Below are 45779 nucleotides of genomic sequence, written 5' to 3' on the forward strand. Positions count from 1 at the left end.
ATCAGTGCCGACTTCAAACACGTCGGTTCCCTCAGGCTGAGCAACATGAGCCTGGAGGCTATCCCGAACAACTTCCTGCGCCAATTTCATCACTTACGCTGGCTGGATATGTCAAATAACCTGCTCAGGGATTTGCCGGAGGGCATGAGTGAAATGAACAACCTGACGCGCCTGTTCCTGCAAAAAAACCAACTGACACTGACCACCGAAACGGCGCACGTACTTGCAGGGCGAATAACGCTCAGGGCCCTTTGGCTGAATGACAATCCAGGGTTGGGGGCAATCCCCGACTTCAGCCAGGTGACGGACATGCGCGAGGTCAACCTGTCGAATACCGGTATTGATACATGGCCGGTCGGCCTGTTTACCCAACCCGGGCTGGGAAGGCTCAACCTGAGTCACAACCGGATAACCACAATCCCGGACTTTGTGGTTGCGCCAACGGCCAATTGGCTGGCGCACTCCGTCCAAGTCAACAGCGGCACCCAGGTCTCTCACAACCCGTTGTCCAGCGTCAGTCGCATGGAGGTAAACATGTATGAGCAACGCTTGCTGGCCGCCGGCATGTTGCTCAACGAAGGGCCCAACTTGATCACGACGGCGGCGGTCGCCAAGGACCCTGAATCAACCCGCGAAATCTGAGGCAAAGCGCCAGTACTTACTCGTCGTCGTCAAAGTTGTAGCTGCCCGGCGCCAGGTTTTCAAAACGGGTGTATTTGCCGATAAAGGCTAAGCGGATAAAGCCGATGGGGCCGTTCCGCTGCTTGCCGATGATGATCTCGGCAATACCTTTGTGCTCGGTCTCGGGGTGATACACCTCGTCGCGGTACACGAACATGATTACGTCGGCATCCTGCTCGATCGCTCCGGATTCCCGCAAGTCGGAGTTCACCGGACGCTTGTTGGGGCGTTGTTCCAGGGAGCGGTTGAGCTGGGACAGCGCCACCACCGGGCAGTTGAATTCCTTGGCCAGGGCTTTGAGGGACCGGGAGATTTCGGAAATCTCGTTGGTACGGTTATCGCCGCTGGAACCCGGGATCTGCATCAACTGCAGGTAGTCGATCATGATCAGGGCGATATCGCCGTGTTCACGTACCAGGCGGCGGGTACGCGCACGCATCTCGGACGGGCTGATACCGGCCGTGTCGTCGATGAACAGCTTGCGGTCATTGAGCAGGTTGACCGCCGAGGTCAAGCGCGGCCAATCGTCGTCTTCCAACTGGCCGGAACGCACTTTGGTCTGGTCGATACGACCCAGGGACGAAAGCATACGCATGATCAGCGATTCGCCTGGCATTTCGAGGGAGTACACCAATACCGCCTTGTCGCTGCGCAGTACGGCGTTTTCCACCAGGTTCATCGCGAAGGTGGTCTTACCCATGGACGGACGGCCGGCGACGATGATCAGGTCGGACGGCTGCAGGCCGCTGGTCTTCTCGTCGAGGTCGGTGTAGCCGGTGGAAATACCGGTGATGGCAGCATCAGTGTTGAACAGCGTATCGATGCGGTCGATGGCTTTGGTCAGCAAGTCGTTGACGCTGACCGGGCCACCGGTCTTGGGCCGTGCTTCGGCGATCTGGAAGATCTGGCGCTCGGCTTCGTCAAGGATCTCGGCGGCGGTGCGGCCTTCAGGGTTGAAGGCGCTGTCGGCGATTTCGGTGCTGATGCCGATCAACTGGCGCAGGGTGGCCCGCTCGCGGACGATCTGCGCATAGGCCTTGATGTTGGCGACGGACGGCGTGTTTTTTGCCAGCTCACCGAGGTAGCCCAGGCCACCCACTTGGGAGGTCTGGCCTTCCTTGTCCAACTGCTCGGCCAGGGTTACCACGTCGATCGGTGAGTTCTGGTCGGCCAGCTTGGCGATAGCGCGGAAGATCAGGCGGTGGTCATGGCGATAGAAGTCACCGTCCGAGACTTGATCCAGCACGCGTTCCCAGGCGTTGTTGTCCAGCATCAAGCCACCGAGCACGGCCTGTTCGGCCTCGATGGAATGCGGCGGCACCTTCAGGGCAGCGGTTTGCAGATCGTATTGCTCAGGAGCGGAGATTTCGTTCATGGCCACTTGAAATTTGGGGTGTGTAGAAAAACAAAAGGCACGACCTGTAAACAGGATCGTGCCCGATGTTAACCGGCTGGCACGCGAGGTGCCAGTCAGTTAGGTGCGACTTAAGCAGCTACCACGACAACGCGTACGGTGGCTTCAACTTCGGCGTGCAGGTGCACGGCTACGTCGAATTCGCCTACGTTGCGGATGGTGCCGTTCGGCAGACGAACTTCGCTCTTCTGCACTTCAACGCCGGAGGCGGTCAGTGCATCAGCGATGTCGTGGGTGCCGATCGAACCGAACAGCTTGCCTTCGTCACCAGCGGTGGCAGTGATAGTCACTTCCAGCTCAGCCAGTTGGGCAGCGCGAGTTTCGGCCGACGCTTTTTTGTCTGCTGCGGCTTTTTCCAGCTCAGCACGACGCTCTTCAAACGCAGCCAGGTTGGCAGCGGTTGCAGCGGTGGCTTTGCCGTATGGCAGCAGGTAGTTACGACCGTAGCCGGCCTTAACGTTCACTTTGTCGCCCAGGTTGCCCAGGTTGGCGACTTTTTCCAGAAGGATCAGTTGCATGTGAAAATCCTCTAACTTTTAACCTTCACCGTTCGCGTTATCGGCGTCTTTCGACGCCAGACGACCGCGAAAATCAATCAGGCTGTCAACAATGGCCAAGACCACGAGTAACGGATAGATCAGCTGCATGAACAGCAACAGCGTGACGTACAACCCCACCAGCCAGAACCTGGCCAGTCGCTTTTGCGCGGCAAGCCCATGAATCAGGGCCAGCCCGGCAAACACCAGCGGTACGCTGCAAATCGGCGCCAGCAAGGCCATCTGTGGGCCGAAGTTCGGCCCGACAACCATGCACGCCAGCAGCAACATCGCTGGCCCCGCTGGGATTCTGATACTGCGAAACTCGCGACCAAAACCACCCGGGTTGTACAACAACGCCTGCCAATAACGCCCAAGAATCAGGCTCAGCACGCTGACGACCTGCAACAAAGCCGCAATCAGGCCAGTCAGGACCGGCGCAATCAGTGACGCAAACCGCGCTCGCTCATCTACCGACAAATGCTGGTAGAGATCCCCGAGGGCCAACGGCAGGATCTTGACGATCTCCTGCGCCAGCGCCTCGATCTGCGGGCGGAAAGCCGCGCCAAGCATCACTGAGTACACCAACCCCAATGCCACGCTGACCAGCAGCGTGCGGACCCAGGACTCACTTGCGCGCAAAACCAACGCAAGGCTCGATGACCCCAGCAGTACCAGAAGTACCCGTGGATCACCCATTTGCAGCCACCAGATCAAGGCTGGCAACAAACCCAGGGCAAGAACGCCAAGGGCGTCCTTCAAACCGCGCCGCAGTAGCACAAGGCAACCTGCGGCAGCACCCAACCAATAAAGCAACGGCAATGCCGCACATCCAGCCACTACCAGAGTGGCCTGCACGCGACCGCGCATGATGAACTCAGCTAAGGCGCGCATGCATTCAATCCCTTACTACTTGTCGACTGCCCGGTCTCAGCGGCCGTGGCTGTCGGTGTAGGCCAGCAGGGCCAGGAAGCGGGCGCGCTTGATAGCGGTGGCCAGCTGACGCTGATAACGTGCTTTGGTACCGGTGATACGGCTTGGAACGATTTTGCCGGTCTCGGATACGTAGGCTTTCAGAGTGTTGAGATCTTTGTAATCGATCTCTTTCACGTCTTCAGCGGTGAAGCGGCAGAATTTACGACGACGGAAGAAACGTGCCATTTGATAGGCTCCTTAATAAGGTCCGTGGATTACTCGTCAGCGTTATCGCTGTCGTTCTCTTCGCCTTCAGCGCTTTCAGCGCCTTCGTGCTCAGGACGATCGCGACGCTCACGGCGCTCACTGCGGTTTTCTTCAGCCTTGAGCATCTCGGATTGGCCGGTAACGGCTTCTTCGCGACGGATGACCAGGTTACGGATCACTGCATCGTTGTAGCGGAAGTTGTCTTCCAGCTCGGCCAGGGCCTTGCCAGTGCACTCAACGTTCAGCATCACGTAGTGAGCCTTGTGAACATTGTTGATTGCGTAGGCCAGTTGACGACGGCCCCAATCTTCCAGACGGTGGATTTTGCCGCCGTCTTCTTCGATCAGCTTGGTGTAACGCTCAACCATGCCGCCGACTTGCTCGCTTTGATCCGGGTGGACCAAAAAGATGATTTCGTAATGACGCATGAATGCTCCTTACGGGTTGTAGCCTGCCGCTCAAAAACGGTCAGACAAGGAGTGAATGACACTTATGGATCTTACCGCAGGGGAGGCACATCAGTGCCTGCCAGGAAGGCAAGGGGCGCAATTGTAGAGAAGGGGGAGAACGGGCGCAAGGTGATTGGTGATTATTTGAACAACCCCAAGCACCACAAACACAAATGTAGGAGCGAGCTTGCTCGCGAAAAACTCACAGACACCGCGCTCATTCAGGAAGCCCGCGTTATCGTTGACGCTTTTCGCGAGCAAGCTCGCTCCTACATTAGGATTGGGACAAGCCCCACATGTTGATTACTTCTTGGGTTTGGCCTTGGCTTTCGCACCACGCTGACGCTGGGCTTCAAACAGGCAAACACCCGTCGCAACCGACACATTGAGGCTGCTGACGCTACCGGCCATCGGCAGGTGCACCAGGTAATCGCAATGCTCACGGGTCAAACGGCGCATGCCTTTGCCTTCGGCGCCCATGATCAGGATGGTCGGGCCGGTGAGGTCCTGGTCATAGATGCTGACCTCGGCCTCCCCCGCCGTGCCCACTACCCACAGGCCGCGCTGCTGGAGCTTCTCCAGGGTACGCGCCAGGTTGGTCACGGCCACCAGCGGAATCACTTCCGCCGCGCCGCAGGCGACCTTACGCACAACCGGCGTCAGGGTCGCGGACTTGTCCTTGGGCACGATCACCGCCAGCGCACCGGCAGCATCCGCCGAACGCAGGCAGGCCCCGAGGTTGTGCGGGTCGGTCACGCCGTCCAGCACCAAAAGCAACGGTGCGCCTTCGGTACGGTCGAGCAGCTCGTCGAGCATCGCCTCGCCCCACACCTGGCTCGGGCTGACGTCGGCCACCACGCCCTGGTGAACGCCTTCGACCCACACGTCCATTTCACGACGCTCGGCCTGGCCGATGGCAACCTTATTCTGCGTGGCCAACTCGACCAGCGCCTGTACGCGCGGCTCGCTGCGACCTTCGGCCAACCACACCTGCTTGACGCGCTTGGGGTGGTGACGCAGCAGTGCTTCTACGGCGTGCACGCCGTAGATTTTTTCCAGACTCATGACTTGGCCTTAGGTTTGCGCGACCCGCCGCTTTTTGCGGGAGCCGAACCCGCTTTTGGCGGGCCTTTACGGTGTTTACTTGGCTTGCTCGACGGCTTTTCCGCCCCGTGGGACTTTCCCCCAGACGCCGCTTTACCACCGCTTTTGGCTTCGTTGAGCAGCTGCTGCTTCAACTCGCGGCTCTTGCGCAGCTCGGCGTTTTTCGCCGCCGCGTCGCTTGGGCGGTAGGCTTCAGGGGCCTTTTCCTTGGCAGAAGAACGACGACCGGCCTTGGCAGGTCCAGGCTCGGCCGTGGTTTTTGCGGTGGCTGCTTTGCCTTTGGACGCAGGCGCTGTGGTTTCACCACGTTTCTTACGACCCGCAGGCTCAGCCGGCTTGTCAGGCATGCCGAAGTCGATCTTGCGCTCGTCGAGGTCGACACGCATGACCTGCACTTCAACGGTATCACCCAAGCGGAAGCTACGACCGGTGCGCTCGCCCGCCAGGCGGTGATGCACAGGATCGAAGTGGTAATAGTCACCCGGCAAGGCGGTGACATGCACCAGGCCCTCGACGTAGATGTCGGTCAGCTCGACGAACAGGCCAAAGCCGGTCACGGCGGTGATCACACCCGGGAACGACTCGCCTACACGATCCTTCATGAACTCGCACTTAAGCCAGTTCACTACGTCGCGGGTGGCTTCGTCGGCGCGGCGCTCGCTCATGGAGCACTGCTCGCCCAGCTGTTCCAGGGCCGCTTCGTCGTACGGGTAGATCCGTGCTTTCGGAATGGTCATGGCACCGGCGCGCTTGACGTGCGGGGTGTTCTGCTTGGAATGGATCACGCTGCGGATCGCCCGGTGCGTGAGCAAATCCGGGTAACGGCGGATCGGCGAAGTGAAGTGGGTGTACGCCTCGTAATTCAGGCCGAAGTGGCCCTGGTTATCGGCGCTGTACACCGCCTGGCTCAGCGAGCGCAGCATCACGGTCTGGATCACGTGGTAATCCGGACGGTCCTTGATGCTGGCCAGCAGGGCCTGGTAGTCCTTCGGCGTCGGGCCGTCCTTGCCTTTGTGCAGGGACAGGCCGAGCTCGCCGAGGAAGGCGCGAAGTTTTTCCAGGCGCTCCGGCGGAGGGCCGTCGTGCACGCGGTACAACGCAGGAATTTCGTGCTTCTTGAGGAACTCGGCAGTGGCCACGTTGGCCGCCAGCATGCACTCCTCGATCAGCTTGTGCGCGTCGTTACGGGTGGTCGGGGTGATCGCCGCAATCTTGCGCTCGGAGCCGAAGACAATCCGGGTTTCCTGGGTTTCAAAATCGATCGCGCCGCGGGTATGACGGGCACCCAGCAACACCTTGTACAGCGAGTACAGCTGCTTGAGGTGCGGCACCACGCCAGCGTATTCGGTACGCAGGGCCTTGGCTTCGCTGGTCTTCGGCGTTTCCAGGATGGTGCTGACCTTGTTATAGGTCAGGCGTGCCTGGGAGTGGATCACCGCTTCGTAGAACTGGTAGTCGGTCATTTCGCCGGTTTTGGAGATGGTCATCTCGCACACCATGGCCAAACGGTCGACTTTGGGGTTCAGGGAGCACAGGCCGTTGGACAGCTGCTCGGGCAGCATCGGGATCACGCGCTCTGGGAAGTACACGGAGTTGCCGCGTACCTGGGCTTCGTTATCCAGGGCCGAACCGATCTTCACGTAACTGGAGACGTCGGCAATCGCAACGTACAACTTCCAACCGCCGGAGAACAGGCGCAGTTTGCCAGGCTTGGCTTCGCAGTAGACCGCATCGTCGAAGTCGCGGGCATCTTCGCCGTCAATGGTGACGAACGGCAGATGACGCAGGTCGATGCGTTTTTCTTTGTCTTTCTCTTCGACTTCCGGCTTGAGCTTGGCGGCTTCTTTGAGCACGGCCTCAGGCCAGACGTGAGGAATATCGTAGGTGCGCAAGGCGACGTCGATTTCCATGCCCGGCGCCATGTAGTTGCCGACCACTTCAACGATATCGCCCTGGGGCTGGAAGCGCGCAGTAGGCCAGTGGGTGATTTTCACCTCGACGAACTGACCGACCTTGGCGGCGCCATTGCGGCCCGGGGTAATCAGCACTTCCTGCTGCACCTTCGGGTTATCCGGAACCACGAAGCCGATGCCGCCTTCCTCGAAGTAACGGCCAACGATAGATTCGTGGGCTCGGGACACCACTTCGACGATCACGCCTTCACGACGACCACGGCGGTCCAGGCCAGAAACCCGCGCCAGGGCACGGTCGCCATCGAACACCAGACGCATTTGCGCCGGGCTCATGAACAGGTCGTCGCTGCCGTCGTCCGGGATCAGGAAGCCGAAGCCGTCACGGTGGCCGGCAATGCGACCCAGGATCAGGTCGAGCTTGTCGACCGGCGCGTAAGTGCCACGACGGGTGTAGATCAATTGAGCATCGCGCTCCATCGCACGCAGACGGCGGCGCAGGGCTTCGAGCTGGTCTTCGGTGGTCAGACCGAATTCTTCAACCAGCTGCTCACGGCTAGCAGGCGAACCACGATCGGCGAGGTGCGCCAGGATCAGTTCGCGGCTAGGAATAGGGTTTTCATATTTTTCCGCTTCACGAGCGGCCTCGGGATCGAGGGACTGCCAATCGGCCATTAGAGAGTTTTCACCTTGTCTATATGCGGGTTAGTTTGGCATACGCGTATTGAAACGGGAAATTTCAGGTATCAACAAGCGTTTAAAAGCCCTTTGCGACCCCCGGCGCGCACCTTGCACGACCACTGGCGAAATTTTCCAGGCTTTTTTCATGGCAGGGGTTTACAGCTCAAATATCGCTCCGTATAGTGCGCGCCATCGACGACGGCAACGTTGTTGATGCTGCCCAGGTGGTGAAATTGGTAGACACGCCAGCTTCAGGTGCTGGTGATCGCAAGGTCGTGGAAGTTCGAGTCTTCTCCTGGGCACCAAATTCAGATCAAACCCGCGAAAGCGGGTTTTTTCGTTTCAGGCCTTTGATTTTTAACGGAAAAATAGATTTATATTTTTCGAATCAGGGGTTTACAGATCAAAAGCCCCGCCGTATAGTTCGCCCCATCAACAGCGGCAACGTTGTTAGATAATGCCCAGGTGGTGAAATTGGTAGACACGCCAGCTTCAGGTGCTGGTGATCGCAAGGTCGTGGAAGTTCGAGTCTTCTCCTGGGCACCAAATTCAGATCAAACCCGCGAAAGCGGGTTTTTTCGTTTCCGGGGTTTGAAAACATCCCCGATGATTTCCCCCTCATCCGCACTTGAGAAGATTTATCGTTTATCCTTGCAATGATTTGTTGCATATAAGCGAGGAACACTTCGGATGATGATCCGTGACAACCGACTCAAGACATCCCTTCTGCGCGGCCTGACCCTCACCCTACTCAGCCTGACCCTGCTCTCGCCCGCCGCCCAATCTGCCGACAAGGTCTCCCTGACCTTATACAACGGCCAGCACAAAGAAGTCGGCGATGAACTCGCCAAGGCCTTCGAAGCCAAGACCGGCATCCACGTCAACGTGCGCAAAGGCAGCAGCAACCAGCTGGCCAGCCAGGTCGTCGAAGAAGGTGAGCGCTCCCCTGCCGACGTCATCTACACCGAAGAATCACCGCCCCTGAACAAACTCGGCGAGCAAGGCTTGTTGGCAAAAATCGATGCCAGCACCCTCGATGTGCTGCCCAAGGATTACGTGGGCAAAAACGGCGATTGGATGGGCGTGACCGCACGCACCCGCGTCGTAGCCTTCAACCCCAAATTGATTGCGGAAAAAGACTTGCCCAAGTCGGTACTGGATTTCGCCGGCCCCGAGTGGCAAGGCAAGGTCGGTTTCGTCCCCACCAGCGGCGCGTTCCAGGAACAAGCCGTGGCGATCATCAAGCTGCACGGTCGCGAAGCCGCGGAAGAATGGCTGACCGGCCTGCGCGCCTTCGGCAAGGTGTACAGCAACAATATGGTCGCCCTCAAGGCCGTGGAAAACGGCGAAGTGGCCACCGTACTGGTGAACAACTACTACTGGTTTGCCCTGAAAAAGGAAAAAACCAATCTGGACTCCCAGCTGCACTACTTCACCGATGGTGATGCGGGCGGTCTGATCACCGTGTCCTCCGCTGCCGCACTCAAATCCAGCAAGCATCCCAAAGAAGCCCAGCAACTGCTGGCATTCATGGCCAGCGAAGAAGGCCAGCGCGTGATCACCAACACGTCGGCCGAGTACCCGCTGCGCAAGGGCATGGAATCGAACCGCGGCCTCAAGCCATTTAGCGAGTTGCAGCCACCAAAGGTCACCCCCGCAGACCTGGGCAACGCCGAAGAAGCCCTGGAACTGGAACGTGACGTTGGCCTGAATTGATGAACCCATCGCTTTCCGTCGCGGGGTTCACGCCCCGTCGCAAACGCCCGTCGATCTGGCTGCTGCTGCCCGTGCTGTTGCTGGTTGGCCTGAGCCTGTTGCCGCTCGCCTATGTCGGGCTCAAAGCCTGGCAGGCGGGCTGGACGGAGGCGGTGCATCTACTGTGGCGGCCTTATGTGTTCGGGCTGCTGCGCAACACGCTGGCATTGATGGTCGGCGTAACCCTGACCTGCGGCGTGATCGGCCTGTCCCTGGCCTGGCTGCTGGAACGCAGCAACCTGCCAGGACGGCGCATCTGGGGCGTGATCCTGTGCCTGCCGTTTGCGGTGCCGGCGTTTGTCAGCAGTTTTACCTGGGTGTCGCTGAGCGCCCAGTTCGAGGGGCTCGGCGGCGCGATCCTGGTGATGAGCCTGTCCAAATACCCACTGGTGTTTCTGCCGGTGGCGGCAACGCTGCGCAATCTTGACCCCTCCCTGGAAGAATCGGCCCGCACGCTGGGGCTTAATCGCTGGGGCGTATTCTTTCGCATCACACTCCCGCTGCTGTGGCCATCGCTGCTGGCCGGCTCACTATTGATCGCACTGCACATGCTGGTGGAATTCGGCGCGCTGTCGATCATCGGGTTGCAGACCTTCACCACCGCGATCTACCAGCAGTTCGAACTGGAGTTCAGCAATGCCAATGCGGCGATGCTCTCGGCAGTGCTACTGGTGATGTGCCTGACCCTGCTATGGCTGGAACTGCGTGTACGCGGCAAAGGCCGGCACGTGCGTATCGGCCAGGGCGCGGCGCGACACGCCGGGCAGGTTCAACTGGGCAAGTGGGCACCATTGGGCCAGGTGTATTGCCTGGTATTGGCGATCATCGGCAGCGGTATCCCGCTGGGCATGCTCGGCTATTGGTTGGCCGTCGGTTCGTCGGCTGCGTTTCCGATGGCCGAGATCAGCGAGGCGCTGCTGTCATCCCTGGCGCTCTCCCTGGGCGGCGCCGCACTGTGCCTGGTACTGGCAGTGCCGGTTGGGCTGCTGGTGGTGCGCTACAAAGGGCAGTTGGCAATTTGGGCCGAACGCTTGCCGTATCTACTGCATGCCCTGCCCGGACTGGTGATTGCGCTGACCCTGGTGTATTTCGCCCTGCATTACGTGCCGGCGCTGTACCAGACCTCGGCATTACTGCTGATTGCTTATGCGCTGCTGTTTTTGCCGTTGGCACAGGCGCCGATTCGTACAGCGCTGAACAAGGCTGCGCCACAATTGGAAGAGGCGGCACGCACTTTGGGCGCCTCGTCGTTCAGTGCTTTTTGCCGCGTGACGTTGCCCATTATCTTTCCGGCGCTAGGGGCTGCGTTTGCGTTGGTGTTCCTGGATGCGATGAAGGAATTGACGGCGACATTGCTGCTGAGCCCGACCGGGCTGAATACCTTGGCGACGGCCGTTTGGGCGCATACCTCGAATGTGGAATTTGCGGCGGCGGCGCCGTATGCGGCGTTGTTGATATTGGTGTCGGGGTTGCCGGTGTATCTGCTTACGACGCGGATGTATTTGAGCCGCTGAAACCGCTTTCGCGAGCAAGCCCGCTCCCACATTTGGAATGCATTTCAAAATGTGGGAGCGGGCTTGCTCGCGAAGGGGCCCTCCCTGGCAACCTCACGCCCTGAACTGCCCCAAGCTCGCCTTCAACTGCGCCGCCAACCCATCCAGCCCCTTGCCACTGGCCGTCGTCTCCCCCACCGCCTGCGCCGCTCGCTCGGCCTGGGCATGGATCACCTCCACGCGCCCACGCACCGCATGCGCGCCCTGGGCTTGATGCTCGGCCGCACGCGTCGCCAGGCCAATCGCCGCATGCACCTGCTCCACAGAAGCCTGCACCGTCTGCTGAAGGCGCACGCTGTCGCGCAGCACCAGCAAGCCCTCATTGGCCTGGCGCCCCGCCTTTCCGATGGTTTCCACCGCCTCACGCGCGCCCTGCTGCAATGCCACGATATGCGCCTGGATATCGCCAGTGGAGCTTTGAGTCTTGCTGGCCAGCGCACGCACTTCATCGGCCACCACCGCAAAGCCGCGCCCAGTCTCGCCAGCCCGTGCCGCCTCGATGGCCGCGTTGAGGGCAAGCAGGTTGGTTTGCTCGGCGATGCCATGAATCACGGTGAGCACGACCTCGATTTGCTCGCTTTGCTGCGCCAGGCGCTCGATTACCTGGGAGCCGGCCTGGACCTGCCCCGCCAGCGCCTCAATCAAGCTGCCGACTTCAGCCGAAGTGCGCGAGTTTTCGTCCGTAGCCTGACGAATATCCACCACCTGCTGTAACGCCGCCTGCATGGCGTGGCTTTCAGCCTGGGCCTCATCGGCCATTTGCGACAAAGCGCGCAAACTCTCGGCCACTTCATCACGCTGCAAGCCGGCCGCCGCATCGGCGCCAGCATTGCGTAACGTCATGGCGCCGATTTCCACGCCAGTACGCTGGGCCACGTCGCCTGCCTCGCGCACGATGGGCTGCAACTTATCCACAAAGCGATTGACCGCCGAGGCCATATCACCGATTTCATCCTTGCTGTTGATCTGCACGCGCTTGGTGAGGTCGCCCTCGCCGGCCGCCAGGTCATCCATCGCGGCAATCAGCAGCTTCAAGCGATTGACCACGCGCCGGCCCAGCACAATAGCGATCAGCAGCAATACGCCAAGCCCCACCAGTGCCAGGCCCATGCCGATACGCCAGCGCAGGGTGCCCGCCGCTTCTTGCACGGCGGCGGCGGTGTTGGCCGTCATTTGCGTGGCAGTGGCTTGCGCCGATTGCAGTCGGGCGCCCATGGCGCTGGCGCTGTCAGCTGCGGCGCCCTTGAGGCTGTCGCCCACCAGTTGATCGCCGCTGGCGATCAGCGCGGCAAAGCGCTTATCCAAGGCTTGCAGGTCGGCTTCAACCATCGCGGTCGACACGCCCATGCGCACCTTGCCGATTTCCACACCGTTGGGGCTGATGGAGGCTTCAACGTAGTACACGGAAGAGTCCGTCTTGGCCGCGTTCAGCACCTTGTCCAGGGCACGCTCCCCTGCGCCCTTTGCCAGCAGGGCCTGGTTGATCGGGTTTTCGCGGTTCAGGTATCGGGTCAGGTGCTCGCCTGCGGCGTCGTCATACACCACAAACAGCACATTGGGGTTGCGCTGGGCCCGGCGGGCAAACTCTGAAAGGGTCGGCACGTCACTGTCCCACATGGCACGGGGCGCGACCGAGGCCAGCAGTTGCGCCATGTCATTGGCGGAGTCCTGCAGGTCTTTTTCCAGCGTCGCACGCAACTGCTTTTGCTCTTCCTGCAAGCGCGTGGAAAGCCCGGCTGTCAGTCGCTGGCGCGTGCTGGCGGACAGGCTGTCCAGGCTGGACGTGACTTCCTTGCCAGCCTGGGCCAGTTCGCCAGACAACTTCTGGCTATCTATGCCCAGTCGATTGCCCAAATCGGCTTCCAGCGCCGTCACCGTGCTCCGCGTCAGAGCGACAGCCACCAGCACTTGCACCAAAAGAGCGATACCAAGGGTAACGAACACGGGCCGCAACAGACGGCTTTGTAACAACGAGAGAACGGCAGACACTGGAAATCCCTCCACCACGGGTGCCACTAATTTGATAGCACCTCGAAAGAGGGAAACACAGCAAGGGTCGTGCCGCTTGCCAGGCAGAAACGACAAAGGGCTCCCGAAGGAGCCCATTGCTTTTTACATCAACAGCTTATTAGGCGAACGGGTGACGCAGAACGATGGTCTCGTTGCGGTCCGGGCCCGTCGAAATAATATCGATCGGCGCGCCAATCAACGCTTCGACGCGCTTGATGTAAGCACGAGCGTTGGCTGGCAGCTCTTCCAGGGTCTTGGCGCCCACGGTCGATTCAGTCCAACCCGGCACTTCTTCGTACACAGGCTGCAGGCCCACGTAGCTGTCAGCGTCGGTCGGGGCAACGTCGTTACCTTCAGCATCTTTGTAGCCAGTGCAGATGTTGATGGTTTCCAGACCGTCGAGTACGTCCAGCTTGGTCAGGCAGATGCCCGAGATGCTGTTCACATCGATAGCACGACGCAGGATAACGGCATCGAACCAGCCGCAACGACGAGCACGGCCAGTGGTGGCGCCGAATTCGTGGCCTTGCTTGGCCAGGTGCGCGCCGACGTCGTCGAACAGCTCAGTCGGGAACGGGCCCGAACCTACGCGAGTGGTGTAGGCCTTGGTGATACCCAGGATGTAGTCCAGGAACATCGGGCCAACGCCAGAACCGGTGGCAACGCCGCCAGCGGTGGTGTTGGAGCTGGTCACGTACGGGTAGGTACCGTGGTCGATGTCCAGCAACGAACCCTGGGCACCTTCGAACATGATGTCTTTGCCAGCGCGACGCAGGTCGTGCAGCTCGGCCGTCACATCCAGCATCAGCGGCTTGAGCAGCTCAGCGTATTCCTTGCACTCGGCCAGGGTCTTTTCAAACTCGATGGCTGGCTCTTTGTAGTAACCCACCAACATGAAGTTGTGGTAATCCACCAGTTCACGCAGCTTGTCTTCAAAGCGCGGCATGTTGAGCAGGTCGCCCACACGCAGGCCACGACGTGCGACCTTGTCTTCGTAGGCCGGGCCGATGCCGCGACCGGTGGTGCCGATCTTCAGCTCGCCACGCGCCTTTTCACGGGCCTGGTCCAGCGCAACGTGGAAGGACAGGATCAGCGGGCAGGACGGGCTGATACGCAGGCGCTCGCGCACCGGTACGCCTTTTTCTTCCAGCTTGGTGATCTCGCGCAGCAGGGCGTCAGGTGCGACCACCACGCCGTTGCCGATCAGGCACTGCACGCCTTCGCGCAGGACACCCGACGGGATCAGGTGCAAGACGGTTTTTTCGCCATCGATGACCAGGGTGTGTCCAGCGTTGTGGCCACCTTGGTAGCGCACTACGGCGGCAGCATGTTCGGTCAGCAGATCAACGATCTTGCCTTTGCCCTCATCACCCCATTGGGTGCCCAGGACTACGACATTCTTACCCATAACACTTGTCCTCATTCGCGCAAACTTGGTGCCGGCGATGGCCGGCAGGAAAACTCAAGAAGCCAGTGGCGATACTTGCCAAAGCCCGTTCTGCTGAATCAATTGCCGGTCGCAGTCCGCTTCACGGGCGGCGGCCAATGGCTGCCCAGGCAAGGCCTGGACTACACGCTGACCCTCACGGCGTAACTGGCAAACCTGCTGCCAGAGCGCTGCGTCCGTACTGTCGGGCATCCAGATGCCACCAGACGGCAGCTCGACCTCAGCACGCCCCAGGGTCACCAGGGTTTTCAAATCGGTGGAAAAACCAGTGGCCGGACGCGCACGACCGAAGTCGGCGCCGATATCGTCATAGCGACCACCTTGGGCGATGGCCTGGCCAACACCCGGGACGAATACCGCGAACACCACACCGGTGTGGTAGTGGTAGCCGCGCAATTCACCCAGATCAAAATACAGCGGCAGCTCCGGGAACCGTGCCGACAGGCGCTCGGCAATTGCCAGCACATCATCCAGTGCTGCCAATACCGGTGCCGGCGCATTGGCCAGGCGCTCACGCGCAGCCACCAGCACTTCACGGCCGCCGCACAGGTCTACCAGCGCCCGCAGCATGCCAGCCAGCTCGGCAGGCACTCCCTCGGTGAGGGCGATCACTTCATCGATCGCCTTGCGCTGCAGGGCATCGAACAACTGTTGCTCCACTTCACCGGACAACCCGGCTGCGCGCGCCAGGCCACGGTAGATACCGACGTGGCCCAGGTCCATGTGCACATCCGGCACATCCGCCAGTTGCAGCATGGCCAGCATCAGGCTGATCACTTCAACATCGCTGCTCGGGCTGGCATCGCCGTACAACTCGGCGCCCAACTGGATCGGGCTACGGGAAGACGACAAGGCGCGCGGCTGGGCATGCAGTACGCTGCCTGCGTAGCACAGGCGGCTCGGGCCTTCGCGACGCAGGGTGTGCGCATCGATGCGCGCCACTTGCGGCGTGATGTCGGCACGGAACCCCATTTGCCGGCCCGATTGCGGGTCGATGACCTTGAAGGTGCGCAGATCCAGGTCCTGGCCCGCGCCGGTCAGCAGGGATTCCAGGTACTCGATATGGGGAGTCACGACAAACTCGTAACCCCAGCTCTGGAACAGATCCAACACCTGGCGACGCGCTACTTCAATGCGCGCAGCTTCTGGTGGCAGTACTTCTTCGATGCCATCTGGCAGCAGCCAGCGGTCTACCGTTGCCATTACGCCATTCCCCTTTGATCCGGGCGGCCAGCCCTCGGCCGAGCCTTGAGTGAAGCAGAAAATACCCGCCCCTTGCATAAACCACGCGCAAGAGCGACGTGACGAACGGCCTGCAAACGGCCTCGTCGGGCACTTTCCTCGAAAAACCTGTCACGCCTGCCGAATCAAACATGCAGACGCAAAAAAGCCGGGAATTTCCCGGCTGCCGCATCATACACCCGTTTTCTGAAAGGATCACCCCGCCAGGCATTTTAGCCGCCCGACGGAGTGCGCCTTACAGAATCACGGGCTGGTTACTTGGACTTTTCCAGGTAGCGGAAGAAGTCGCTGCTTGGGTCCAGCACCAGTACGTCGGTTTTGTTCGCGAAGCTTTCACGGTAGGCGCGCAGGCTACGGTAGAACGCGTAGAACTCCTGGTCCTGGCCGTAGGCCTTGGCGTAGATCGCCGCAGCTTGAGCATCGCCATCACCACGCGCCTCTTCAGACTCACGATAGGCTTCTGCCAGCAGTACACGACGCTGACGGTCGGCATCGGCACGGATACCTTCAGCCAACTCGTTACCCTTGGCACGGTGCTCACGCGCTTCACGCTCACGCTCGGTGCTCATACGCTCGAACACGCTGCGGTTTACTTCCTTGGGCAGGTCAATGGCCTTGACGCGAACGTCGACCACTTCGATACCCAGCTCTTTTTCCGCCATGGTGTTCAGCGAGCGGGTGATGTCAGCCATCAGCGCATCACGTTCACCGGATACCACCTCGTGCAGGGTGCGCTTACCAAACTGGTCACGCAGGCCCGATTCCAGACGACGGGACAAACGTTCGTCAGCAATCTGCTTGAGGCCGGAAGTCGCGGTGTAGAAGCGCTCGGCATCCTTGACGCGCCACTTGGCGTAGGCGTCAACCATCACGGCTTTCTTTTCCAGGGTCAGGAAGCGCTGTGTCGGTGCATCCAGGGTCATCAGGCGGGCGTCGAACTTGCGCACCTGGTTGACGTAGGGGACTTTCACATGCAGGCCCGGCTGGACATCCGCCTGGACCACGCGACCGAATTGCAGCAGCACCGCACGCTCGGTCTGAGCGACGATGTAGAAGCAGTTCCAGGCAGCGATGACCACGACGACGCCCACAATCAGGGCGGTCAGCGATTTATTGCTCATCAACGGCTCTCCCTGGTACGTGTTTGCTGTTGCAGCAAGTCAGCGGCCGCACGGGCGCTCGCTTCGTTGGCAGCGGCATTCGAACCGGTGGACGGTGCACTGGCGCCGCTACGACCACCTTCGATCATCTTGTCCAGCGGCAGGTACAGCAGGTTGTTCTGCCCACCTTTGCTGCCGGTCACGAGAACCTTGCTGGTGTTGCTGAAGACTTCCTGCATGGTGTCCAGGTACAGACGCTCGCGGGTCACTTCAGGTGCCTTGCGGTACTCGGCGACCAGCTTGGTGAAACGATCTGCCTCACCCTTGGCGCGGGAGACCACTTCGTCGCGGTAACCGTTGGCATCTTCAAGGATGCGCTGGGCCTGACCACGGGCTTCCGGCACAACGCCGTTGGCATAGGTTTCAGCCTGGTTGCGCGAACGCTGCTCGTCTTCACGTGCACGGATCACGTCGTCAAAGGCTTCCTGCACTTCACGCGGTGCCGCTGCGCTCTGTACGTTCACCTGAGTAACGGTGATACCGGTGCGGTAAGTGTCGAGGAAGCGTTGCAGACGCTCCTTGATTTCGCTGGCCATCAACTCACGACCTTCGGTGAGCACCTGGTCCATGGCGGTGGAACCCACCACGTGGCGCAGGGCACTTTCGGTTGCGTGTTGCAGGCTGATTTCCGGCTGATCAACGTTCAGCACGAAGTCTTGCAGGTTGCTGATCTTGTACTGCACGGTCAGCGGCACTTCGACGATGTTCTCGTCTTCGGTCAGCATCTGGCCCTGCTTGGTGTACGCACGCTCACGCGTCACGTTCTCCATGTACTTCTTGTCGATCGGCGGGAAATAGATATTCAGGCCCGGGCCGACAGTCTCGTAGTACTTGCCGAAACGCAGCACCACGGCTTGCTCCTGCTCGTCCACCACGTACACGGCACTGTAGAGCCATACGGCCGCCAGCACGACAAGGCCCAGGCCCAGCAGGCCATAGCCACCGCCCTTGCTTGTGCGACCGCCGTCGTCACCACCGCGTTTTTTTCCACCACCGAACAACCCATTCAGGCTTTCCTGCAGCTTTCGGAAGGCCTCGTCGAGATCCGGTGGCCCCTTGCGGTCGCCATTATTGCGGCGCTTACCACCCCAAGGATCCTGATTATTCGAGTTGCCACCCGGCTCATTCCAAGCCATAGCGCTCTCCATCTGATAAAGCAAAGACGCACCCACGGCGCGCCGACCAATGCTACAGAATGCCTGCTACTGCGGCACAACCGCTTTCTCAGGCTTTTATTGCAAAGTGTGTTGTTCGATGAACTCTGCCGGTACAACACCCTCTCGGCTGACCAGCCGATTGAGCTCCGAACGTGGCAATCGAACAGCCAGCAAGCTGACACCTTCTTCGTCGTGTTCTTCTTTCTGTACCGCGCCCAACTCGAAAAACTGTGCACGCAGTCGAGCAAAACGCTGCGGCAAGCGCAAGGTGCCGACGAACAAATCGCTGCCGAGCAATTCGGCAATGGCTTGTTCCAGCAGCTCCAAGCCACTGCCATCTCGCGCCGACAGCCAGACCCGCTGGGGCTTGCCGTTCTCGTCGCGCTGGATTTGTGGCTCAACGCCTTCAAGCAAATCGAGTTTGTTATAGACCTCGAGGATCGGCAAGTCCTGGGCGCCAATCTCGCCCAGCACCACCATGACCTGTTCAATCTGCAACATGCGATCCGGTTCGGCCGCATCGATCACGTGCAACAGCAGGTCGGAATTGCTCGACTCTTCGAGCGTAGACCGAAATGCCTCGACGAGCTTGTGGGGCAGGTGACGAATGAAACCCACGGTATCGGCCAGCACAATCGGCCCCAGGTCGTCGATGTCCAGACGCCGCAGGGTCGGGTCGAGGGTGGCGAACAGCTGGTCGGCCGCGTACACATCCGACTGGGTCACGTTATTGAACAGCGTGGATTTGCCGGCGTTGGTGTAACCCACCAACGACACCGTTGGGATATCCGCACGGGAACGGCCACGTCGCGACTGTTCACGTTGGCTGCGCACTTTTTCCAGGCGGCCCTTGATCTGGCGCAGGCGAACCCGCAGCAGACGCCGGTCGGTTTCCAACTGGGTTTCGCCCGGGCCACGCATGCCGATACCGCCACCCTGACGCTCAAGGTGAGTCCAGCCGCGAACCAGGCGCGTGCTCATGTGGTCAAGCTGAGCCAGTTCAACCTGGAGCTTGCCTTCATGGGTACGGGCGCGTTGGGCGAAAATATCGAGAATCAGACCGGTACGGTCGATCACGCGACACTCGAAAACACGTTCGAGGTTACGTTCCTGACTGGGCGTGAGGGTGTGATTGAAGATCACCAGATCAGCTTCTTCGGCATGAACCAGGTCGCGCAGTTCCTCGACCTTGCCGCTGCCAATCAGGTATTTGGCGGTTGGCCGATGACGCGGTACGTTAAAAAACGCAACGGTCTCGGCGCCGGCCGAATTTGCCAACTCCTGAAACTCCTGCGGATCTTCGCGCGCCTCAGGGTCCTGTCCATCCAAGTGAACGAGGATTACTCGCTCACCACCACCGTGGCGCTCAAAGAACAAAGGAGACTCCTATCAGGCGTTACCTGGCTCAGCGTCACCCTGTTCATCACCTGCTGCGCTAGGCAGACGGATTGGACGAACTGGAACGACTGTCGAGATAGCGTGCTTGTAAACCATCTGGCTGACGGTGTTTTTCAGCAGGATAACGAATTGGTCGAACGACTCGATCGTACCTTGCAGCTTGATGCCGTTGACCAGATAGATGGAAACCCCAACTTTCTCTTTACGTAAAGTATTCAAGTAAGGGTCTTGTAGCGAATGCCCTTTTGACATGTGCCGCACTCCTTTAAGGATCAATAATAAAAAATCGGAAAATAGATAGCTTATGGCCGTCACACCCCCAAGGATAGACGGCAATTGCAAGGACTCAGCTCAATATGGAGACCGTTCCCAAGTATTTCAAGGCGCGTGACAGATTGTCGCTGTCCAGGCTGTCCAACCAGTGCAAATCGCTCCAGCTGCGCAGCCAGGTGAACTGGCGCTTCGCCAATTGGCGCGTGGCAATGATGCCGCGCTCCTGCATTTCGGCTGACGTCAGCTTGCCATCCAGATGATCCCAGACTTGGCGGTAGCCTACAGCACGTATCGAAGGCAGCCCTGCATGCAGGTCGCCTCTTGAACGCAATGCTACGACCTCGTCCACAAACCCCTGTTCCAACATTATTGTGAATCTTTGTGCAATTCGTTCATGCAACACCTGGCGGTTTGCCGGAGCGATGGCCAGATTCGCCACAGTATAGGGCAATTGTGACTGTCCAGATGCGCCTGCATCAGTACTTTGCGCAGTTTGTTTCAGCCGATGTTCAGTCATGGTCTGGCCACTGACGCGCCAGACTTCCAGGGCGCGTGTGAGCCGCTGGGGGTCATTGGGGTGAATACGTGCCGCAGATACCGGGTCTACCGCCGCCAACTGGTCGTGAAGGGCCTGCCAGCCAAGGCGCGCAGCCTCTTCTTCAAGTTCGGCGCGCACCTGGGCATCGGCAGGCGGCATATCGGCCAGACCTTCCTGCAGCGCCTTGTAATAGAGCATGGTGCCGCCCACCAGCAGCGGGATATTGCCCCGCGCGGTGATCTCGGCCATGGCCGCCAGGGCGTCGGTGCGAAAATCCGCCGCCGAATAGCTCTGCGCCGGATCGATGATGTCGATCAACTTGTGCGGATACTGGGCCAACAGCGCCTTCGACGGCTTGGCCGTGCCGATATCCATGTCCCGGTAAACCAGGGCAGAGTCGACGCTGATCAACTCGCAGGGCAGCACCCTGGTCAGCTCGATGGCCAGGTCGGTCTTGCCGGCAGCCGTGGGGCCCATCAGGAAAATGGCGGGGGGCAAGGCACTCATCAGCGGCCGCGCAGGAACAGTTTGTCCAGATCGTCCAGGCCCATCTGGGTCCAGGTCGGTCGGCCATGGTTGCATTGGCCGCTGCGCTCGGTGTTTTCCATGTCGCGCAGCAGGCCGTTCATTTCCGGCAGGGCCAGGCGGCGGTTGGCGCGGATGGCGCCGTGGCAGGCCATGGTGCCGAGCAATTCGTTGATATGCGCCTGGATACGGTCGCTGGTGCCGTACTCCATCAGGTCTGCCAGCACGTCGGCCACCAGGCGGTTGGCCTCGGCCTGCTTGAGCAGCGCGGGAATCTGGCGGATCGCCAGGGTTTCCGGGCCCAGGCGTTGCAGCTCGAAGCCCAGCTTCTGGAACACACTGTGATGTTCTTCTGCGCAGTCGGCTTCACGCTGGCTCACCGCCAGGGATTCGGGCACCAGCAGCGGCTGGCCGCTGAGGCCTTCGCTGGCCATGGCGATCTTCAGGCGCTCGTACATGATCCGCTCATGGGCGGCGTGCATGTCCACCAGCACCAGGCCATGGGCGTTTTCGGCGAGGATATAAATGCCTTTGAGCTGCGCCAGGGCATAGCCCAGCGGCGGAATATCACCGCCGCCTTCGGGTAACGCCACAGCAGCACCCGGCTCGGCACCCGGCAGCGGCGCGAAAAACTCACGGTACGCCGCCTGGGCCTCGGCCACCGGCACCGTCGATTGCGGGCGCGGTGTGTATTGATACTGATAACCCGCACCGGCACCCGAATTTGGCGCTGTGTAGGCTGGCTGCGCCTGTGGCGATTGCAGCAGGTTGGCCGCCAGGCTCATCTCACCCTGGGGGCCGAACTCGCCGGCTTCCGGACCGCTTGGCCGCACCACCGCCGTGACAATCGGCGCTGACAACTGATCATCCGGACGCACGTCGCCCAAGGCGCGGTGCAGCGTGCCGTAGAGGAAGTCATGCACCATGCGCCCGTCACGGAAGCGCACCTCGTGTTTGGTCGGGTGCACATTGACGTCGACCACCGAAGGGTCAACCTCAAAGAACAGCACAAAGGTCGGGTGTCGCCCGTTGAACAGCACATCGCGATAAGCCTGGCGCACCGCATGGGCCACCAGTTTGTCGCGGACCGCCCGGCCGTTCACAAAGAAATACTGCAAGTCGGCCTGGCTGCGGGAGAACGTCGGCAACCCGACCCAGCCCCACAACCTCAAGCCATTACGCTCGATCTCAATCGGCAGCGCCTGTTCCAGGAACCCGCTGCCACACACCGCTGCCACCCGCCGAGCACGCGCGGCGTCGTCGTTGGCTTCGTGCAGGCTGAGGATGGTCTTGCCATTGTGGCGCAGGTGAAAGGCCACATCGAAACGCGCCAGGGCCAGTCGCTTGATCACTTCTTGCAGGTGATCGAATTCGGTTTTCTCGGCCTTGAGGAATTTGCGCCGTGCCGGGGTATTGAAGAACAGGTCGCGCACTTCCACCGAGGTGCCCACCGGATGGGCTGCCGGCTGGACCCGAGGCGCCATGTCACGGCCTTCGGTTTCCACCTGCCAGGCTTGCTCGGCGCCGCGGGTGCGGGAGGTCAGGGTCAGGCGGGCCACGGAGCTGATGGAGGCCAGGGCCTCACCACGAAAGCCCAGGCTCATGACCCGCTCCAGGTCTTCCAGGTCACGGATCTTGCTGGTGGCGTGACGGGCCAGGGCCAGGGGCAGGTCATCCGAAGAGATGCCGCTGCCATCGTCACGTACCCGCAGCAGCTTGACGCCGCCCTGCTCCACATCGACATCGATGCGTTTGGCACCGGAGTCAATGCTGTTTTCCAGCAACTCCTTGATCACCGACGCCGGGCGCTCAACCACCTCACCTGCAGCGATCTGGTTGGCAAGGCGCGGGCTGAGCAATTCAATGCGCGAGCCGCTGTTCAACAAGGTTTCGCTCATTACTGTGCCGCCAATTCAGTGCCGGGGATGGTCAACACCTGGCCGATCTTCAACTCATCGGTTTTCAGGTTATTGGCGCTGCGCAAGGCCGCAGGCGTGACCTGGAAACGTACCGCCAGCATGGCAACGGTGTCGCCGGGTTGCACACGATGGTCACGCGGGCCCTGGGCGATTTTGCCGGAGTCACGCAGCCAGGCGATATAGGTGCCCGGCGGCGGGTTCTGCTGGAAGAACTGACGCACACCGGCGCTGATCGAGCGCGCCAGCGCTTGCTGGTGGCTGGCGCTGGCCAGTTTCGACGCTTCGTTGGCGTTGGAGATAAACCCGGTTTCCACCAGGATCGACGGAATATCCGGCGACTTCAACACCATGAACCCGGCTTGTTCCACCCGCTGTTTATGCAGCGACGTCACACGGCCGATATTGCTCAGGACTTTCTGGCCCACGTTGAGGCTGGAGGTCAGCGAGGCGGTCATCGACAGGTCGAGCAGTACGCCTGCGAGCATCTTGTCCTTGTCATCAAGGGAGACGTTGCCGGCCCCGCCGATCAAGTCGGAGCGGTTTTCACTATCGGCCAGCCAGCGCGCGGTCTCGGAGGTAGCGCCGCGATCCGACAGGGCAAATACCGAGGCGCCAAAGGCAGCGGTTGAAGGCGCGGCGTCGGCGTGAATGGACACGAACAGGTCCGCGCCCTTCTTACGGGCAATTTCGGTACGGCCACGCAACGGAATGAAGTAGTCACCGGTGCGGGTCAGCTCGGCGCGGTAGCCTTTCATGCCGTTGACCTGGCGCTGCAGCTCGCGAGCGATGGCGAGCACCACGTCTTTCTCATGCTGGCCGCGTGAGCCGGAAGCCCCCGGATCTTCGCCACCGTGGCCGGCGTCGATCACCACGATGATGTCGCGCTTGCCTGCCGGTGCAGGCGGCGGCGGTGGCAGCTTGACCTGGGGTTGCGAAGGGTTGACCGGCACCGCAGGCACCGTCGCCACGCTTGGCGTTGGCGCAGGCGGCGGTGCGGCGTCGGCGGGGTTGTCGAACAGGTCGACCACCAGGCGGTTGCCGTACTGGGCGTTGGGGGCCAGGGAGAAGCTTTTGGGGGTCACGGCCTTTTTCAGGTCGATGACCACACGCAGGTCGGTCGGCGTACGCTGGGCCGAGCGCATGGCGGTAATGGGCGTGTTGGCGGTGGAGACTTTCAGCGGCGCGGCCAGGCTGGCACCGTTGATGTCGATCACCAGGCGATCAGGCGCCGTCAAGGTAAAGACGCTGTGCTGGACCGGGCCAGACAGGTCGAACACCAGTCGCGTGTTATCCGGCGCTCGCCACAGGCGAACACTTTTCACCTGTGAAGCAGCCAGAGCATTGACAGTCATTGCCGCAAGCAACACCCCCACGACAGCAACCAACGCGCGAAAGCGCATACCTAACCCCACCAATTATTTGAATTCCAATGCCAGAGCAGCACACCACGACTCAGCGCGTGGGCTCTGGGGCAACAACTTCAGCTGACGTCCGTGCTCATGCGGCGTAATGGTAATGGTCAGGTCCGGCTTTGGCAAAAAGCCTGTGCCTTTATTTGGCCACTCGATCAGGCACAGCGCATCATCGTCGAAGTAATCACGGATGCCCATGAACTCCAACTCTTCCGGATCGACCAAGCGGTAGAGGTCGAAATGGAAAGCACGCACGTCGCCGATCTCGTAGGGCTCGACCAACGTGAAGGTCGGGCTTTTTACCGCGCCGGTATGGCCCAGGCCGCGAATAATTCCCCGGGACAGTGTGGTTTTGCCTGCGCCCAGGTCGCCCTCGAGAAAGATCAACCCGGCCCCTTGCGTGACCTGTGAAATACGCTGGCCCAACGCGACCATGGCCTCTTCATCGGCCAGGAAAAGAATCACTTCAGACACGCAGACTGCTCCTCCAGCAATTGACGAATGGCAGGAATCAGGTCGCTGGCGGCCAAACCGCGACCCAAGCTGCCTTGGCGTTCCCCCGCCGTGGCGTGCAACCACACGGCCAGGCAGCCGGCTTCATACGCCGGCATGCCCTGGGCCAGTAACGCCGCCACCAAGCCGGCCAGCACATCGCCGAGCCCCGCTGTTGCCATCGCCGGGTGGCCTTGATCACACCGCGACACACGCCCATCCGGGCTGGCAATCAAACTGCCAGCACCCTTGAGGATAGCCACTGCATTGAATTTCTGACTCAACGCGCGCGCCACCTTAAGGCGATCTGCCTGAACCTCGGCTGTCGATAACCCCAACAAACGCGCAGCTTCGCCCGGATGAGGGGTAATCACACAGTTGGCCGGCAGCTCGACGCTGCCAGTGGCCAGTTGATTGAGCGCATCGGCATCCCACACCTGCGGCTGGCTGGCATTGGCCGCGACCGACAACAGGCTCTTGCCCCAAGCGGCAGCGCCCAGGCCTGGGCCAATGACGATCACCGAGATTTTTTCCAGCAGGCCCATCAACTGGTTGGCCGAGCTCACGCCGACGGCCATGACTTCCGGCAGCCGAGCCAGAGCGGCCGGCACGTGTTCCGGCCGCGTCGCCAGCGAGACCATGCCGGCGCCGCTGCGCAGGGCACTTTCGGTGCTCAGCAACGCCGCGCCGCCAAAGCCACGGTCACCACCGATGACCAGCAGGTGGCCGAACTGGCCCTTATGGGCGTCCGGGGAGCGCGCAGCCAGTTGCGGCAAATGGCCGGGCAACAACAGCTGAACGTCGGTAATTGGGTGTTTTGTCTGAGGCATGCGTCTTCAAGCTCCGATGTCTGGCAGAATTATACGCATCTAACCTGTGGTTTCCCGTGTCTCATGCCTGCTATTACCTCCGATCTGCCCGCCCTTGCCCAATCGATCAAAGACTGGGGACGCGAGCTGGGCTTTCAACAAGTGGGCATCAGCGGCCTCGACCTGGCTGAGCATGAACAGCACCTGCAACGCTGGCTCGACGCGGGCTACCACGGCGAGATGGAGTATATGGGCGCCCACGGCAGTAAACGCTCGCACCCAGACGAGCTGGTGCCCGGTACCTTGCGCGTGGTGTCACTGCGCATGGACTACCTGCCCGGCGACACCCAAATGGCGCAATTGCTGGCCCAGCCAGAAAAAGCCTACATCTCGCGCTACGCCCTGGGCCGCGATTACCACAAGCTGATCCGCAAGCGCGTGCAGCAACTGGCCGACCGCATCCAGGCGCAGATCGGGCCGTTCGGCTTTCGCGCCTTTGTCGACAGCGCGCCCGTCCTGGAAAAAGCCATCGCCGAACAAGCGGGCCTGGGCTGGATCGGTAAAAACACCCTGGTTCTCAACCGCAAGGCCGGCAGTTATTTCTTTTTGAGCGAGCTGTTTGTCGATTTACCGTTGCCGGTCGACCCACCCCACACCACCGAACACTGCGGCCGCTGCACAGCGTGCCTGGACATCTGCCCCACTAACGCCTTCGTCGGCCCTTACGTGCTGGACGCGCGACGCTGCATTTCCTACCTGACCATCGAACTCAAGAGCGCCATCCCCGAAGACCTGCGCCCACTGATCGGCAACCGCGTGTTTGGCTGCGATGACTGTCAGATCGTTTGCCCGTGGAATCGTTTCGCCCGATCCACCGCCGAAAGCGATTTCAAGCCACGGCACAATCTGGATAACGCTGAACTGGCCGAATTGTTTATGTGGGACGAGGATAAATTCCTCAGCAGCACCGAGGGCTCACCCCTACGCCGCGCCGGTTACGAGCGCTGGTTACGCAACCTGGCGGTAGGCCTGGGCAATGCGCCCTCCAGCATTCCGGTATTGGAGGCACTCAAGGCGCGGCGGGACTACCCCTCGGAGTTGGTACGCGAACACGTGGAGTGGGCGCTGAACCAGCACGCGACCCGCTAGTGTACGTCGTCGTTGTAGACGAACTTGGGCATTTCCCAGTGAAAACGGATCGCCAGCAAGCGCAATAGAAAGCCGCTGAACAGCGTCAGCAGAATCGCCTGTTCGCTGGGCAGTTCCAGATACAGGCACAGCAAGTAGAACCAGGCGGCCAGGAACGACACGCTGGCGTACAACTCGCGGCGGAAGATCAGCGGGATGTCGTTACAGAAGATATCCCGCAGGATGCCGCCGAATACGCCGGTAATGACCCCGCTGACGGACGCCACCAACATGCCGTGACCCATTTCCAGGGCGGTCATGCAGCCAATCAGGGTAAACGCCACCAACCCCAAGGCATCCAGCGCCAAAAACAGCGAGCGCAGGCGGCGCATCAGTGGCGCGATAAAGATCGTCACCAGTGCCGCAACGGAGGTCAGCACCAGGTATTCCGGGTGTTTGACCCAGGTCAGCGGGTAGTGCCCGAGCAACACATCGCGCACCGAACCGCCGCCCAAGGCCGTCACGCAAGCGATCAGCACCACGCCAAACCAGTCCATGCCACGCCGACCCGCGGACAGGGCGCCAGTCATGGCTTCGGCGGTGATGGCGACGAGGTAGAGCATCAGCAACATGATGGCGATCCTGACAGAGAGGCCGGCAGTCTAATCATTTGCCGAGGGCACCAAAAGGGGGCGCTTGGCGATAAACCGCGTCGCCTGCGATGGCGCATTCACTGGCGCCGCAGAATCAAGCCTTGATGAAATGCTTGCGGTAATGCTGCAACTCGGCAATCGACTCGCGAATATCATCCAGCGCCAAGTGCGTGCTGCCTTTATGGAAGCTGTCTTTGACTTCCGGCGCCCAACGCGCAGCCAGTTCCTTCAAGGTCGACACGTCCAGGTTGCGGTAGTGAAAGTAACTTTCCAGCCCCTTCATGTGCGTATAAAGGAAGCGACGGTCCTGGCAGATGCTATTGCCGCAGATCGGCGACTTGCCCTTGGGCACCCATTTTTCCAGAAAGGCGATGGTTTCGGCCTCGGCTTCGGCCATGCTGATGCGGCTGTCGCGCACGCGCTGGGTCAGCCCGGAGTTACCGTGGGTGCGGGTGTTCCACTCGTCCATGGTGGCGAGTACCGCGTCGCTGTGGTGGATGGCGATCACCGGACCTTCGGCCAAGGTGTTGAGGTTGCTGTCGGTGACAATGGTCGCCATCTCGATGATGACGTCGGTGTCGGGGTTCAGACCGGTCATTTCCAGATCGATCCAAATCAGGTTCTGTGGGTTTTGCATGGCTTGATTCTCTTGGCACCTTGGCGTAGCCGCGCAGTTTAGCAGGCGGGGGCGTGCTAGACTCGCGACCGTTTTACCCAACTTTTGCATTATCGACACGGAACACCAATGGCCAAACGCCAGCTCAACCGTCGCCAAAACTGGCGCATCGAAAAGATTCAAGGTGAACGCGCCGCCCGCGCCGCCAAACGTGAATCCTCCGCCGTGGAAGCACTCGAGGGCGGCGACCTGGGCCCCGAACAAACAGGCCTGGTGATCGCGCACTTTGGTGTGCAGGTCGAAGTCGAGGCGCTCGAAGGCGAACTCGCAGGCCAGATGTTCCGTTGCCACTTGCGCGCCAACCTGCCCGCGCTGGTCACCGGCGACAAAGTGGTGTGGCGTGCCGGCAACCAGGGCATCGGCGTCATCGTCGCCCAGTTGCCGCGCAGCACCGAACTGCGTCGCCCCGACAGCCGTGGGCAACTCAAGCCGGTGGCGGCCAACGTCGACATGATCGTGATCGTGTTCGCGCCGCTGCCCGAGCCCCATGCCAACCTGATCGACCGTTATCTGGTCGCGGCTGAACATGCCGGCATCCGTCCGTTGTTGTTGCTGAACAAATTCGACTTGATCGACGAGCAGAACGCCCCCGCGCTCAATGCGTTGCTGGCGGTCTACCGCACCCTGGGCTACCCGGTGCTGGAAGTGTCAGCTCACCACGGCAACGGCATGGAACAGCTGCAACAACAGTTGGACGGGCGGATCAGCGTGTTTGTCGGCCAGTCTGGCGTGGGCAAGTCATCGCTGGTCAACAGCCTATTGCCGGAAGTCGAAACCCGTGTGGGCCCGCTGTCGGAGCTGTCCGGCCAGGGCACCCATACCACCACCACCGCACGGTTGTTCCACTTCCCGGGCGGCGGTGAGTTGATCGACTCCCCCGGTATTCGTGAGTTCGGCTTGGGCCACGTCAGCCGCAGCGATGTGGAGGCCGGCTTCATCGAGTTCAACGACCTGATCGGCACCTGCCGCTTCCGCGACTGCAAACACGACCGCGAACCGGGCTGTGCATTGCTCAAGGCACTGGAAGATGGGCGCGTGCAACAGCAGCGGATGAACAGCTATCGGTCGATTATTGCGAGCTTGCCTGAGAGCAGTTATTGACGGTCAATTTCTTGATACACATAAACCAGGGCGCTGAACGCCCTAGCCCATTGATTTAACAGGAGCGGGCATCAAGAATCCGGATCAACTGGGTGGCTCATACACGCAAGCCAGCTTGTATTCAGATTTCCTGATGCCCATAATTGCTCCGTCACCAGCGAAAGCTGGCAGGAGTCTGGATCCTTTTCGGGGTTGATCCAGCGGCGCAGAAGGGGCGAAGCAAGCTCCGCTGCGTGTCGAATGAAGCCGCCTTCGGGCGGCTTTGCTTTTTGTGGGGAATTAACATTTGGCTCTCTACTATCACCCCAAACAAGGCGACGTGCTGCTGTGTGACTTCACACGAGGTTTTGTTGCACCGGAAATGCTGAAGATCCGCAAGGTTGTCGTGATATCGCCTACCGCGACCCACAATCGCAAGCTTTGCACCGTGGTGCCAATCTCCTCTACTGCGCCAGAAACCCAGCACGACTGGCACCACTTGCTACGCACCAATCCACTTCAGTCCGATGGCTATAAAGAGCTTTGGGTGAAGTGCGACATGATTTATACCGTCAGCTTCGAGCGCCTCGACAAGCTGCATAGAAAGACTCGCACAAAAGGCCGAGAGTACTTTGTCCCACGCCTGTGCGCCGATGACATGCGGGGCGTAGTTAATGGTGTCAAAGCCTACCTGCCACTCGGACCGCCAATGAAAACGCCCCGAATGATTCGGGGCGTTTTGGTTTCTGCTGTATAGAGATAAGTTACGAGGCCGGCGCAGGCACCGTAGGATCCTTCATCCCGCCATCATCAAACAGGTTCAGCTTCTGGCGCAGCTCATGGGCTGGCAGCGGTTCCTGCTCCGGCGGCAGCGCGTTCGGGTCGGCCGGCACTTCGCCTGGCGCACCGTCGCCCTGGGTCGGTGGCGGTGGCGGTGGCGGTGGGTGATCGCCTTCAATCGCACGCTGGGCTTTTTTGGTCAGCACCACGATATCAATGCGGCGGTTGACCGGGTTGAACGGGTCTTTGGGATCAAACAGCTGCGAGGAGGCAAAGCCCACCACCCGCGCCACTTGCGGGTCCGGGTAGCTGCCGGCCACCAGCGCACGCCGGGCAGCATTGGCGCGGTTGGCCGAGAGTTCCCAGTTGCCGAAATCGCCCTGGCCCGCGTAGGGTTTGGCGTCGGTATGCCCGCTGATGCTGATCTTGTTCGGCACCGCCTTGATGGTGTCAGCCATGGCCAGTAGGATGTCTTCAAAGTACGGCTTCAAGCGCGCACTGCCAGAGTCGAACATCGGCCGGTTGGCGGCATCGGTAATCTGGATGCGTAGCCCCTCGGGGGTGATCTCGAAGGAAATCTGGTCCTTGAACTTCAGCAACTGTGGGTTTTCTTCAACCTTGTTCTGCAATTCCTGCAGCAACAGTTCCAGACGCTCCTGTTCGACCTGCTCGGCCATGGATTCGACGGTGTCGCGCTCAATCGGGATTTTTTCCTGGGGCGATTCAGTTTGCACTTCGGGGTTGATGGTGCGCTCGGGCGCCAGTTCCGGCGAGCCGCCCAGGTCAATGACAAACGGCGTGCCGCTTTCCGAAAAGCCAATCGGGTCTTTGAAGTAGCCGGCGATGGCGATCTTCTGTTCTGGCGTAGCGGTGGACATCAGCCACAGCACCAGGAAAAACGCCATCATCGCCGTGGCAAAGTCGGCGAAGGCGATTTTCCAGGCGCCGCCATGGTGCCCCGCAGCGAAGCGCTTGACGCGCTTGATGATGATCGGCTGGTTGTTTTCCATGGCTTAGCGACCGCGAACCGCTTGTTCCAGCTCGGAGAAACTTGGACGATGTTTCGGGTACAACACCTTGCGCCCGAACTCCACGGCCAGCGACGGCGGCATGCCCGACGCCGATGCCACCAGGCACGCCTTGATCGCTTCGTACAGATTGATTTCTTCCTTGGCATCGTGGGCCAGGGAGGTGGCGAGCGGGCCGAAGAAACCATAGGCGGCAAGAATACCGAAGAAGGTGCCCACCAGCGCCGCACCTACGTGCATGCCGATGGCCGCCTGATCGCCTTCGCCCAGGGAGGCCATGGTCACCACGATACCCAGTACCGCCGCGACAATACCAAACCCGGGCATACCGTCGGCGATGCCGGTCACGGCGTGGGAAGGATGCTCCAGCTCTTCCTTAAGGCTGAACAACTCCATGTCGAACAGGCCTTCCAGCTCGTGGGGCGCCATGTTGCCGGAGGACATGATGCGCAGGTAATCACAGATATACGCGGTCATGCGCTCGTCTTTGAGCACGGCCGGGTACTTGGCAAAAATCGGGCTGGCCGCGGCGTCTTCGATATCGCCTTCGATCGCCATCATGCCTTCGCGGCGGCTCTTGTTGAGGATCTCGTAGATCAGCCCCAGCACTTCCAGATAAAACGTGTGGGAGAAGCGCGAGCTGAACATGCCCAAGGACTTCTTGACCACGTGCATGGTCATATAGCCTGGGTTGGCCTGCAAAAATGCGCCGAACGCGGCACCGCCGATAATCAGCACCTCAAAAGGCTGGATCAGTGCGGCGATTTTACCGTGGGAGAGGACGTACCCTCCGAGCACACTTGCGATGACGACAATGATGCCGATAATTTTAGCCATAGGAGAGGGGTACTTGCGCCGTCGGGTTCATGGACATATTGGGTGCAGCAGAAAACTCTTGTTCTACTTATCGGCAAAACTGCGCCAGACTATAGCCCGTTAAGGCGAAAAGCCAATTCGGCCCGTTCCGGGCGTGTTGAACGCAAGTGATGATCGCGCCCCAATCATGGCAATTGAAACGACAGTCCCAACGAACCGCCCCACTACCCTCGCCGCTTGGATCAAGTGCCTGGACGACGTGCTGCTGCCCGTGCCCCAGGCCAGTCATGAGCGCGTGTGCAAAGCTATTCGCGATAGCCGCAGTTCATTGCGAGATATTGCGGAACTGATGCAAGACAGCCCGGCCCTCGTGCTGAGCGTGATGCGCGAAGCCAACAGCCAAGCCCATGGTAGCCTGGCCGAACCTGCGGAAAACCTTGAAGTCGCGCTTAACCGTCTTGGCCTCAAACGTGCCGAGGAGCTGTTGGCGCGCCTGCCTTCGGTACCCGCCCGCGAAATCCCCGTGGCCTTGCGTCAACTGCTGCTGATCAGCCAGCACGCATCCCAGCAAGCCAACGGTTTGTTCGGCAGTCGCCTGGCGCGGTTGTGGCAGGACATCCACTGGGGCAGCCTGCTGTTTTTGTCGCCACTGTGGCCGATGGCCGTCGCCTACCCCAAGCTTCTGGAGGAGTGGGAGTTGCGGGTGATCCATAAAGGCCAATCGGCGCGCCAGGTCGAGCAACAGCTGTTCGGCGTGCGTTTGCTTGACCTGTGCCTGGGCTTGACCGAAGCCTGGCACCTGCCGATCTGGGTTTCACAGGGCTACAAGTTGCTGTTGGCCGAGCAACGCCTGCTGGTCAAGGCGCTGCACATTGCCCGCCAAGACGATGCCCTGCGCCACCAGCAATTGCTCGATGCCGAGCCCAACCTGCGACGCTGGCTGAACCAGCCGGCCAACACCGTGTTGCTGGCCAACGGCCTGGCGATGTCGGCCCAGGAGTCCTGGACCTGCCCGCACACCGAGCGCTGGCAATACCTGACGGCGCTGTACCTGCAAACGCCGTTGAGCGATGTGCAACAGCAAGCCCACCAGCAAGCGGTGACCAGTGCTCGTACCACCTTGATGCCCGACCTCTGGCACCCGGCGCTGTCGCTGATCTGGCCGTGGCACGTACAGAAAGTCCATCGCGGCTTGCTGCCTGCACCGCCTCCGACTGCCGAAGCGTTGGCCGTGTGGCGCACGCGTTGCACCGAGCTGCTGGTGGAGCCGAGCCGCTTTGCCAACGCCATGCACCTGACCACTTGCGCCAAGGAAGCCCTGGTCGCCAGTGGCATGCAGCGGGTACTGATATTCATGGCAGATCGCGCCTTGAGCACCTTGCGTGTACACCAGGCCGACGGCCTGCCCAAGGACGCGGCTCACCTGAGCCTGGATGTGGTCAACAGCACGTTGCTGCAACGTCTGCTGGAAAAGTCCGCCCAGGTACGCCTGAACCCCGACAACCATGCGCAGTTTTCCGCATTGCTGCCACCGATCCTGCGTCGTCTGTTTATTGGCGAGCACCTGCTGTTGCGCTCACTGAGCTGCAACGGTCGCGTGGTCATGCTGATCGTGGCGGACCAGGGCGGCGGGCCATTCTCGGAAACCACCGTGCAGGCGTTCGGCAAAACCGCCCAATGCATCGAGAAAGCCCTGCACAGCTTTACCAACCGCAGCGCCTGATGCTTGCGCTACAATCACCGGCCTTTATCGCCAACATTTGTGCCCAGGAGACCTCACATGCCTGACTTCTCTGGCTTGCCGCTGGTGATCGAATCCGCCGACCTGTTGGGTCGCCTCGATTCCAAGCACTTGATACTGGTAGACCTCACCAGTGTCGCCCGCTACGCCGAAGGGCATATCCCCGGCGCGCATTTCGTTGACCCCAAGCGCACCCAACTGGGCCAGCCACCCGCACCCGGCTTGCTACCGAGCAAGGCCGACCTGGAAAAACTGTTCGGCGAACTGGGCCACACCCCGGACGCCACCTATGTGGTCTATGACGACGAAGGCGGCGGTTGGGCCGGGCGTTTTATCTGGATGCTCGACGTGATCGGCCATCAGAAATATCACTACCTCGACGGCGGCCTGCTGGCATGGCTGGAGGAAGGGCACCCGCTTTCCACCGACGTGCCCCCAGCAGCCGGCGGCCCGGTCAGCCTCACGCTGCACGACGGCCCTACCGCCACCCGTGAGTACCTGCAAAGCCGTCTCGGCGCGGCCGACCTGGGGATCTGGGACGCTCGTGGCCCGCTGGAGTATTCCGGCGAGAAAGTGCTCGCAGCCAAGGGCGGCCACATTCCCGGCGCGGTGAACTTCGAATGGACCGCCGGCATGGACAAGGCGCGCAACCTGCGTATTCGCCGTGACATGCCGCAGATCCTCGAAGACCTCGGGCTGACCAAAGACAAAGAAATCATCACCCACTGCCAGACTCACCACCGCTCTGGCTTCACCTACCTGGTGGCCAAGGCGCTCGGTTATCCGCGAGTCAAAGGTTATGCCGGTTCCTGGGGCGAATGGGGCAACCACCCCGACACCCCCGTTGAGATTTAAGGTTTAAGGACAGTTATGAAAAAGCAGTTGTTTATCCTCAGCCAGTACTTGCTGCCGCACCACTTGCTGTCGCGCCTGGCCGGCTGTATCGCCGAGTGCCGCGTGCGCTGGTTCAAAAACGCCTTTACCGCCTGGTTCGCCAAGCGCTATCAGGTGGACATGTCCCAGGCCCTGGTGGAAGACCTGACCGCCTACGAGCACTTCAACGCCTTCTTCACCCGCGCGTTGAAAGACGGCGCCCGCCCGTTGGATGCAACCCCAGGCGCAGTGCTGAGCCCCGCCGATGGCGCGGTCAGCCAGCTAGGCCCGATCGAACATGGCCGTATCTTCCAGGCCAAGGGCCACAGCTTCAGCGTGCTGGAACTGCTCGGTGGCGATGCAGCGATGGCTGCGCCGTTCATGGGTGGCGAGTTCGCGACTATTTACCTGTCGCCCAAGGACTACCACCGGGTGCACATGCCGCTGGCTGGTACCCTGCGCGAGATGGTGTATGTGCCAGGGCGGATTTTCTCGGTCAACCAGACCACCGCCGAAAACGTGCCGGAGCTGTTCGCCCGTAACGAGCGTGCTGTCTGCTTGTTCGACACCGAACGTGGCCCGATGGCCGTGGTGTTGGTGGGTGCGATGATCGTGGCGTCGATTGAAACCGTGTGGGCCGGCTTGGTAACGCCGCCGAAACGTGAGCTGAAAACCTTCCGTTACGACCAAGCTGCGCGCGCGCCGATTCATCTGGAAAAAGGTGCGGAATTGGGTCGCTTCAAATTGGGCTCCACCGCTATCGTGCTGTTCGGGCCGGACCAGGTGAAGTGGGCTGAAGAACTGGCAGCGGGTACGCCGGTGCAGATGGGCCAGGGTATCGCCTTGCCTAAAGCCTGATATTGCTGGTGACATCCAATGTGGGAGCCGGGCTTGCCCGCGATGGCGGAGTGTCAGTCAACACATCATTGACTGAACTGCCGCTATCGCGGGCAAGCCCGGCTCCCACATTTTTGCCTGTATTTCTACAGTGAGAACGGCTTATAGCTGACCGTCGCGGTCACGCAAGCCCAGCAGATACAACACGCCATCGAGCCCCAGTGTCGAAATCGCCTGCTTGGCTGACTGTTTGACCAACGGTTTGGCGCGGAAGGCCACGCCCAACCCGGCAATCGCCAGCATCGGCAGGTCATTGGCGCCGTCGCCTACCGCAATGGTCTGCTCCAGGCGCAAGCCTTCCTGGTGGGCCAATTCCTTGAGCAGGTCGGCCTTGCGTTGCGCGTCGACAATCGGCTCCACCGCCACGCCAGTCACTTTGCCATCCACCACTTCCAGCTCGTTGGCGAATACATAGTCAATGCCCAGCTTGGCCTGCAACTGCTTGGCGAAGTAAGTGAAGCCGCCGGACAGGATGGCGGTCTTGTAGCCCAGTCGCTTGAGTTCGGCGAACAGGGTTTCGGCACCTTCAGTCAGGCGCAGCGACGCGCCGATCGAGTCCAGCACGCCCACGTCCAGGCCCTTGAGCAGCGCCAGACGCTCCTTGAAGCTGGCACGAAAATCCAGCTCGCCGGCCATCGCGCGCTCGGTAATTTCCGACACTTGCTCGCCCACACCGGCCGCCTTGGCCAGCTCGTCGATGACTTCGGCTTCGATCAAGGTGGAGTCCATGTCGAACACCGCCAGGCGGCGGTTGCGACGGAACAGGGAGTCTTCCTGGAAGGCGATATCGACATTCAGTTCCTGAGCCACGCTCAGGAAGTCGGCGCGCAGCGCTTGCGCGTCAGCCGGTTCGCCGCGCACGGAGAACTCGATACAACCCTTGCCCTTGTCGGCCGGGGTGTCCAATGGCATGCGACCCGACAGACGGTCAATATGGTCAATGTTCAGCCCGTATTGCGCGGTGATGGAACTGACGCGCTGCAACTGCTCGGCCGTTACCTTGCGAGTCAACAAGGTCACGATGTGGCGTTTTTTGCCCTGGCCTTCCACCCAATGCTGGTAATCCGCTTCGGACACCGGGGTGAAACGCACCTGTTGATCGAGCTTATACGCCGTAAACAGGATGTCCTTGAGTACCGAGGAGGCCTGTTCGGTGCTGGGGATCTCCACCAGGATGCCAAACGACAAGGTGTCGTGGATCACCGCCTGGCCGATGTCGAGAATGTTCACACCACCCTGGGCCAGGACGCCGGTTATGGCTGCGGTGAGACCCGGTCGGTCTTCACCCGTGATGTTGATCAGGACAATTTCGCGCAAAGCGCACCCCCAGGCTGGAAAAAAACCGCATTCTACCCACTTTCAGTGACCATCGGGCACAGCCAGCGCTTTGCCGGCCATGGGCCTGTCGCTATACTGCGCGTCAACTTCACGGACCAAGAGCCGAGCGCAAGTGAACCGGCCCACGCCAGTAAAAACCGATAACTTCTTCCTGCTGATCTTCCGGGCACTGCGCCATCGCCGTGTACCGATTGCATTGCGCATCGCCAGCCATAACGTGATCCTGGTCGCTCTGGCCCTGGTGATCTATGCCTGCGTGATGGGTTTGCAGTTCAAGCAGGCCATGCACGAGCAAGCTGACGCCCTGGGCGCGAGCCTGACAACCCAGACTGCCACTTCGGCGACTGAGTTGCTGGTGTCCAACGACATCCTCAGCCTTAACGTGCTGCTCAACAACCTGACCAAAAACCCGCTGGTGGCCCACGCCGCTATCTATAGCGTGGACAACCGGATCATGGCCGAGGCCGGGCAGCGCCCGAAAAACGGTCTGCTCGGTGAGGCCGAAGGCCTGTATCAGAGCAATATTACGTTCCAGGACGTGAAGGCCGGCCAATTGCGGATCAGCCTTGATATGCAACAGTTCCAGCAGCCGATGACCATCAGCCTGCAAAGCATGGGCATTCTGAGCGCGATCCTGCTGGCTTTGGCTCTGGCCTTGAGCCTGCGCCTGGGCCGGCATATCTCCACGCCCTTGATGCAACTGCGCATCTGGCTGCGGGATATCGACGAACACACTCCGGCTACTGATCGCCAGGATGAAATCGGCGACCTCGCGCGCCAGCTCCACGCCAGCTTTGCCCCGGAGCCAAAAGCGCCTGAAGTCGAGCCCGAGCCTGAGTACGACGACGCCGAGGACTACACCGACGAGCCTGAGTTTGAAGTGCGCGACCTGCGCGACCCAGGCTTCGACGAAAGCGCCCCGGTGGCCGGCCTCAAGCCTGCTCCGCGCCATGTGATCAAGGCCGAGGAAGACGAACTGGACGATGAAGACCCGTTCGCCGACCTGCGCGACACCTCGGCAGCCGCCCCGGTCGCCGCACCGAAACCGGTTGTGGTCAAGAACGCCGAGCCGCAGCACAGTGCCGTACTCGCCGTGCAGCTGGGCTCCCAGGAGCAACTGCGCCGCCTGCCCCGTGCCCGCCTGACCGAACTGCTCGAACGCTACCGCGACTGCCTCGACCAGGCCGCTTCGCTCTACCAGAGCGAACTGCACACCCTGAACGATGGCAGCACACTGATGCTATTCCATAGCGAAGACAGCGGCGAAGACTACCTGACCAATGCCATCTGCTGCGGCGAGCTGTTGCGCGCCCTGGGCCACGCCCTGCAGATAGAAGTGGCCGACAGCGGCATCACGCTGCAACTGCAGCTGGGTCTAACCGTGGGTGACGACCTGTTTGGCATGAGCCAGATCGACCTTCTGCTGACCGAAATCGCCCAGGATGCCCTGGCCTTGTCCCAGCACAGCCGCAACCTGCTGCTGGTGGAGCGCAAGATCAGTGAAGACACGCTGATCCGTCAACGCGCGCGCATCCGCCCGATTGCCAGCCCTGAAGGGGCCAGCTGTGTGGAGCGGTTGATGGAGCCGTATCCGTCGATGCTGGAGCGCCAGTTGGCGCGGATGCATGAGACCCGTAAGCCCTGACTACTGTGGAGCTGGGCTTGTGTGGGAGCGGGCTTGCTCGCGAAGGCGGTGTCAGTCAGCTGGTTTACCCCTGACACACCGCCTTTGCGAGCAAGCCCGCTCCCACAGTTGATCTTCAACATGACCCAAATCCTGCACAAACAAAAAGGCCCGCTTATTCAGCGGGCCTTTTGTTTGTGCGCCATTCAGATCAGAACCTGAACACTTCCAAGTCCGTGCGAATCGGCGTGGCCATCGGCATCTTCGGTTTTTCCGGGGCCGCAGGCTTGGCCTGGGCAGGCGCCTGTTTACGCGGCTGCGCTTCGGCAATCGGCGGCTGGTTGGCCAATGGCTTGAGCGCCACCGACAACTGCTGTGCCAAGTGCTGCAACAGCACACCCTGGGCCTGGACCTGGGACGCAGTGGTGCCGGCGTGTTCTTCCTGCAGGTGCACAATGCGGTTGTCCCGCACCTGCCCGCGACGGTCGATCAGGCGCCACTGTGCATCCAGGATCGCCGGTTGCGACTTGCCGGAATCCAGCCGCGTAATGGTCAGCAACACCTGTACATCCGGGGTGAACCCGGAGGGTCCCGGTGCCAGAACCACACGCTGGCTGTCTAACTGGCCGGCGACCTGACGCAACATCAACTGGTTGATATCCGACGACAGGCTACCGGCCCAACGACCATCTGTGGAACCTTGCAGGCTGCCGTCGTTCTGACGTTGAAGCAGGGTTTCGCGTTGCAGGTAATCGGCAACGACTACCGGCCCCAGCAATACTGCCATGCCAGCGGTTTGGGCTGGCTGAGCCGGACTTCCGCTGTCCAGCTGGTACAGCGACACCGGTTGATGTGTGCTGCAACCCGCCAACCCCAAAAGGCCAGCGAGCATCAAAAATAGAGGAAGGCGTGGAGCAGTCATCATCCCATCCAAGTGGCTGCCACAAGGCGAACCACAATGTAATACTAAAAATAACCTGAACACGCTCGGCCACGCCGGCGCTGGAAAGGCCATATCATCCGTGAATATGCGCCATGACTCCAGCGCGAAAGCATCGATCTACGCGTTAAATCGTAGATCGAGGCCTCTAGTACCGCTTAAACCGGCGTTTCGACCAGCAAGGCATCCACTCGCTGGAAGCCTCGTGGCAGTTTGTTACCTCGCCGGCCGCGCTCGCCCTTGTAGTGTTCAAGGTCGTCAGGGCGCAATGACAACGTGCGCTTGCCGGCCTGGAGCACCAGGGTAGAGCCTTCCGGGACCACGGCGATGTCAGTCACATACTCCTCGCGACTGGCCACCCGGTCACCGGGAATCCCGATAATCTTGTTGCCTTTGCCCTTGCCCAGCTGCGGCAAGTCGCTGATCTTGAACACCAGCAAGCGCCCTTCGGTGGTCACCGACGCCAGCCAGTTGCTTTCACGATCTTCCACCGGCCTTGGCAAAATCACCTTGGCGTTGTTCGGCAGGCTCAACAGCGCCTTGCCCGCCTTGTTCTTGGCCTGCAGGTCTTCACCCTTGACCACGAAACCGTAACCGGCGTCGGAGGCAATGACATACAGCGAATCATCGTCCGGTAACAGCACGCACTCGAAATTCGCCCCCGGTGGCGGCGTGAGGCGCCCGGTCAACGGCTCGCCCTGCCCCCGCGCAGAAGGCAGGGGGTGGGCTGGCACCGAATAACTGCGCCCGGTCGAGTCGATAAACACCGCGAACTGATTGGAACGCCCGGCGGCAGCGGTCTTGAAGCCATCACCGGCTTTGTACGAAAGGCCGGTGGCGTCAATATCATGCCCTTTGGCGGAGCGAACCCAACCCTTTTCCGACAGAACGACGGTAATTTTCTCGTTGGGCAACAGCTCGGTTTCGGTCAGAGCCTTGGCTTCAGCGCGCTCGACGATAGGCGAGCGACGGTCATCGCCATAGGTTTCGGCGTCTTTGATCAGTTCGCTGCGCACCAGCTTCTTGAGCTTGGCTTCGCTGCCCAGCAGGGCTTGCAGCTTGGCTTGTTCCTTGAGCAGCGCATCCTGCTCGTCACGCAGCTTCATTTCTTCCAGGCGTGCCAACTGGCGCAAGCGGGTGTCGAGGATGTAGTCCGCCTGAATTTCGCTCAGCTCGAAACGCGCGATCAGCTCGGCCTTCGGGTGCTCGGCGGTACGGATGATATGAATCACTTCATCCAGGTTGAGGTAGGCAATCAGCAAACCGTCCAACAGGTGCAGGCGGCGCTCGACCTTGTCGAGGCGAAATTGCAGGCGGCGACGCACGGTCTGTACGCGAAACTCCAACCACTCCACCAGCAGGTTGCGCAGGTTCTTCAACTGCGGCTTGCCGTCCAGGCCGATGATGTTGACGTTGACCCGGTAGCTGGACTCCAGCTCGGTGCTGGCGAACAAGTGCTGCATCAGCACTTCGTGATCCACCCGGCTGTTGGTCGGGATGATCACGATGCGGCATGGGTTCTCATGGTCGGACTCGTCACGCAGGTCGGCCACTTGCGGCAATTTCGACGGCTTGGCCTGCATCAACGCGGCGATCTGCTCCAGCACCTTGGCACCCGATACCTGGTGCGGCAGCGCGGTCACAATAATGTCGCCGTCCTCGATGTGGTACACAGCGCGCATACGCACCGAGCCCTTGCCGGTCTCATACATCTTCAGCAGGTCGGCACGCGGCGTGATGATTTCTGCTTCGGTCGGGTAATCCGGGCCCTGGATATGCTCGCAGAGCTGCTCGACCGTAGCCTTGGGCTCATCCAGCAAGCGCACGCAGGCGGTGGCGACTTCGCGCAGGTTGTGCGGCGGCACGTCAGTGGCCATGCCGACCGCAATACCGGTGGTGCCGTTGAGCAGGATATTCGGCAAACGCGCAGGCAACACCAGAGGCTCGTCGAGGGTGCCGTCAAAGTTCGGCCCCCAGTCGGCAGTGCCCTGGCCCAGCTCGCTGAGCAGCACTTCGGAGTAACGCGACAGCCGCGCCTCGGTGTAACGCATGGCGGCGAAGGATTTGGGGTCATCCGGTGCACCCCAGTTACCTTGGCCGTCCACCAGGGTATAGCGGTAGCTGAACGGCTGGGCCATCAGCACCATGGCTTCATAGCACGCCGAATCGCCGTGAGGGTGGAATTTACCCAGCACGTCACCGACGGTACGCGCCGATTTCTTGTGCTTGGAATCGGCGTCCAGGCCCAACTCACTCATGGCGTAGATGATGCGCCGTTGCACGGGCTTCAGGCCGTCGCCGATATGCGGCAAGGCACGGTCCATGATCACGTACATGGAGTAGTTGAGGTAGGCATTTTCGGTGAATTCAGCCAGCGACCGGCGTTCTACGCCATCTAAGCTGTCTGCGAGGATGTCACTCATGCGGGCCTCATCATGGGGTAAGGCGCAGCGGAACTACCGCTGCGCTGATTCAATTCAAAAAAAACTCGATTCATGGCTGGGCACTCCAGCCGCCATCCGGAGCGGCAAAACGATAGACCATCGGACGTTTTTCACCATCGGCACGCGGGCCGAAATTGTTGTCGATCCCGACCCAGGCACCGTCGGCAACCACCAACAGGGCTTCAGCCAGGCCATACGACTGTGGGTAACGTCGCTGCGGCGTCAGGGTTTCATCGGCAAACGACCAGCACAGCTCAACCTTGGCCGTGAGCGGGTCGCGCCGGCAGATCTGGAACGCATTGCGCTCCAGGGTAAAGAGCTTGCCGTTGAACAGCGACAAGTCAGCAAAGTCCTTGGACACGGCCTTGGCGTTGGGGAACTGCGCCGGCTGCACTTCCTGGCCGGCCTCGCTCAACAATACACAACGACCATCACAATCCCACACGCTCTGCCCACGCTTGATCGAGACCAGGCCACGGCGTTCGCGCTCGGCAGCCAGCCAGATCTGATTGCCTTCAGGGTTTACCGCCAGGCCCTCGAACAAGGCATTAAAGTGCAGCAACATGCCACTGGCCCTGGCTTCACGCACCATGCCCGGCGCGATTTTCAACCACTCGGGCGCGCCCGTCGCGGGCACCTGCAGCACCGCGGCGTGGGCTTCGCTGACAATGTAGCGGTTGCCCGCGGCATCACAGCTGATGCCTTCAAAGTCCAGGTCACCGCCGCGTATGAACGAAGCGGCCTTGGTGCGCGAACGCAAGCCCCAAGGCAGGCCGGACTCGGGCACGGGCGGCACGTCGATCTTCAGCGCTTGCGCGCTCCAGGTCGGCGCACGGGTATCCAGGCGATAGATCTGGTCATCATCGCGGTCCGAAACTGTCCATAGCTCGTTGCCACACAACGCCAGGCCCGACAGGTTCCCACCGCGCATGCCGTCAACCGGGTGTTCCGAGACCAGCTTGAGTTCTGCCATGGGCGCGGCAGCCACCTGGGTGACCGCCAGCCCGCTCAATATCAGGATCGCCAGGGCGAAACCTGTGCGCATCAGCCCAGAACCTCGGCCAGGTTGCCTTTGGACTCCAGCCAGGTCTTGCGGTCGCCAGCGCGCTTCTTCGCCAGCAGCATGTCCATCATTTCCGAGGTGGCGGCGAAGTCTTCCAGGGTCAACTGCACCAGGCGCCGGGTGTTCGGGTCCATGGTAGTTTCGCGCAGTTGCGGCGGGTTCATTTCACCCAGACCCTTGAATCGCGTGACCTGTGGCTTGCCGCGTTTCTTCTCGGCCACCAGGCGGTCGAGGATGCCATCGCGCTCGGCTTCGTCCAGGGCGTAGAAAATTTCCTTGCCCAGGTCGATGCGGTACAGCGGCGGCATGGCGACGTAGACGTGACCGGCATCCACCAACGGGCGGAAATGCTGGACGAACAATGCGCACAGCAAGGTAGCAATGTGCAGGCCATCGGAGTCGGCGTCGGCGAGGATGCAGATCTTGCCGTAGCGCAACTGGCTCATGTCCGCCGCGCCCGGGTCAACGCCAATAGCCACGGCGATGTTGTGCACTTCCTGGCTGGCCAGCACTTCGCTGCCATCGACTTCCCAAGTGTTGAGGATCTTGCCGCGCAACGGCAGAATCGCCTGGAACTCCTTGTCCCGCGCCTGTTTGGCGGAACCGCCGGCGGAGTCACCCTCCACCAGGAACAGCTCGGAACGCATCGGGTCTTGCCCGGCGCAATCGGCCAGTTTGCCCGGCAGTGCCGGGCCCTGTGTGATGCGCTTGCGCTCGACCTTCTTGCTGGCCTTCAAGCGCCGGCCGGCGTTGTTGATCGCCAGCTCCGCCAGGGCCAGGCCCAGCTCGGGGTGCTCGTTGAGCCACAGGCTGAAGGCGTCCTTGACCACGCCAGAGACAAACGCCGCCGCCTCGCGGGACGACAGGCGCTCCTTGGTCTGGCCGGAGAACTGCGGTTCCTGCATTTTCATCGACAGCACGAACGCGATGCGCTCCCACACGTCTTCCGGAGCCAGTTTGACGCCGCGCGGCAACAGGCTGCGGTATTCGCAGAATTCACGCATGGCATCCAGCAAGCCTTGGCGCAAACCGTTGACGTGGGTGCCGCCCTGGGCCGTGGGGATCAGGTTGACGTAGCTTTCCTGCACGCTGTCGCCACCTTCGGGCAACCACAGCAGCGCCCAGTCCACCGCTTCTTTATTACCCGACAGGCTGCCGCAGAACGGCTCGTTGGGCAGGCGTTCGAAGTCGCTGACCGAATCTTCCAGGTAGGAACGCAGGCCGTCTTCGTAGTGCCACTCGATCTTCTCGCCGGTGCCTTTGTCTTCAAAGCTGACCAGCAGGCCCGGGCACAACACAGCCTTGGCCTTGAGCACGTGCTTGAGGCGACTGATGGAGAATTTTGGCGAATCGAAATACTTGGGGTCCGGCGCAAAGTACACGCTGGTGCCGGTGTTGCGCTTGCCCACGGTGCCGATCACTTCCAGGTCGGTGGCTTTGTAGCCATCAGCGAAGGTCATCTGGTACTCGTTGCCGTCGCGCTTGACCTTGACCCGCACCAGGGTCGACAGGGCGTTGACCACGGAAATACCCACGCCGTGCAAACCGCCTGAAAACTGGTAGTTCTTGTTGGAGAACTTACCGCCGGCATGCAGCTTGGTAAGGATCAGCTCGACGCCCGGCACACCCTCTTCGGGGTGAATATCCACCGGCATGCCACGACCATCGTCGGACACTTCCAGGGAATGGTCGGCGTGAAGGATGACTTGCACCGACTTGGCGTGCCCGGCCAAGGCTTCGTCGACGCTGTTGTCGATGACTTCCTGGGCAAGGTGGTTCGGCCGACTGGTGTCGGTATACATGCCGGGGCGTTTGCGCACCGGGTCGAGGCCCGAGAGGACTTCGATGGCGTCGGCGTTATAAGAGCTAGCGCTGGGAGTGGCCATGGGGTCTCGTCGTGAGTCGTTCGATTAAAAAGTGACCTGCGATTTTCTACAGTGACGAAAAATCGAAGGATTGAAACTGATCTGCGCCAATACCGGCAAAGCACAACAGGGCCGGCAATTGCTGGGCGAACCCCTGGTAACCATGGTCGCCACCGGCCTGGATGCGCAAGGCGCAGGCCCGGTAGTACTGTTGGGCCAGGCGATAATCCAGGGTTTCGTCCCCGGTCTGCAACCACACCTGATAACGCGCGGCATCCTGGGGCGCCGGTACTTCCAGCTCGGCCAGGGCCGTGACGTGGTCCTGTGTCAATTCCCAGGTCTCATCGGTGTAGAGGTTCTTCTGGGTGCCCAGATAACCGTCGAACATCCGATGGGGGCTGACCGCCGGGTTGACCAGCAGCGCCTTGAGGCCATGGCGTTCGGCAAGATGGGTTGCATAGTAGCCGCCGAGTGAGCTGCCGACCAGCAGTGGCCGGCCCAGTTGCGCAATCGCTTGCTCTAATTGAGGAATTGCCTGACGAGGGTGGTGATGCAGCGCCGGTACTCGTAACTGGTCGGACAGGCCAAGGGTGCCCATCACGGTGGTCAACTGGCTGGCCTTGTTGGAAGCCGGCGCACTGTTGAAGCCGTGGATATACAGGATCGAAGCGGACATGCCGGGCTCTCCGTGCTGGGGCCAAAGAGACGCAGTTTACAGGGAATGCAGGCAGAAGCGGACCCAATGTGGGAGCTGGCTTGCCTGCGATGGCGGCGATTCAGTCAACGAGTCAGCGCCAGGTACACCGTCATCGCAGGCAAGCCAGCTTGTATGGTTAGACTTGTAGGGGTGGTGGGACTAAAAGCCAGCATCTGACTCTAGCCAGTACAGACCGTGGGAGACTTCGCCCCACCCCTTCACCAAAGCGCCGATAAGGAATGCATCGGCCATGACCGACGATAGAAGCAAGCCAGCGCAATGGTGAAGCCCCGACAAGCCTGCAAACCCTAACCCGGAGCGTTTTTCATGGCAATGACTGTCTCGCAATCAATCATCGGTGTGGATGTCGCCAAGGCCGAAGTTGTGGTCTATCGAAGTGAAACGGCTGAAACAACGATCGTACCGAACAATAAACCTGAGCTGAAAACGTGGCTGAAGTCGTTGCCCGCAGGTAGTGCAATTGCAATT

General features: G+C 60.8%; 39 protein-coding genes and 2 tRNA genes (1 of these 41 only partly in view). 12 read left to right on the forward strand and 29 right to left on the reverse strand.

Annotated elements, in window-relative coordinates; translation table 11 throughout:
* Window positions 1–642, forward strand: the 3' portion of a protein-coding gene (locus tag CER19_RS13225; RefSeq protein WP_371921548.1) for a dermonecrotic toxin domain-containing protein. The gene continues 5064 nt to the left of window position 1, outside the view; the window shows 642 of its 5706 coding nt (coding positions 5065–5706); its start codon lies off the left edge, out of view; its stop codon occupies window positions 640–642.
* A 16-nt stretch (window positions 643–658) separates the two neighbouring features.
* Here the strand turns inward: CER19_RS13225 and dnaB are convergent, their stop codons facing one another.
* The 7 genes from dnaB to rnr form a co-directional block, all read right to left on the reverse strand.
* Complete coding sequence (gene dnaB, locus CER19_RS13230; protein WP_003188079.1) at window positions 659–2056, reverse strand: replicative DNA helicase; 1398 nt, start codon at window positions 2054–2056, stop codon at window positions 659–661.
* A 110-nt stretch (window positions 2057–2166) separates the two neighbouring features.
* Entirely contained in the window at window positions 2167–2613 is a 447-nt protein-coding gene (rplI, locus tag CER19_RS13235; RefSeq protein ID WP_003171376.1) for a 50S ribosomal protein L9, read from the reverse strand.
* 18 nt (window positions 2614–2631) lie between these two features.
* Window positions 2632–3525 (reverse strand): hypothetical protein, encoded by an 894-nt coding sequence (locus CER19_RS13240; RefSeq protein WP_034125655.1) that lies wholly within the window; start codon window positions 3523–3525, stop codon window positions 2632–2634.
* A 36-nt stretch (window positions 3526–3561) separates the two neighbouring features.
* Window positions 3562–3792, reverse strand: coding sequence for a 30S ribosomal protein S18 (rpsR, locus tag CER19_RS13245; RefSeq protein WP_002551829.1), 231 nt, complete (start codon window positions 3790–3792; stop codon window positions 3562–3564).
* A gap of 29 nt (window positions 3793–3821) precedes the next feature.
* Window positions 3822–4241: a 30S ribosomal protein S6 gene (gene rpsF, locus CER19_RS13250; protein WP_003188075.1), complete on the reverse strand. Its 420-nt coding sequence runs from the start codon at window positions 4239–4241 to the stop codon at window positions 3822–3824.
* A 324-nt stretch (window positions 4242–4565) separates the two neighbouring features.
* Window positions 4566–5327: a 23S rRNA (guanosine(2251)-2'-O)-methyltransferase RlmB gene (gene rlmB / locus CER19_RS13255; protein WP_003188074.1), complete on the reverse strand. Its 762-nt coding sequence runs from the start codon at window positions 5325–5327 to the stop codon at window positions 4566–4568.
* Entirely contained in the window at window positions 5324–7951 is a 2628-nt protein-coding gene (rnr, locus tag CER19_RS13260) for a ribonuclease R (protein WP_116666740.1), read from the reverse strand. Before rnr ends, rlmB begins: the two co-directional genes overlap by 4 nt.
* Before the next feature lie 224 nt (window positions 7952–8175).
* On the opposite strand from rnr, the gene CER19_RS13265 reads away from it, so the two are divergent.
* The 4 genes from CER19_RS13265 (at window position 8176) to CER19_RS13280 (ending at window position 11226) form a co-directional block, all read left to right on the forward strand.
* Window positions 8176–8262, forward strand: a tRNA-Leu gene (locus CER19_RS13265).
* A 154-nt stretch (window positions 8263–8416) separates the two neighbouring features.
* Window positions 8417–8503 (forward strand) — tRNA-Leu (locus CER19_RS13270).
* Window positions 8504–8647: 144 nt separating this feature from the next.
* Window positions 8648–9673, forward strand: a complete 1026-nt coding sequence (locus CER19_RS13275) for an extracellular solute-binding protein (RefSeq protein ID WP_116666741.1) — start codon at window positions 8648–8650, stop codon at window positions 9671–9673.
* Complete coding sequence (locus CER19_RS13280; protein ID WP_116666742.1) at window positions 9673–11226, forward strand: iron ABC transporter permease; 1554 nt, start codon at window positions 9673–9675, stop codon at window positions 11224–11226. The genes CER19_RS13275 and CER19_RS13280 overlap by 1 nt, the downstream gene beginning before the upstream one ends.
* A gap of 93 nt (window positions 11227–11319) precedes the next feature.
* Here the strand turns inward: CER19_RS13280 and CER19_RS13285 are convergent, their stop codons facing one another.
* From CER19_RS13285 to CER19_RS13340, 12 genes are all read right to left on the reverse strand, one after another.
* Window positions 11320–13254: a methyl-accepting chemotaxis protein gene (locus CER19_RS13285; RefSeq protein WP_116666743.1), complete on the reverse strand. Its 1935-nt coding sequence runs from the start codon at window positions 13252–13254 to the stop codon at window positions 11320–11322.
* A 139-nt stretch (window positions 13255–13393) separates the two neighbouring features.
* Window positions 13394–14683: an adenylosuccinate synthase gene (locus tag CER19_RS13290; RefSeq protein ID WP_003188067.1), complete on the reverse strand. Its 1290-nt coding sequence runs from the start codon at window positions 14681–14683 to the stop codon at window positions 13394–13396.
* Between the two features lie 54 nt (window positions 14684–14737).
* The gene (locus tag CER19_RS13295) at window positions 14738–15925 is read right to left on the reverse strand and encodes an ATP phosphoribosyltransferase regulatory subunit (RefSeq protein ID WP_003188066.1); all 1188 of its coding nucleotides are present in this window, start codon (window positions 15923–15925) and stop codon (window positions 14738–14740) included.
* Window positions 15926–16218: 293 nt separating this feature from the next.
* A complete protein-coding gene (gene hflC, locus CER19_RS13300) occupies window positions 16219–17085 on the reverse strand; it encodes a protease modulator HflC (protein ID WP_003188064.1) in 867 nt (288 codons plus the stop codon).
* Window positions 17085–18260 carry an FtsH protease activity modulator HflK gene (gene hflK / locus CER19_RS13305; protein WP_003188062.1) on the reverse strand — a complete coding sequence of 392 codons (1176 nt, stop codon included), beginning with the start codon at window positions 18258–18260 and terminating at the stop codon, window positions 17085–17087. The genes hflC and hflK overlap by 1 nt, the downstream gene beginning before the upstream one ends.
* A 96-nt stretch (window positions 18261–18356) precedes the next feature.
* Window positions 18357–19658: a ribosome rescue GTPase HflX gene (gene hflX / locus CER19_RS13310; RefSeq protein ID WP_032893840.1), complete on the reverse strand. Its 1302-nt coding sequence runs from the start codon at window positions 19656–19658 to the stop codon at window positions 18357–18359.
* 12 nt (window positions 19659–19670) lie between these two features.
* Complete coding sequence (gene hfq / locus CER19_RS13315; RefSeq protein WP_003188059.1) at window positions 19671–19931, reverse strand: RNA chaperone Hfq; 261 nt, start codon at window positions 19929–19931, stop codon at window positions 19671–19673.
* A gap of 94 nt (window positions 19932–20025) precedes the next feature.
* Window positions 20026–20997, reverse strand: a complete 972-nt coding sequence (miaA, locus tag CER19_RS13320; protein ID WP_116666744.1) for a tRNA (adenosine(37)-N6)-dimethylallyltransferase MiaA — start codon at window positions 20995–20997, stop codon at window positions 20026–20028.
* Window positions 20997–22913 carry a DNA mismatch repair endonuclease MutL gene (gene mutL / locus CER19_RS13325; RefSeq protein WP_116666745.1) on the reverse strand — a complete coding sequence of 639 codons (1917 nt, stop codon included), beginning with the start codon at window positions 22911–22913 and terminating at the stop codon, window positions 20997–20999. The genes miaA and mutL overlap by 1 nt, the downstream gene beginning before the upstream one ends.
* The gene (locus tag CER19_RS13330) at window positions 22913–24334 is read right to left on the reverse strand and encodes an N-acetylmuramoyl-L-alanine amidase (protein ID WP_032878208.1); all 1422 of its coding nucleotides are present in this window, start codon (window positions 24332–24334) and stop codon (window positions 22913–22915) included. The genes mutL and CER19_RS13330 overlap by 1 nt, the downstream gene beginning before the upstream one ends.
* Window positions 24335–24349: 15 nt before the next feature.
* The gene (gene tsaE, locus CER19_RS13335; RefSeq protein ID WP_116666746.1) at window positions 24350–24820 is read right to left on the reverse strand and encodes a tRNA (adenosine(37)-N6)-threonylcarbamoyltransferase complex ATPase subunit type 1 TsaE; all 471 of its coding nucleotides are present in this window, start codon (window positions 24818–24820) and stop codon (window positions 24350–24352) included.
* Window positions 24808–25668 (reverse strand): NAD(P)H-hydrate dehydratase, encoded by an 861-nt coding sequence (locus CER19_RS13340; protein ID WP_116666747.1) that lies wholly within the window; start codon window positions 25666–25668, stop codon window positions 24808–24810. Before CER19_RS13340 ends, tsaE begins: the two co-directional genes overlap by 13 nt.
* A gap of 63 nt (window positions 25669–25731) precedes the next feature.
* On the opposite strand from CER19_RS13340, the gene queG reads away from it, so the two are divergent.
* Entirely contained in the window at window positions 25732–26796 is a 1065-nt protein-coding gene (queG, locus tag CER19_RS13345) for a tRNA epoxyqueuosine(34) reductase QueG (protein ID WP_116666748.1), read from the forward strand.
* On the opposite strand, the gene CER19_RS13350 is transcribed toward queG, so the two are convergent.
* A complete protein-coding gene (locus CER19_RS13350; RefSeq protein ID WP_169856984.1) occupies window positions 26793–27410 on the reverse strand; it encodes a trimeric intracellular cation channel family protein in 618 nt (205 codons plus the stop codon). The genes queG and CER19_RS13350 overlap by 4 nt on opposite strands.
* Before the next feature lie 112 nt (window positions 27411–27522).
* Window positions 27523–28065, reverse strand: a complete 543-nt coding sequence (gene orn, locus CER19_RS13355; RefSeq protein WP_003171343.1) for an oligoribonuclease — start codon at window positions 28063–28065, stop codon at window positions 27523–27525.
* A 108-nt stretch (window positions 28066–28173) separates the two neighbouring features.
* Between orn and rsgA the strand changes: the two genes are divergently transcribed.
* Window positions 28174–29205 carry a small ribosomal subunit biogenesis GTPase RsgA gene (rsgA, locus tag CER19_RS13360; protein WP_116666749.1) on the forward strand — a complete coding sequence of 344 codons (1032 nt, stop codon included), beginning with the start codon at window positions 28174–28176 and terminating at the stop codon, window positions 29203–29205.
* 286 nt (window positions 29206–29491) lie between these two features.
* Window positions 29492–29941: a type II toxin-antitoxin system PemK/MazF family toxin gene (locus CER19_RS13365; RefSeq protein ID WP_116666750.1), complete on the forward strand. Its 450-nt coding sequence runs from the start codon at window positions 29492–29494 to the stop codon at window positions 29939–29941.
* A gap of 7 nt (window positions 29942–29948) precedes the next feature.
* Here CER19_RS13365 and motB read toward each other — a convergent pair whose 3' ends face one another.
* Both motB and motA read right to left on the reverse strand, forming a co-directional pair.
* The gene (gene motB, locus CER19_RS13370) at window positions 29949–30974 is read right to left on the reverse strand and encodes a flagellar motor protein MotB (protein WP_116666751.1); all 1026 of its coding nucleotides are present in this window, start codon (window positions 30972–30974) and stop codon (window positions 29949–29951) included.
* 3 nt (window positions 30975–30977) lie between these two features.
* On the reverse strand, window positions 30978–31829 hold the full coding sequence (gene motA, locus CER19_RS13375; RefSeq protein WP_003188041.1) for a flagellar motor stator protein MotA: 852 nt from the start codon (window positions 31827–31829) through the stop codon (window positions 30978–30980).
* 166 nt (window positions 31830–31995) lie between these two features.
* On the opposite strand from motA, the gene CER19_RS13380 reads away from it, so the two are divergent.
* The 3 genes from CER19_RS13380 to asd are packed head-to-tail and all read left to right on the forward strand — an operon-like array spanning window position 31996 to window position 35280.
* A complete protein-coding gene (locus CER19_RS13380; protein ID WP_116666752.1) occupies window positions 31996–33531 on the forward strand; it encodes an HDOD domain-containing protein in 1536 nt (511 codons plus the stop codon).
* A 57-nt stretch (window positions 33532–33588) separates the two neighbouring features.
* Complete coding sequence (locus CER19_RS13385; RefSeq protein WP_014716657.1) at window positions 33589–34404, forward strand: rhodanese-like domain-containing protein; 816 nt, start codon at window positions 33589–33591, stop codon at window positions 34402–34404.
* Between the two features lie 15 nt (window positions 34405–34419).
* Window positions 34420–35280: an archaetidylserine decarboxylase gene (gene asd, locus CER19_RS13390; protein ID WP_116666753.1), complete on the forward strand. Its 861-nt coding sequence runs from the start codon at window positions 34420–34422 to the stop codon at window positions 35278–35280.
* A 141-nt stretch (window positions 35281–35421) separates the two neighbouring features.
* Here asd and serB read toward each other — a convergent pair whose 3' ends face one another.
* A complete protein-coding gene (serB, locus tag CER19_RS13395) occupies window positions 35422–36636 on the reverse strand; it encodes a phosphoserine phosphatase SerB (protein ID WP_116666754.1) in 1215 nt (404 codons plus the stop codon).
* 133 nt (window positions 36637–36769) lie between these two features.
* On the opposite strand from serB, the gene CER19_RS13400 reads away from it, so the two are divergent.
* On the forward strand, window positions 36770–38302 hold the full coding sequence (locus tag CER19_RS13400; protein WP_116666755.1) for a HAMP domain-containing protein: 1533 nt from the start codon (window positions 36770–36772) through the stop codon (window positions 38300–38302).
* 190 nt (window positions 38303–38492) lie between these two features.
* Here CER19_RS13400 and CER19_RS13405 read toward each other — a convergent pair whose 3' ends face one another.
* From CER19_RS13405 to CER19_RS13425, 5 genes are all read right to left on the reverse strand, one after another.
* Window positions 38493–39206 (reverse strand): membrane integrity-associated transporter subunit PqiC, encoded by a 714-nt coding sequence (locus tag CER19_RS13405; protein WP_032873461.1) that lies wholly within the window; start codon window positions 39204–39206, stop codon window positions 38493–38495.
* A 173-nt stretch (window positions 39207–39379) separates the two neighbouring features.
* Entirely contained in the window at window positions 39380–41644 is a 2265-nt protein-coding gene (gene parC / locus CER19_RS13410; RefSeq protein WP_116666756.1) for a DNA topoisomerase IV subunit A, read from the reverse strand.
* Between the two features lie 70 nt (window positions 41645–41714).
* Window positions 41715–42710 carry an esterase-like activity of phytase family protein gene (locus tag CER19_RS13415; protein ID WP_116666757.1) on the reverse strand — a complete coding sequence of 332 codons (996 nt, stop codon included), beginning with the start codon at window positions 42708–42710 and terminating at the stop codon, window positions 41715–41717.
* The gene (gene parE, locus CER19_RS13420; RefSeq protein ID WP_116666758.1) at window positions 42710–44614 is read right to left on the reverse strand and encodes a DNA topoisomerase IV subunit B; all 1905 of its coding nucleotides are present in this window, start codon (window positions 44612–44614) and stop codon (window positions 42710–42712) included. Before parE ends, CER19_RS13415 begins: the two co-directional genes overlap by 1 nt.
* Before the next feature lie 46 nt (window positions 44615–44660).
* Entirely contained in the window at window positions 44661–45269 is a 609-nt protein-coding gene (locus CER19_RS13425) for a YqiA/YcfP family alpha/beta fold hydrolase (RefSeq protein ID WP_116666759.1), read from the reverse strand.
* Window positions 45270–45779: the final 510 nt, after the last annotated feature.

The organism is Pseudomonas sp. GL93 (assembly GCF_003408955.1).
Taxonomy (GTDB): Bacteria; Pseudomonadota; Gammaproteobacteria; order Pseudomonadales; family Pseudomonadaceae; genus Aquipseudomonas; species Aquipseudomonas paracarnis.

Excerpts from the sequence above, each read along its gene's own strand:
- CER19_RS13380 (WP_116666752.1), top strand. The coding sequence starts at position 31,996 with ATGGCAATTGAAACGACAGTCCCAACGAACCGCCCCACTACCCTCGCC.
- CER19_RS13275 (WP_116666741.1), top strand. The coding sequence starts at position 8,648 with ATGATGATCCGTGACAACCGACTCAAGACATCCCTTCTGCGCGGCCTG.
- motA (WP_003188041.1), bottom strand. The coding sequence starts at position 31,829 with ATGGCTAAAATTATCGGCATCATTGTCGTCATCGCAAGTGTGCTCGGA.
- CER19_RS13405 (WP_032873461.1), bottom strand. The coding sequence starts at position 39,206 with ATGATGACTGCTCCACGCCTTCCTCTATTTTTGATGCTCGCTGGCCTT.
- CER19_RS13340 (WP_116666747.1), bottom strand. The coding sequence starts at position 25,668 with ATGCCTCAGACAAAACACCCAATTACCGACGTTCAGCTGTTGTTGCCC.
- orn (WP_003171343.1), bottom strand. The coding sequence starts at position 28,065 with ATGCAAAACCCACAGAACCTGATTTGGATCGATCTGGAAATGACCGGT.
- rnr (WP_116666740.1), bottom strand. The coding sequence starts at position 7,951 with ATGGCCGATTGGCAGTCCCTCGATCCCGAGGCCGCTCGTGAAGCGGAA.
- hflC (WP_003188064.1), bottom strand. The coding sequence starts at position 17,085 with ATGAGCAATAAATCGCTGACCGCCCTGATTGTGGGCGTCGTCGTGGTC.
- CER19_RS13280 (WP_116666742.1), top strand. The coding sequence starts at position 9,673 with ATGAACCCATCGCTTTCCGTCGCGGGGTTCACGCCCCGTCGCAAACGC.
- CER19_RS13290 (WP_003188067.1), bottom strand. The coding sequence starts at position 14,683 with ATGGGTAAGAATGTCGTAGTCCTGGGCACCCAATGGGGTGATGAGGGC.
- motB (WP_116666751.1), bottom strand. The coding sequence starts at position 30,974 with ATGGAAAACAACCAGCCGATCATCATCAAGCGCGTCAAGCGCTTCGCT.
- queG (WP_116666748.1), top strand. The coding sequence starts at position 25,732 with ATGCCTGCTATTACCTCCGATCTGCCCGCCCTTGCCCAATCGATCAAA.
- CER19_RS13330 (WP_032878208.1), bottom strand. The coding sequence starts at position 24,334 with ATGCGCTTTCGCGCGTTGGTTGCTGTCGTGGGGGTGTTGCTTGCGGCA.
- CER19_RS13425 (WP_116666759.1), bottom strand. The coding sequence starts at position 45,269 with ATGTCCGCTTCGATCCTGTATATCCACGGCTTCAACAGTGCGCCGGCT.
- rpsR (WP_002551829.1), bottom strand. The coding sequence starts at position 3,792 with ATGGCACGTTTCTTCCGTCGTCGTAAATTCTGCCGCTTCACCGCTGAA.
- rpsF (WP_003188075.1), bottom strand. The coding sequence starts at position 4,241 with ATGCGTCATTACGAAATCATCTTTTTGGTCCACCCGGATCAAAGCGAG.
- hfq (WP_003188059.1), bottom strand. The coding sequence starts at position 19,931 with ATGTCAAAAGGGCATTCGCTACAAGACCCTTACTTGAATACTTTACGT.
- hflK (WP_003188062.1), bottom strand. The coding sequence starts at position 18,260 with ATGGCTTGGAATGAGCCGGGTGGCAACTCGAATAATCAGGATCCTTGG.
- CER19_RS13240 (WP_034125655.1), bottom strand. The coding sequence starts at position 3,525 with ATGCGCGCCTTAGCTGAGTTCATCATGCGCGGTCGCGTGCAGGCCACT.
- miaA (WP_116666744.1), bottom strand. The coding sequence starts at position 20,997 with ATGAGTGCCTTGCCCCCCGCCATTTTCCTGATGGGCCCCACGGCTGCC.
- parC (WP_116666756.1), bottom strand. The coding sequence starts at position 41,644 with ATGAGTGACATCCTCGCAGACAGCTTAGATGGCGTAGAACGCCGGTCG.
- CER19_RS13415 (WP_116666757.1), bottom strand. The coding sequence starts at position 42,710 with ATGCGCACAGGTTTCGCCCTGGCGATCCTGATATTGAGCGGGCTGGCG.
- CER19_RS13385 (WP_014716657.1), top strand. The coding sequence starts at position 33,589 with ATGCCTGACTTCTCTGGCTTGCCGCTGGTGATCGAATCCGCCGACCTG.
- rlmB (WP_003188074.1), bottom strand. The coding sequence starts at position 5,327 with ATGAGTCTGGAAAAAATCTACGGCGTGCACGCCGTAGAAGCACTGCTG.
- CER19_RS13295 (WP_003188066.1), bottom strand. The coding sequence starts at position 15,925 with ATGGCAACGGTAGACCGCTGGCTGCTGCCAGATGGCATCGAAGAAGTA.
- dnaB (WP_003188079.1), bottom strand. The coding sequence starts at position 2,056 with ATGAACGAAATCTCCGCTCCTGAGCAATACGATCTGCAAACCGCTGCC.
- rplI (WP_003171376.1), bottom strand. The coding sequence starts at position 2,613 with ATGCAACTGATCCTTCTGGAAAAAGTCGCCAACCTGGGCAACCTGGGC.
- mutL (WP_116666745.1), bottom strand. The coding sequence starts at position 22,913 with ATGAGCGAAACCTTGTTGAACAGCGGCTCGCGCATTGAATTGCTCAGC.
- asd (WP_116666753.1), top strand. The coding sequence starts at position 34,420 with ATGAAAAAGCAGTTGTTTATCCTCAGCCAGTACTTGCTGCCGCACCAC.
- rsgA (WP_116666749.1), top strand. The coding sequence starts at position 28,174 with ATGGCCAAACGCCAGCTCAACCGTCGCCAAAACTGGCGCATCGAAAAG.
- parE (WP_116666758.1), bottom strand. The coding sequence starts at position 44,614 with ATGGCCACTCCCAGCGCTAGCTCTTATAACGCCGACGCCATCGAAGTC.